Source organism: Paenibacillus amylolyticus (genome assembly GCF_003719335.1).
GTDB lineage: Bacteria > Bacillota > Bacilli > Paenibacillales > Paenibacillaceae > Paenibacillus > Paenibacillus amylolyticus_D.
Genome location: NZ_RIAS01000015.1, coordinates 114,506 through 171,362 on the forward strand (window position 1 = coordinate 114,506; position 56,857 = coordinate 171,362).

The 56,857-nt window shown below is 46.0% G+C and carries 44 protein-coding genes (1 of these 44 only partly in view); 34 read left to right on the forward strand and 10 right to left on the reverse strand.

The genetic code is table 11. From position 1 onward, the window contains the following. Positions 1-1,200: the 5' portion of an endonuclease MutS2 gene (locus EC604_RS22960; protein ID WP_123066396.1), read on the reverse strand. It extends 822 nt beyond the left edge of the window; only the first 1,200 of its 2,022 coding nucleotides appear in the window; the start codon lies at positions 1,198-1,200; its stop codon lies beyond the left edge, outside the window. 547 nt (positions 1,201-1,747) lie between these two features. On the opposite strand from EC604_RS22960, the gene EC604_RS22965 reads away from it, so the two are divergent. The 14 genes from EC604_RS22965 to EC604_RS23030 all read left to right on the forward strand — a co-directional run bounded on the left by EC604_RS22965 (position 1,748) and on the right by EC604_RS23030 (position 25,157). Continuing rightward, entirely contained in the window at positions 1,748-4,084 is a 2,337-nt protein-coding gene (locus EC604_RS22965) for a helix-turn-helix domain-containing protein (RefSeq protein WP_161557017.1), read from the forward strand. Between the two features lie 295 nt (positions 4,085-4,379). Beyond that, on the forward strand, positions 4,380-5,333 hold the full coding sequence (locus EC604_RS22970) for an ABC transporter permease (RefSeq protein WP_123066359.1): 954 nt from the start codon (positions 4,380-4,382) through the stop codon (positions 5,331-5,333). A 45-nt stretch (positions 5,334-5,378) separates the two neighbouring features. Then, entirely contained in the window at positions 5,379-6,251 is an 873-nt protein-coding gene (locus EC604_RS22975; RefSeq protein WP_123066360.1) for a carbohydrate ABC transporter permease, read from the forward strand. Between the two features lie 144 nt (positions 6,252-6,395). After that, positions 6,396-7,895, forward strand: a complete 1,500-nt coding sequence (locus tag EC604_RS22980; protein WP_123066361.1) for an extracellular solute-binding protein — start codon at positions 6,396-6,398, stop codon at positions 7,893-7,895. A gap of 23 nt (positions 7,896-7,918) precedes the next feature. Then, positions 7,919-9,022 carry a glycoside hydrolase family 88/105 protein gene (locus tag EC604_RS22985; RefSeq protein WP_123066362.1) on the forward strand — a complete coding sequence of 368 codons (1,104 nt, stop codon included), beginning with the start codon at positions 7,919-7,921 and terminating at the stop codon, positions 9,020-9,022. 351 nt (positions 9,023-9,373) lie between these two features. Then, positions 9,374-10,903 carry an extracellular solute-binding protein gene (locus EC604_RS22990; protein WP_240037116.1) on the forward strand — a complete coding sequence of 510 codons (1,530 nt, stop codon included), beginning with the start codon at positions 9,374-9,376 and terminating at the stop codon, positions 10,901-10,903. A 350-nt stretch (positions 10,904-11,253) separates the two neighbouring features. Further along, on the forward strand, positions 11,254-12,522 hold the full coding sequence (locus EC604_RS22995; RefSeq protein ID WP_240037117.1) for an S-layer homology domain-containing protein: 1,269 nt from the start codon (positions 11,254-11,256) through the stop codon (positions 12,520-12,522). A 26-nt stretch (positions 12,523-12,548) separates the two neighbouring features. Next, positions 12,549-16,217 carry a DUF5704 domain-containing protein gene (locus EC604_RS23000; protein WP_123066364.1) on the forward strand — a complete coding sequence of 1,223 codons (3,669 nt, stop codon included), beginning with the start codon at positions 12,549-12,551 and terminating at the stop codon, positions 16,215-16,217. Positions 16,218-16,437: 220 nt separating this feature from the next. Next, the gene (gene pulA / locus EC604_RS23005) at positions 16,438-18,627 is read left to right on the forward strand and encodes a type I pullulanase (RefSeq protein ID WP_123066365.1); all 2,190 of its coding nucleotides are present in this window, start codon (positions 16,438-16,440) and stop codon (positions 18,625-18,627) included. A 324-nt stretch (positions 18,628-18,951) separates the two neighbouring features. Then, positions 18,952-21,828, forward strand: coding sequence for a type I pullulanase (gene pulA, locus EC604_RS23010; RefSeq protein WP_123066366.1), 2,877 nt, complete (start codon positions 18,952-18,954; stop codon positions 21,826-21,828). A 291-nt stretch (positions 21,829-22,119) separates the two neighbouring features. Next, a complete protein-coding gene (locus tag EC604_RS23015) occupies positions 22,120-22,752 on the forward strand; it encodes a 50S ribosomal protein L25 (protein ID WP_123066367.1) in 633 nt (210 codons plus the stop codon). Positions 22,753-22,979: 227 nt separating this feature from the next. Further along, positions 22,980-23,495: a hypothetical protein gene (locus EC604_RS23020; protein WP_123066368.1), complete on the forward strand. Its 516-nt coding sequence runs from the start codon at positions 22,980-22,982 to the stop codon at positions 23,493-23,495. Positions 23,496-23,784: 289 nt separating this feature from the next. Beyond that, positions 23,785-24,756 carry a helix-turn-helix transcriptional regulator gene (locus EC604_RS23025; RefSeq protein ID WP_123066369.1) on the forward strand — a complete coding sequence of 324 codons (972 nt, stop codon included), beginning with the start codon at positions 23,785-23,787 and terminating at the stop codon, positions 24,754-24,756. A 38-nt stretch (positions 24,757-24,794) separates the two neighbouring features. Next, positions 24,795-25,157, forward strand: coding sequence for an HIRAN domain-containing protein (locus tag EC604_RS23030; RefSeq protein WP_123066370.1), 363 nt, complete (start codon positions 24,795-24,797; stop codon positions 25,155-25,157). Between the two features lie 13 nt (positions 25,158-25,170). On the opposite strand, the gene EC604_RS23035 is transcribed toward EC604_RS23030, so the two are convergent. Further along, a complete protein-coding gene (locus EC604_RS23035; protein ID WP_123066371.1) occupies positions 25,171-26,274 on the reverse strand; it encodes a glycosyltransferase family 4 protein in 1,104 nt (367 codons plus the stop codon). A 210-nt stretch (positions 26,275-26,484) separates the two neighbouring features. On the opposite strand from EC604_RS23035, the gene EC604_RS23040 reads away from it, so the two are divergent. The 6 genes from EC604_RS23040 (at position 26,485) to msrA (ending at position 32,575) form a co-directional block, all read left to right on the forward strand. Next, positions 26,485-26,799: a DUF3817 domain-containing protein gene (locus tag EC604_RS23040; RefSeq protein WP_123066372.1), complete on the forward strand. Its 315-nt coding sequence runs from the start codon at positions 26,485-26,487 to the stop codon at positions 26,797-26,799. Positions 26,800-27,072: 273 nt separating this feature from the next. Next, positions 27,073-27,894 carry a TerC family protein gene (locus tag EC604_RS23045; protein ID WP_420848890.1) on the forward strand — a complete coding sequence of 274 codons (822 nt, stop codon included), beginning with the start codon at positions 27,073-27,075 and terminating at the stop codon, positions 27,892-27,894. 541 nt (positions 27,895-28,435) lie between these two features. Beyond that, positions 28,436-29,899 (forward strand): RtcB family protein, encoded by a 1,464-nt coding sequence (locus tag EC604_RS23050; RefSeq protein ID WP_430538844.1) that lies wholly within the window; start codon positions 28,436-28,438, stop codon positions 29,897-29,899. Next, the gene (locus tag EC604_RS23055; protein ID WP_429349672.1) at positions 29,899-31,212 is read left to right on the forward strand and encodes an AAA family ATPase; all 1,314 of its coding nucleotides are present in this window, start codon (positions 29,899-29,901) and stop codon (positions 31,210-31,212) included. The genes EC604_RS23050 and EC604_RS23055 overlap by 1 nt, the downstream gene beginning before the upstream one ends. 364 nt (positions 31,213-31,576) lie before the next feature. Beyond that, complete coding sequence (locus EC604_RS23060; protein ID WP_090915436.1) at positions 31,577-31,834, forward strand: GlsB/YeaQ/YmgE family stress response membrane protein; 258 nt, start codon at positions 31,577-31,579, stop codon at positions 31,832-31,834. A gap of 225 nt (positions 31,835-32,059) precedes the next feature. After that, on the forward strand, positions 32,060-32,575 hold the full coding sequence (msrA, locus tag EC604_RS23065; protein ID WP_123066373.1) for a peptide-methionine (S)-S-oxide reductase MsrA: 516 nt from the start codon (positions 32,060-32,062) through the stop codon (positions 32,573-32,575). Between the two features lie 76 nt (positions 32,576-32,651). Here the strand turns inward: msrA and EC604_RS23070 are convergent, their stop codons facing one another. Further along, positions 32,652-33,935, reverse strand: coding sequence for a PQQ-binding-like beta-propeller repeat protein (locus EC604_RS23070; RefSeq protein ID WP_161557018.1), 1,284 nt, complete (start codon positions 33,933-33,935; stop codon positions 32,652-32,654). 240 nt (positions 33,936-34,175) lie between these two features. On the opposite strand from EC604_RS23070, the gene EC604_RS23075 reads away from it, so the two are divergent. The 4 genes from EC604_RS23075 (at position 34,176) to EC604_RS23095 (ending at position 39,065) form a co-directional block, all read left to right on the forward strand. Beyond that, positions 34,176-34,766 carry a restriction endonuclease gene (locus EC604_RS23075; RefSeq protein ID WP_123066375.1) on the forward strand — a complete coding sequence of 197 codons (591 nt, stop codon included), beginning with the start codon at positions 34,176-34,178 and terminating at the stop codon, positions 34,764-34,766. Positions 34,767-35,154: 388 nt separating this feature from the next. Continuing rightward, complete coding sequence (locus EC604_RS23080) at positions 35,155-35,802, forward strand: restriction endonuclease (protein ID WP_123066376.1); 648 nt, start codon at positions 35,155-35,157, stop codon at positions 35,800-35,802. 272 nt (positions 35,803-36,074) lie between these two features. Then, positions 36,075-38,168, forward strand: a complete 2,094-nt coding sequence (locus tag EC604_RS23085) for a CAP domain-containing protein (protein WP_123066377.1) — start codon at positions 36,075-36,077, stop codon at positions 38,166-38,168. A gap of 651 nt (positions 38,169-38,819) precedes the next feature. Next, entirely contained in the window at positions 38,820-39,065 is a 246-nt protein-coding gene (locus tag EC604_RS23095; protein WP_429349676.1) for a hypothetical protein, read from the forward strand. 96 nt (positions 39,066-39,161) lie between these two features. On the opposite strand, the gene fabV is transcribed toward EC604_RS23095, so the two are convergent. After that, positions 39,162-40,358 carry an enoyl-ACP reductase FabV gene (gene fabV / locus EC604_RS23100; protein ID WP_123066378.1) on the reverse strand — a complete coding sequence of 399 codons (1,197 nt, stop codon included), beginning with the start codon at positions 40,356-40,358 and terminating at the stop codon, positions 39,162-39,164. Positions 40,359-40,512: 154 nt separating this feature from the next. Between fabV and EC604_RS30855 the strand changes: the two genes are divergently transcribed. The 4 genes from EC604_RS30855 to EC604_RS23115 all read left to right on the forward strand — a co-directional run bounded on the left by EC604_RS30855 (position 40,513) and on the right by EC604_RS23115 (position 44,062). Then, a complete protein-coding gene (locus tag EC604_RS30855; protein WP_275670049.1) occupies positions 40,513-40,641 on the forward strand; it encodes a hypothetical protein in 129 nt (42 codons plus the stop codon). 58 nt (positions 40,642-40,699) lie between these two features. Further along, positions 40,700-41,983, forward strand: coding sequence for an XRE family transcriptional regulator (locus EC604_RS23105; RefSeq protein ID WP_123066379.1), 1,284 nt, complete (start codon positions 40,700-40,702; stop codon positions 41,981-41,983). 691 nt (positions 41,984-42,674) lie between these two features. Further along, complete coding sequence (locus tag EC604_RS23110; RefSeq protein WP_192895147.1) at positions 42,675-43,094, forward strand: hypothetical protein; 420 nt, start codon at positions 42,675-42,677, stop codon at positions 43,092-43,094. Positions 43,095-43,267: 173 nt separating this feature from the next. Next, positions 43,268-44,062 (forward strand): hypothetical protein, encoded by a 795-nt coding sequence (locus tag EC604_RS23115; protein ID WP_123066380.1) that lies wholly within the window; start codon positions 43,268-43,270, stop codon positions 44,060-44,062. 149 nt (positions 44,063-44,211) lie between these two features. Here EC604_RS23115 and EC604_RS23120 read toward each other — a convergent pair whose 3' ends face one another. From EC604_RS23120 to EC604_RS23130, 3 genes are all read right to left on the reverse strand, one after another. Beyond that, complete coding sequence (locus EC604_RS23120; protein WP_123066381.1) at positions 44,212-44,877, reverse strand: hypothetical protein; 666 nt, start codon at positions 44,875-44,877, stop codon at positions 44,212-44,214. A gap of 70 nt (positions 44,878-44,947) precedes the next feature. Beyond that, positions 44,948-45,766, reverse strand: coding sequence for a class I SAM-dependent methyltransferase (locus tag EC604_RS23125; RefSeq protein ID WP_123066382.1), 819 nt, complete (start codon positions 45,764-45,766; stop codon positions 44,948-44,950). 67 nt (positions 45,767-45,833) lie between these two features. After that, positions 45,834-46,823: a helix-turn-helix transcriptional regulator gene (locus EC604_RS23130; protein ID WP_240037121.1), complete on the reverse strand. Its 990-nt coding sequence runs from the start codon at positions 46,821-46,823 to the stop codon at positions 45,834-45,836. 141 nt (positions 46,824-46,964) lie between these two features. On the opposite strand from EC604_RS23130, the gene EC604_RS23135 reads away from it, so the two are divergent. After that, complete coding sequence (locus tag EC604_RS23135) at positions 46,965-48,398, forward strand: glycoside hydrolase family 1 protein (protein ID WP_123066383.1); 1,434 nt, start codon at positions 46,965-46,967, stop codon at positions 48,396-48,398. Positions 48,399-48,470: 72 nt separating this feature from the next. Here the strand turns inward: EC604_RS23135 and EC604_RS23140 are convergent, their stop codons facing one another. Next, positions 48,471-49,136, reverse strand: a complete 666-nt coding sequence (locus EC604_RS23140) for a phosphatase PAP2 family protein (protein ID WP_123066384.1) — start codon at positions 49,134-49,136, stop codon at positions 48,471-48,473. A gap of 146 nt (positions 49,137-49,282) precedes the next feature. Here EC604_RS23140 and EC604_RS23145 point away from each other — a divergent pair, with 146 nt between their 5' ends. Continuing rightward, positions 49,283-49,852, forward strand: a complete 570-nt coding sequence (locus EC604_RS23145) for a hypothetical protein (RefSeq protein ID WP_151458110.1) — start codon at positions 49,283-49,285, stop codon at positions 49,850-49,852. A gap of 245 nt (positions 49,853-50,097) precedes the next feature. Here the strand turns inward: EC604_RS23145 and EC604_RS23150 are convergent, their stop codons facing one another. Both EC604_RS23150 and EC604_RS23155 read right to left on the reverse strand, forming a co-directional pair. After that, complete coding sequence (locus EC604_RS23150) at positions 50,098-50,877, reverse strand: AraC family transcriptional regulator (RefSeq protein WP_123066386.1); 780 nt, start codon at positions 50,875-50,877, stop codon at positions 50,098-50,100. A 30-nt stretch (positions 50,878-50,907) separates the two neighbouring features. Continuing rightward, positions 50,908-51,492 carry a LysE family translocator gene (locus EC604_RS23155; protein WP_123066387.1) on the reverse strand — a complete coding sequence of 195 codons (585 nt, stop codon included), beginning with the start codon at positions 51,490-51,492 and terminating at the stop codon, positions 50,908-50,910. Between the two features lie 483 nt (positions 51,493-51,975). Here EC604_RS23155 and EC604_RS23160 point away from each other — a divergent pair, with 483 nt between their 5' ends. The 4 genes from EC604_RS23160 to EC604_RS23175 all read left to right on the forward strand — a co-directional run. After that, the gene (locus EC604_RS23160) at positions 51,976-52,989 is read left to right on the forward strand and encodes a substrate-binding domain-containing protein (protein WP_123066388.1); all 1,014 of its coding nucleotides are present in this window, start codon (positions 51,976-51,978) and stop codon (positions 52,987-52,989) included. Continuing rightward, on the forward strand, positions 52,970-54,931 hold the full coding sequence (locus EC604_RS23165) for a cache domain-containing sensor histidine kinase (RefSeq protein WP_123066389.1): 1,962 nt from the start codon (positions 52,970-52,972) through the stop codon (positions 54,929-54,931). Before EC604_RS23160 ends, EC604_RS23165 begins: the two co-directional genes overlap by 20 nt. 8 nt (positions 54,932-54,939) lie before the next feature. Beyond that, on the forward strand, positions 54,940-56,205 hold the full coding sequence (locus EC604_RS23170) for a response regulator (protein WP_240037123.1): 1,266 nt from the start codon (positions 54,940-54,942) through the stop codon (positions 56,203-56,205). A gap of 274 nt (positions 56,206-56,479) precedes the next feature. Beyond that, positions 56,480-56,857, forward strand: a 378-nt coding sequence (locus tag EC604_RS23175) for a substrate-binding domain-containing protein (protein WP_151458111.1), incomplete at its 3' end; no start/stop codon positions are given.

Genomic DNA, 56,857 nt, shown 5'->3' on the forward strand with positions numbered 1-56,857 from the left:
AATCATATTCCGAATATGTGCTGAGAACGTGCTGAGTGCCTGTTCAAGACTCTGACCATCGCCGATATCCACTGCGATCTGTTCGTATACAGCCATTTCACCTCTCTCATCCACAGGAACAAGCAGTCCAGATTGCATCATGAGAGTGAGCAGCCCCAATGTTTTGAGTGCAACGGTTTTGCCGCCTGTATTCGGGCCAGTAATGATAAGGGACGAGTATGTGTATCCGATGGAAAAATCAAGCGGGACCATGGACGGCCCCATCAAGGGATGCCTCGCTCGTTGCAGTTTAACTTTACCGTTGCTATTAACGCGTACGGATCGCCCATCTATAGCCGCTGCATATTTTGCTTTGGCGAACAGGAAGTCCAAAACACCAACGGTTTCTGTATTTAAGGCAATTTCTCGGCTGTACGATTCTGCCAGAGAAGTCAAGTCTCCGAGGATTTTCATCTCTTCCCGGGATTCCTCGGCTTGCAGTGAAGAGAGTTCCATCTGCAGTCCTGACAGCTCGGCTGGTTCGATATACACGGTTTGGCCGCTACCCGATTCGTCGAGCACGCTGCCTTTAACCTGTTTGCGGAACTCTTTTTTGATTGGCAGTACGGTTTTTCCATTACGCTGGCTCACGACCTGCTCCTGCATGATCGAACGGTGTTTGCTAACCATTGAATCCAGCTTGCGCTTCATGCGTTCCTCATTTACGTTGATTTTCTTGCGAATTCTTACGAGTTCCTTGCTCGCTTGATCCTGAATTCGACCGCTGTGGATACAGCGTTCGATCTCACTTCGTAAGGATTCCATGAGCATCATAGAGGAGGCATAACGACTTACGATGGGAGCGATGCCGGATTTACTCTCCATATACTTCATTAGTTGTGTGCAGCTGTGCAGAAATTGCGCGAGATGACTGAAGTCGCGTTCACTGAACAGATATCCCGTGCCAAGCAGATTGATAATGGTCTCCATTCCCTCCAGCGAAGGGATGGGTACGCTCGCTCCAAAACGGACAAGAGCTGTGGCCTCCGCAGTTTCGTCCAAGCGCATCTGAATCAGATGGACATCAGTCATCGGTTTGAGTTCCTTGGCATAACGTTTGCCTAGATAGGAAAGGGCACAGTCTGCAATATTTTTTTGAATATGATGGAAGCCAAGAGTGGTTAGGGTTTGCTCGTTTGAACTCTTGATATTTGCTGTCATGCTAGCGTCATTATTGTTGATATTAATATTCACGTCTAAATCTCTCCTTCATGTAAAATGTTTTTGTGTGCCTATATTCAAAAAATATTCCTCTTGGAAAACACAAAAAGGGCGGAGAATGAACAAACGTCATTCTCCGCCCTGAACGTATGGGAAAGCAAAGTCCGTATAAGGTCTAACCAAAAAATCCGCGCTGAACACAGCGCGGAAATAGACCCGGACATAGGCAATCCCGGAGGCGATGTTTGATTTCCGCTGTTCTTAACTAAGTACAGGGTTCTGACGCATCATGAAACACACGTATGCCTTGACGGCAAAAGTGTCATGAAAAGCCAAACTCCTGAATATGAAACTTGATTAGTTAAGAACGCTCACCGACATCAAAATCTCTCCTTCGACCTGAGGAATATACAAGTAATATAAACTGGAAAACACTTCAAGTCAACAATTCTGAATAAAAGATGTGGACTTGATTATGAATGGGTTTTAAAATAACAATAGTAATTTAAACCAATGTAAGCGATTTTATAAAAGGGAGATGCTCTTCTTGCCTAAATATCTACTGCGTCTGCTCTGCTTTACGATGATTCTTGGGGCTTTGCCGGTCATAGTGATTGGTTCCGTCTCGTATACGATTGCTTCGCGTGATATCGAACAGAAAGTGCGCGAGAGCAATCTTCAGATACTACATCAGACTCAGATGCGAGTGGAACAAGTATTACGCAGTTTACAACTGTCCTCAATCCAGTACGTCAATTCACCATTGGTGCTGCGTGCAATGAAGCAACCGCTGAATAGCAGCGAATTTCAAGAAATTCGTGATTTGACATCCGGTTTTAACAATCTGCAGGTGGTTACAAGTATTGATCAGGCTTACCTCGTAAATCTGGAACAGGACTGGGTCGTATCGATGCGTTCTTTTGGTAAACTGGGTGATTTCAGCATTAAAGATCGAATCGGAACCTATCTTACATACACCAATAGTTTATTCTGGGTGACTCAAAACAAAAGTTCATCGAAAGAGAGTGTCCCTGTATCAGCAGGCATGGGTGAGGCCTTAACGGAACAGGCACCTACCTTGATCTCTTCGGATAATGTAGTCAGCATGGTTTTTAAAATTCCGATGGTGCCCACAAACGTGAAACCAAAAGGATTTCTTGTCATTGATATTGCGGATGCGGAGCTGAGCAGCTTTTTGAGCCGGAATCCGAATTCAGGTGATCTGTATGTTCTGGACAAGGATCAGAGGTATTTTTTGAATGATACGAATTATGCAAATAAATACGATGTGCTGAACAAAGATATTCAGGAAAAGGTTCAGACGACGGGGGAACCCCAAGGATTTTTCAGTGCCGAAGTAGAAGGTAAACCTGTAGCCGTCAGCTACAGGCAGTCACCTCTAAATGGCTGGTTATACGTGTCGGTCGTATCGCTCGGACAGATTACAGCTCAGTCGCAAAAGATTGCAGTGGTGACCGGGGTGGCGACGTTAATTATGTTATTGGTGACCGGGCTTGTGGCCATCTATGGTAGCCGGCGCATGTACTCGCCAATCTCTAGACTGCTGCAATTTACAAAAGGGCTGGATTCTCCGCTTCCTCCTGCAGGACGTCGTCAGGATGAATTTATTTATATTGAGGAACGCTTGTCTACACTGTTTAGTTCTGAGAAAACGATGCGTGAGCAGATGAAGGGGCAGCATGTGCATCTTCAGGAGTTTTTTATGACCAAACTGCTGACAGGCAAAATATCGGAAGAAGATTTCAGATATCAGGGCGAATTGTATGATTTCCCCACCGGATGGTCACATCTGGGCGTGCTGATGCTTCAGATTGATACCCTCGAAGGCACAAGGTATGAGGAGCAGGATCGGGATCTATTGCTGTTTGCAGTCAATAATATGGTAGGTGAGTTACTGCCTTCCGAGATTCGGTTCACACCGGTCATGCTGGATGATGCGCAAGTTACTGTACTTGCTTCTGAACTGAATGATGAAGTGCAGCTTAAGGAATGGATGCATACACAAGCGGATTGGATTCGTGAACGAATCGTAACTTATCTGAACCTGCCGGTAAGCATAGGCATTAGCCGGACATACTCCCGCATTGGAGATACGCCTAGAGCCTATCAAGAGAGCAAAGAAGCGTTGCAAGGCAGAGTCAGCTTGGGTAGCCGAATTATTTTACATTATGAGGACATCCAACCAAGAGGTCAGATGGAAGCTGCGCTGTATACGCAGTTACGAATGATCGAAGATCAGTTGGCTTCAGCGATCAAACAGGGAGACGAAGAAAAAACGGATATCTATTTTACACAATATTTAGGATTGCTGGCGGATAAAAAGCTGCATTTCAGCGAATATCCAGTCATCATGGTGCAGTTATTGTCACGAGTATATCAACTTGTGCAAGAGCAGGGCGGAGATGTGGCAGAAGTACTTGGTGAGAAAGCTTCCATGGCATATTTGCTTAAACTATCAACACTGGACGAGATGACCGGTTGGTTCCGTAAGCGATTATTTTTGCCTGTGATTCGTTTCTGGAAGGAACAAGAGGAGTCACAATATATGAATATTGCCCGCCGGATGATTCGACTGATCGAGGAACGGTATGATCGGGACTTATCGCTCGAGGCTTGCGCCGAGGAATTGAACTTCCATCCGGTCTATTTAAGCCGGGTCTTCAAGAAGGAAGCGGGGGTTAATTTTACCGAGTATCTTGCAGAGTACCGCATGGAAAAAGCCAAAACGTGGCTTCAGACGACAGATTTGAAAATATCGGAAATCGCCGAAAAATTAAATTATACGAACCCCACGGCATTTATCCGTACATTCCGCAAAATAACAGGAACAACTCCCGGCAAGTACAGGGAGCAGCAACGCTAGAGAACAAGGCCTGCTCTGCCCTCACGGCAGGCAGGCTTTTGGCGTTCAATTTAACGTTCTTTTTTAAGTCCATTCGTAGCTTATAAACCATAGTTAAACCAGGAACATACAGGTTGAAAGCAGTTCATTTCGAGTATAGCCAGCCATGCTTAAGAGGTTAAAACCCTTGATACATAAGGGAAAACAAAAGGCTAAAACGAGATGATAGCCAGTGATTCGATTATCCGCCACAATGGAGACATGAATTCAGGAAGTGATCTTTTGTAATCGTTTCCAACGTGGGGAGGAAGACACTATGAAAGCCGAAACGGCTGCTCGAACACGGCCCGCTACCCGCAGTGACAAAAACCTGCTCTGGAGGGACGTCATCAAAAACCGGTGGCTGTACATTATGCTGATTCCGGGAGTACTTTACTTTGTTATCTTCAAATACATACCGATGTATGGGATTACGATGGCTTTTCAGGATTACACGCCGTACAAAGGCATTTTGGGGAGTGACTGGGTAGGATTCAAACACTTCCAGCGTTTTTTTGGAGAACCGCAGTTCTGGACCTTATTTAGAAACACGTTTTTACTTGCGATTTATAATCTGGTTTTCTTTTTTCCATTACCAATTTTACTTGCGCTTATGATGAATGAGGTTCGGCGGGAGCGTTTTAAACGCTTCGTACAGACATTGGTTTACGTTCCACACTTTGTTTCCTGGGTTGTTGTGGTTGGTGTGTTCTACATGCTGTTCACGACTGAAGGCGGTGCAATCAATGAACTGCTCTACAACCTGACGGGACAAAAAATTGCCTTTCTGCTTGAACCGGGATGGTTCCGTACGATGATTGTAGGACAATCCATTTGGAAAGAAGTAGGCTGGGGCACAATTATCTTCCTGGCAGCACTCTCTGGTGTAGATACACAGCTGTATGAGGCTGCTCGGATTGATGGTGCTAACCGCTGGCGTCAGACCTGGCACATAACGTTGCCGGCGATTCGGAGTACCATCATTATTTTGCTCATTTTGCGTCTGGGTCACTTCCTAGATACAGGCTTTGAACAAATCTTCCTGATGCTGACACCTACTAACCGTGACGTGGGCGAGGTATTTGACACCTACGTATACACGAAGGGGCTTACCCAAGCACAGTACAGTTATAGTGCTGCTGTCGGATTGTTTAAGTCGGTTGTTGGACTGGCGCTAGTGCTTGGTGCCAACACGTTAGCCAAAAAATTCGGGGAGGAAGGCGTCTATTAGTGCAATATTGGCAGACGCTCTTCATCAGACAGGAGTGAACATTAGATGCAACAGGACAAAACATGGGGCAACCGGATCTTTGATTTTGTGAATCATGGCTTGCTGCTTTTGATTGGTATCGTAACCGTAATCCCGTTCATTTATATTTTGGCTGTGTCGTTTACCAGCCCGCATGAAGTGGCTAAAGGCGGATTTATTCTTTTTCCCAAAGAGTTCTCCTTGGCAGCCTACCGTTACATTTTTTCTACAGATACATTGATTCGAAGTCTCGGTGTATCGATCTATATTACCGTTGTGGGTACGCTAATCAACTTGCTGTTTACATCGCTTATGGCTTACCCGCTATCCAGAAAGTATTTGCGTGGACGCCAGCCGATCCTGCTGGGTGTACTGTTCACGATGCTGTTCAGTGGCGGTATGATTCCAACGTATTTCGTCGTTAAATCCCTGCATCTTACCGATACACTCTGGTCTTTGATGTTGCCAACGGCGATCAGTGCGTTCAACCTGATCGTACTCAAAAACTTCTTCCAAGCCATCCCAGATGAGCTGGAAGATGCGGCCAAAATCGATGGCTGTAACGATGTCAGCGTTTTATTCCGCATTGTGCTGCCACTCTCGATGCCAGCCATGGCTACCTTTTCACTCTTTTATGCCGTGGCACACTGGAACAGCTTCTTCAGTGCCGTCATCTATATCAACGACAGTGAGAAGTGGCCTGTACAAGTCTGGTTACGTGAGATTGTCATTTTGGCACAGAGTCGAATTGGCGATACGAGCATTGAAGAAACCGAAATTCAGCCGCTTACGATTCGCATGGCTGTTATCGTATTCTCTACCATTCCGATTATGTTGGTCTACCCATTCCTGCAAAAGCATTTTGCCAAGGGAGTGATGCTCGGTTCGGTAAAAGGCTGATTAGTGCAGCGTGTGGTGTGAAGCGTATTACTGAATTGTGAACATTAGTCCATGATTGGGAGTGGAGAACTGGAACGTTATAAGGTTGTTAGATTTTAAGATTTTAAGGCTGTGACTGTATATCAAAAAGGGAGGTTTTCATGAATGAAGGCAACAAAAAAGAAAGCCGTAGCTGTTCTGAGTACACTGGCTCTGGTGACCGGTTTACTGGCGGGATGCGGATCAGAGGAAGGTCAGGCTGCCGAAGGCGGCGTGCAGAATGTATCTATCGCTATTGCACAGGTGGGTGATGTCCCTAGCAAGGGCAACGAGGTACAGAAAAAAATTGAAGAGTACACCAACACCAAACTGGACATCCAGTGGATTCCGGCATCTGCGTACAATGACAAAATTAATGTTATGATCGCCTCCAGCGACATGCCGAAAATCGTAAAGGTGCAATATAACCCAACGGTGACCAATGCGATGCGGAATGACGTGTTCTGGGAAGTCGGACCTTTACTCAATGAGTACAAAAACCTTTCTGCCCAAAATGGACGTTTCTTTGACAACATTAAGGTTAACGGCAAAATTTACGGCGTGCCCGTATTCTCTGATATTGCAAGGGCAACAGTCATTTACCGCAAGGATTGGTTCGACAAGTTGAATCTGAAAGTACCAACAACACCGGAAGAGTGGTATGAAACGATCAAGACGTTGTCCACTTCCGATCCGGATGGCGATGGACAGTCGAATACGTTTGGATTGATGTTGTTCAAAAAGTATAACGAAGATCAGTATTCTTTTACGACTCGCCTTGGTGTAAGCTTTGGCGCACCGAACAAATGGAAGGTTGAGAGCGATGGCAGCTTTACACCAGAATTCATGACACCAGAATATATGCAAGTGATGGATTTGCTGAAACGTTTGTATGAAGAGAAATTGTTAAACCAGGACTTCGCTGTATTTGATTCAACGGAAGCGGAGAAAAAGTATGATTCCGGCGTTGTCGGCATGCGTGTAGGTGTGGCGCAGAATGGTAAAAGCCAGCAGGAACGTCTGTCGAAAAACAATCCGGACGGCGTTGTAGATATTGCCGGTTTGCTGGGGCCAAATGGTGACCGTGTAGCTGGACAGACAGGAAACTCGGGCATTCTGGCTTTCCCGAAAGCTACGGTAAAATCGGAAGAGGAACTGAAAAGTTTGCTGTCATTCCTGGATAAATTGATGGATCCGGAGATGGCAACGCTGCTTATGCGTGGTTTGGAAGGCAAACATCACACCAAAGTCGGAGACAACGAAGTGGAAATGAGTGACTTTGATGCCTTCCAGCGTGAAGTGAAACCTTATCGTGATAATTTCCCTTATGTTGAAGGTTATAATGTACCTAAACTGAAGGACAACGAGCTTGGCGAAAAAGGAACGGCTTTGGTAAAGGAACTGGCAGAACATGCGGTACCAAACCCTGCATTGACGTTGTATTCGCCGACATACGGTGACCGCGGAGCGGATCTGGATCAGATGATCGCCGATGCGCAAACCAAATATATTATGGGCAAGATCGATCAGAGCGGCTGGGAAAAAGAAATTGAGAATTGGGCTAATGCAGGCGGCACCAAAATCCGCGAGGAATATGCCGAAGATTACAAAAAACAGGCTCAATAAGGAGCGAAACCGGAGGTTTGATCATGAAGGAAACGTTACAACATACACCGATGCGCATGGCTGACCAGTTTATGGAGAGTTATCGTAACCATGAGCTGTATTCGATCTGGCATTATGAGAATGGGTGTCTGCTCAAAGCACTGGAAGAACTGTATGCCCGTACAGGCGAACAGAGATATTTCGATTATATTCAGGAACTTATGGATCATTTCATTCAGGAAGACGGATCGATTCGGTCCTATACGATTGAGGAATATAATCTGGATCAGATCAACCAGGGGAAATCACTATTTTTCCTGCTCGAGAAAACGGGTCAGGAAAAGTATCGCAAAGCTTCGGAGCTGCTGATGACGCAGTTGAAAGGGCAACCGCGTACAAGTGGGGGCGGTTTCTGGCACAAGAAAATCTATCCGTTCCAAATGTGGCTGGATGGATTGTACATGGCGACACCTTATCTGACTCAATATGGAGCCGTGACTGGTGAAGAGAAGTGGTTCGACAAGGCTGCTCTGCAATTGCTGTTGGTGGAGGCACAAACTCGTGATCCACGCAGTGGCTTGCTCTACCACGCTTGGGACGAGAGCAAAGAGCAGCGCTGGAGCTCCGGAGATACGGGATGTTCACCACATGTCTGGAGCCGTGCAGTGGGCTGGTATGTGATGGCGGTTGTAGATACGCTGGATTATCTACCAATTGATCATGAGCAACGTGGACAGATTATCGGTATTTTCGAGCGACTCGCGAATGCACTTGTCCATGTACAGGATCAGGAAACAGGGTTGTGGCCGCATCTGCTCGATCAGCCAGGGCGTGAGCGGAATTATCTGGAGGCTTCGGGTACCTCGATGTTTGTATATGCCCTTGCTAAGGGTGTGCGCAAAGGGTACTTGAGCGGGAAGTTTAAAGCGATTGCGGAAAAAGGATATCAAGGCCTGTTGCAGCATCTGTTGCAAACAGACCAGGAGGGTGTGCTTTCCCTGACACAATGCAACGGGGGAGCGGGACTTGGAGGAACTCCTTATCGTGACGGGTCCTACGAGTACTATGTGACTGAATCGATTCGTATCAATGATCCGAAATCAGTTGCTCCATTTATTTTGGCAGGGGTCGAGATGGAACTGGCATAATGCCGGTTCTTTTCTCCAAAACATTATGATAGCGCATACATTCTGAGGTTGAAGGCATCTATATAAGTTGAACTATTCATTTACACTCTAACGGAGAGGACAGAAAAAACCTGGAAAGCGAAGCGTTCGCCTAAAAGCTTTCTGCAAGAAAGCTACATCGGAAGCATATGCTTATCACCGGATTTTTCCCTTGGGAAAAGGGAATCAAAAAAATCTGGGGATAACCGCTACTCTCCAGGTTATTCTGTCATCGGAGTGTTCTGTGTAAAATCTTTAGTCCAACTTATATATGATTGAGGAATGAGGGCAAGTCCGCTGAACAATAGGTTTATCCAAAAGGAGAGATGGTTCATGAGTCCAAAAAGTCCAAAGCGTTCAAAGAGTCCAATGTTTCGCGTAGGAAGCTTCGTTATTGTTGGTGCGATGTCTGCCGGTTTGCTGGCTGGATGTGGGGGAGAAAAAGCTCCAGCCGCTGGGGAAGGCAAAATGCCCATTTCCATTTCATTGATGCAGGTGGGTGATGTGCCCGCTAAGGAAAATGCAATCGAGAAGAAGATTGAGGAATACACGAATACCGATGTAAACGTGCAGTGGATTCCGCAGTCGGCGTTCGACGACAAAGTCAATGTCATGGTGGCATCAGGGGAGATGCCAACGATTATGCGTGTCAATTATGTACCTACAACTTTTAATGCCGCAAAGACAGGATTGTTTTGGGAACTCGGGCCTTATCTGAAGGATTACAAAAACTTGTCCGCCCAATCGGAGGCTCATTTTAATAACATCAAGATTGAAGGCAAAATCTACGGTGTTCCGAATTTCCGGGATATCGGACGAACGGCAATCGTTTATCGGAAAGACTGGTTTGATAAGCTGAAACTGGATATCCCGAAAAATCTGGATGATTGGTATAAGGTCATGCGTTCCATCCGTAAGGACGACCCGGACGGTAATGGCAAGGAAGATACGTATGGTGCGCTGTTATTTAAAAAGTATAACGAGGGTGTATCTTCACCGCTGACCCGGATTGCTGTAAGTATTGGTGGAGTTAACAAATGGGGTGTGGACGATGCTGGTAAATTAACACCAGAGTTCCTGACTCCTGAATATGTGGATACGATGAAGCTGTTTAAGCGATTGTTTAATGAAGGTCTGATCAATAGTGATTTCCCTGCACTGGACCCTTCCGATGCGGACAAAAAAATGGATTCAGGTCTCGTTGCTATGAAACTGAACGGTGTCGCTCAGAACGGGAAATCATCCCAGCAACGGCTCACACCTAACGCACCGGATGGTGTCATTGATGTAGCGCCGTTTCAAGGGCCGGATGGCATTCGCATTGCGGGTGAGCCTGGAAACTACGGTATGCTTGTCATCCCGAAAGCATCTGTAACGGATGAAGCGCAGCTCAAGAAGGTACTCACCTTCCTGGATCAACTAATGGACGAGGAACTCAGCACGCTGCAACTTCGTGGATTGCTTGATGTGCACTACAGCAAGACGGCTGACGGTAAAACGGAACTGAAAGACTTTGATGCTTATCAACGTGAGGTCAAACCGTATCGTGATAACCTGTTGAGTGTTGAAGGATACAATGTGCCTGAGCTGGTCGATGTTCCTATTGGTATGAAAGGCGCGAAGATGGCTCGTGAAAATGAACAGTATGCAATTGCTAATCCTGCACTTACGCTTTCCTCCGTGATCTATACAGAGCGTGGTCAGGAGCTGGATCAGATGATTTGGGATGCGCAGACCAAGTACATTATGGGCAAGATCGATGATGCTGGCTGGGAACAGGAGGTTGCCAACTGGAGAAAAGCAGGCGGTGACCAGCTGATCACAGAACTGGAAGCTTCGTATAAAGAGCTTAACGGGAAATAAATGAGACTGCCATAAAAAAAAGGTTGATTTCATGCAAGGAATGGGTTTATTCTATAAAAGAGTAAAAATTCCATAATTAATAAGTGAGACCACACCTTAAAGCATAAGGCTATGAATCTGCGGATTCATGGCCTTTTTTGTTTTTGTTGGATAAAAAGTGGGTCTTAGGGAGGAGGGATAATCACCTTAGAATCATGGGGAAATATGAAAATGATACCAAAATACTAGTTATACATGGTAGAATATTGATTATATTTCCAAATTTAGTTTTTGGTTTTGTTTGATAAGCAAGTTAGCCGTTTGACCAAATGAAGCATCCCCATACTAAGGTACATAGGAGCGTGAACAGATTGAAAAAGAAGCAAGTGGTTCAAGGGAAGAAGAAAAAAGGATTTGTTTATATGATGGGGCTGTTGACAGCAGCCATGATGGCAGGAACATGTCTTTCTTTTGGAATGGGATATGGGCAGTGGACGACAGTGGTTAGTGCTGCGGGAGTGAACGACAGCGTAGGGAGTCGGTTCAGCGATATCAAGGGACACTGGGCTCAGGCAACGATTGCAAAAGCATATGAGAAAAATTTGATTTCCGGCTATCAGGATGGCACATTCCGTCCGAACGGTAAGATCACTCGCGGGGAATATGCTGCAATACTAGCTCGCGCGACCAGAATCGAGAATGCTCGGGGGCAGGAACAGGCTTCCTTCTCTGATCTTCAAGGACACTGGTCTGAGATGGCTGTCCGCCAGTTGGTGGGACAGGGCTTTATTGACGCTGGTGATTATGCCAGCGGTTTTAAACCCAATACGGAACTGACGCGATATGAAATGATGAAGTGGATTGCGAACGGACTACGTAAGTCGGACAGCAGTTTTCAGAATGCTTTTAATGATACGAAAAACACTCTACTGCCCACACCCGAAGTAAATCGCGGAACGATCCGTGATGAGCAGATTCCGTACCTCGCCCTAGTGCGCGGAACAGGCATTGTCGGTGGATTTCAAGACGGTACGTTAAAACCGGCAGATACGACAACTCGGGCAGAGGTTTCCGCTATTCTGCTTCGCTACATGGACGTGGAGGGAACAGATGCTTCCAAGTACAGCGACCTGAACGAGATGCGGGAAGTAGGCACGACAGGTACGAATTTAACGACGATTAGTAATTATAAGTATGGATCTGGCTCTGTCATGATTTCAGATCTATCAGAAGCTGATATTAGCCTTAGTAACAAGTCTGGAGTATTACAAATTCATCGTTTTATCGTTGTGGATGCGACTCAAAGTAAACCAGAAGGAATTTATGCTAAGCTTTTTATGCCTGAAAAGTATGCAAGTGGTTCGTATAGGACTTTTGTAGATATTTCCTTCAAATCTAATTTAGAAAGTTCTAATTTGATCACATTCAATAGGGGGTTATCTGATTCACTAATACAGTTTAATCGTCTCAATTTGGATGTGGCTAAGAAACAAGGTATTAATACAATACCTATGGACTCGGGACAATTATTAAAGAAGGGTATTAAAAAAAGAATTTGGGTTACTTCAACTCTGAGAAACACATCGTGGTCTTATTCTCTGAAAACAGATCAGATAGGTGAATTTAGAATTCAAAGGTAGTTCAGTAGGATGGTGAGTAGGTTGTAATGAGAAAAGTAATATGTTCTTGTGTAGCTATATTATTTGGAGTGTTGACCTTACAACTCACAGCGTTAATATTGACGTCAAACATAGTAAACGCTGTTGTAAGTGAGTATGGCCCTAAAAAAATGAAGAGCCCTCAGTATGTAACCATACTAGCTACCCCTACGGTGGGAAATCCGGGAGTGTATTGGTACCAAGAGAATAGTGGGAAATTTAGAGCTGATCATTCAGGAGGACCAACCTATGCAAATAATGCAGGAAGTTGCTCAAATCCATTTCCTGCAGCTACAGAGGTTCCCGATAGTGTAGATTTTAGTAATTGGCCACCAACAGACTGGCCTGATTACAATTCTATAAGAATTGATACTAATAAAGTTAAAAACATACGTATTCATGATGTTAAATATCAAGGAAGAGCAGATCAAAATTCATATACTGGTATAGGTGATATTAGACCTCCGTTCACATCAACTATTGTTGCTATCAGGACAATCACTGGAGGATATCATGTACCAACGGAGCAAAAACCTTTTGATAATGGTGGTAGAACAACTGCTGGATGTCCGAAGTATAATGTTGCCTACTTCACCCCTATGGACATCATTTGGGAAGGTGATTTAGAAGAAGAAAAAGAAATTGACGTTACACCTGATACTAACCTCACCATTGGTCAAACCAAACAGATGGTAGCCAAAGTAAAGACCAAAGGCTATGGCTCCACAACGTGGAGTGAGGGGGTCGATGTATCTGGCAGAGAGACGGAGATTAAATGGTTTTCTTCGGACGAAGCGGTGGCGAGCATTGAACTAAAGACAGGTATGTTAAAAGCAGAAAGCCCTGGGACGGTTACGGTACGTGCAATCTGGAACAATGGTACATATCTTATTTCGGATACAGCTACCGTTACCGTAACGTCCGAACCGGGATTGGTCGTGAACCTGCCGAATGCCTGTAAATCTACGATAACACCACTGCAGGCGGAAGCGGTTCTTACCAAATCAGATCGAAGTATTCATAAATTGACGGTACATCCCAAATTGACGTGGAGCAGCTCGAACGCTGCTGTGGCGACAATCGGTGCCGATGGTAAAATTACAACAAAGGGCATTGTAGGTACTACGATCATAAAAGCTCATTTCCTGGATACCACCCAGCGTATAGATGAGCAGGCTGAACAAGAGCTTGAGGTCAAGGATTGCTCCAATGGCGAAGATGGAGGAGGCACGGGCGGTGAAGATCCAGGTAACGATCCTGCGAATGCCTGTCCGGTGAGCATCAGTCCACCAAGTCGAGGCGCAGTACTTGAAGCTAAAGTGATGGACCCTTCGGTTCAAGGGATGCTAAGAGCAGACATTCGTGGTGCCGAGAAGTTTGATGTCACGCGTGGAATCCCAACGTCGGAAGATCTTTATGCAAATGTTCTCGCCAAGGGGTATTTGTTCCAGCACCGATGGGTGAACATGACGGGCACAGTGACCTATGATGTTAAAGTCAAGAAGACGTACCACAAAACGTGGACAATACCAGGACGTCCTTCTCGCGGTGAGGGGGATCCAGGCACACAACCAGAGCTCAAAGAACGTGATGTGCCAGGTGATCGATCGATGCGAGTAACAAGGGGATATAGTTACTGGCAGATTGATAACCTGGAGGTCTACAAATTAAATGAAGCCAAAGTGGCTAACTATGCGCTTGGTGGTTACGGAGGTATGGTTACACTGACACCGAATTCGTACATACCTCCAACCTTACAATCCATCACGGATAATGCTGTGCAGAGCCATGTCAAACCCTCACCATGTCGTGAGATTGATCTGGGTACCCAAACTGTCGAGGGGGGGGCCACTGAACCGCCTATGCCGATGGAAACTTCACTTTTTCAAGCAGAAGCAGAAGCGGTGGTTCAGGAGAATACGGTTAACAATGACAAAGTGGTTTTTAATGGTGCGACTATTATGAATAATAGCCCAGCCCAGAAGGAAGCCCCCAGACCTGGCATGGTTCCGCAGCCTCATATGATTGGGGATGATGTGTTATATCAGAATAGATTAACCATCCAGAACACACTGATGAACAGAGCAGATCAGCCGAGTACGGGTGAAATATTCTACGGATTATTGCCTGAGAACGTAAACGGTGGACAAAATCAGCGGTTTTCAATTCCCGGAATCAATCCGGTCACGGTACATACACCAGTGGTCAACTATGCTTGGGTTTCGGATGATCAGCCCCATAATCAGAAAACGAAACCAGATCCTGTGCGGGCGGCGTTAATTCTGGAACGTCCGTTTATGGTTCGTATCCCTACGTCAGGACAACATCTAGATGAAGTACGTTATCCTGGTTACGGAAATCGCGATTACGGGAAGTATTTTCGCAGTAAACAGGTGCGTTTCCCGTTCGATGTTTACACGGATCGCAAAAGCAGCTTTATTCCAGCCAAAACCTGGGTAGATATTCCCGTTAATCAAATGGATACTGCCTTTGTGCTTCCTGTCTGGATTGATGAAGGCACGTATCAGATTGAGTTCCGCAACATTGCAGAGAATGCACCCATGCATTTCACAGAACAACCCGATGCGAATACGGACTTGGCACATCATGTCGCTGCGGATACGGTAGCTGTGGAGGTCATTGGGCGATTGTATGATTTTCGAATCACAGATGTCGCGGACTATCATTGGGAGAAGGTGTTTCGTCAACGACCAGGAAGTCCCGAGCCCACGGGAGTTAACTACTGGACAGGAACAAACGAAATTGATGGAGATCCAAGGGGCAACTTGGCTCCGTTTGTTTTGCCAATCCGCCCAGGCAGCCACCCTATGCAGGGATTTCGCAATGTTGCTGTGAAGACAGGCTATCACTTTAAGTTTGATGTGAAGACTAAAGGGAATATGTTTGGCAAACAGGATGGTATCCGAATCACACCAACCTTCTTTTATATCCCTAAAGACGGAAGCGAAAGGCAGGAAGTGGAGTTGTACTACCATCGGGGGCAGCAACAGCTTATCCGTATTGGATCTGTACAGGATGTTGAAAAGCGTTATGTTGTGCTGAATGCAAGGCTACGAAACGTGCCTGGAATGGAACTCGGTGATACAGCACGTTATGAGTACACCCATGAATGGACACCAGAAGATAGACAGTTGTATACGCTGGAACAGGCGATGGTTCGGTTCGTGACCCAGACGTCACATCGTCAAACTTGGACAGGCAGGTATGATTGGATGATTCTCCCTTCACAGATTCGTACACTCATAGGTCCCAAAACAGACCTTCCTTCCGGGGTAGATATAGATCGGGCGAATGCCGCCATACAGCGCTGGTACGGAGAATATAGTCTGCCAGCGGACGTATATGCTGTTCCCAAAGGCACGAATTTGGAGCGTCTGGCCCGAGAAAATTTGCTAGATGACAAGACTCCTGTATCCCTGCAAGATGGATACATCGTAGTGAACTTTAATCTGGAAACGTTACAAAATGGCAATACACTCGCGCCTCATCTGCAATATATGCATGCCCCATTAATGAATCAATGGAAACTGGAAGGTTTTAACGGGAGTCCAGTGGATGAACAGGGGATAAGATGGCCGATGAGAGATGGAGATGTGGTGTGGTATCATGCAGATCAATCCAGCCGTGATGATTTTCAAGCTCAGGTACCTCATTAAAGAAAAGACGGGTTTGAGATAAAAGTGGAAGCTTTATATACGAAGTAGCCGTGATGTGAGTCTGCGTCACGGCTGCTTCTTTTTTGCATAAGCAGATTATGCTTGATCCCATGAACGGGTATAAAGGTTAAGGAGCACTTTCCTGTTATTCATTCCACACTTCGCTCTACATTCCGTATTACATGCCTAACATACTACGCTCACCGAGAGGGGAATTGATATGATTGACGATGTTCAGCAACAGCAAATCGCTCCGAAAACAAATATAGCTTTGATTACGAGTGCATATGAAGGGGGAGATCTGGGTGTTACCATTCAACCGAATCTGTGTTCTTTCAAGGTTTGGTCTCCAACTGCGGTTCAAATGGAACTTCTTCTGTACCCACCCCTCACAGGTGGAAACCCCGATGACATCCCGAGCGCGTTGAAGCAAAGCATTATGCCAATGCATTCCGGTGAACAGGATGTGTGGATTTTGAAAGTGGAAGGCAATTTACGAGGTTATCGCTATATGTTCAAGCCAACGTTTGACGATGGAACTTCAACGATCGCGGTTGATCCTTACGCGCGAGCCGTAACCATGAACGGAGAAATGGGCGTTATTGTGGACATGCGGGAGACTCACCCTGAGGGCTGGGAGCAGGATGAACGTCCCGAATTGAATCACCCCACGGATGCTGTTCTGTATGAGCTACATGTTCGGGATTTCTCCATTCATGCTTCTTCCGGGATTACGAACAAAGGAAAGTATCTGGCTTTCACGGAGACCGGGCTTCGAGATGAAGCAGGCAATACGCTTGGGATCGATCATTTGGTTGAGCTAGGGATTACGCATGTACACCTATTGCCTGTATTTGATTTTGCTACGGTAGACGAGTCGAATGTAGATGATGATCTTAAGGATGCTTCTAACTATAATTGGGGTTACGATCCGCTGCATTACAATGTTCCGGAGGGCTCGTATGCATCACGCGCAGATGAACCTGAAACGCGAATTCGTGAATTCAAGTCCATGGTTCTTGCACTTCATCGTAAAGGGATAGGTGTCATTATGGATGTAGTGTACAACCACACGTTTGATACAGCGGAGAGTTCATTTGAAAAGCTGGTTCCCGGGTATTATTATCGTCAGCATGCCGATGGAACGTACAGTAACGGTTCAGGCACAGGCAATGAAGTGGCAACGGAACGAGCTATGGTTCGCAAATTTATCATCGATTCGGTGAGGTTCTGGGCAGAGGAATATCATGTGGACGGTTTTCGTTTTGATCTGATGGGGCTGATTGATGTTACGACGATGAAACAGCTCGCATCCGAGCTTCATACTGAGGTATCCCCTTCCATCTTGTTATACGGCGAACCTTGGGGAGCAATGGAATCCCCTTTAGGTGATGAGATGACCTTGAAGGGAACACAGCGCGAAGCAGGCTTTGCAGTGTTTAACGATAATTTTCGTGGTGTTATTAAAGGAGACAGTGATGGGGATGGCAAAGGTTTTGCAACAGGTGAAGAGGGAAAAGAAGCGGAGTTATGGACTGGTGTGCAAGGGTCTATTCATGATTTTACGCAAGGTCCCGCTGAGACCATTAATTATGTAACCGTGCATGACAATCTTAATCTGTGGGATAAGGTGGCGCGTACGCAAGGGTTACAAGATAAACTAGGCTTTCTGACGTATGATGAGGATGGGAGTACCCGGGGATTCAACAATGTAGAAGAGGCTGTGCGACAAGCAAATCCTTATCTTCAGATCGATCCAGCGCATGTGCTCGGAAACGAAACGGTTAGACGCTGCCTTCTTGCAAACGGTATTGTACTGACGTCACAAGGTGTTCCGCTGATTGCGGCAGGAGATGAATTGCTGCGAAGCAAATACGGAGATGCTAACAGCCATGAGACTGGAGACGTGGTCAACGCCATTCATTGGGATCAGAAGCAACGATTTAAGCCGGTATTTGACTATTACCGCGGTTTGATTCGCTTGCGGCGGGAGCATCCTGCTTTTCGCCTGCGTACAAGCGAAGCGATTGAGCAGCATGTTCGACTTTTACAAAAAGGAAAAGGGTTGTTGTCATTCGAGCTGCAGGGTGCGGCTGTGGGCGATTCATGGCATCGGATTATCGTGATCTATAATGCGACCAAAGAATCTCATAGGATCTCTATCCCTTCAGGAACATGGGGAGTGGTTGTTGAAGATGGACAGGCTGGTGTGAATACGCTTCGCACTATCGAGTTCACGGAGAAAATGGAGGGCAGCAATAACATCCACGATCAGAGCACTCAACATAGCAAGAAGAGCATCAAGAATGGCTCAGACTATCAAGAGAGTAGCAACAATCAAGAGAGTAACATAAATCAAGTACAGGTCAACATGTTATCCATGACCGTATTGTTTTCGCAGTCTTCTTGAAAAGAGTCAAGCTTGTACAACGATAATAAAATGCCTGCTTTTTTGTAACAACAGTGCGGGAGCCATAACGATATATTTCAGTTAAAAAGTAACATAGTAGAACACTCTCTTGATATCAAAAAGAGGGTGTTTTTTTTGATTTCACAGGTACATAAGCTGTCAACCATACCGCTTGTTTACATATGATAGATGAAAGCGATTGCTCATCAATTGTTTCGAACGAACCGATATGTTGAGTACAGACAACCCCGGGTTGACAAAAGGCGTCCCACTTCGTAACATCGGGACAATACGAAATTAAAGGATATAAAGGCGGTGAGAACGATGCCGGAATGGACTTCTTTTTGTTATGAAGGCAACGATCTTGGCTTAACTTATACCAGTGTTGCGAGTACGTTCAAAGTATGGGCGCCTACAGCACAGCTGGTCCATATATTAATTTTTGAAAATGAGGGAGAGTATAACGATCTTGGCGAGGTAACCTATCATGAGGATGGCCAGGCATTTGAGATGACACGTGACCCTGACGGGATCTGGGAGCTGAATCTTTCGGGCGACTGGGCAGGACACTTTTATATGTATCGCATCGTTCATCATGATCAACGGGTAGAAATAGCAGCGGACCCTTATGCCAGAGCTGTTACAGCCAATGGGCAGCGGACGGCGATCATTGATCTGAATTTGACTCATCCAGACGGATGGGATCAAGATGTAAAGCCCGCCTTTGTGCACCCGGTTGATGCGATTATCTATGAACTGCACGTACGAGATTTCTCTTCCGATCCTCAGGTCGAACTTCCTTACAAAGGAAAGTATATGGCTTTTACGGCTACTGGGCTTACCGATGAGGCAGGCAACCGAATTGGCATCGATCATTTGGTCGAACTGGGGATTACCCATGTACATCTGTTGCCCGTGGCCGATTACCAGACGGTAAATGAACTCGCCGCAGCGAACACCGATCCAATGGCCAAAGTACCCTATAACTGGGGCTATGATCCTCAACACTATAATGTACCAGAGGGTTCCTATTCGACGGATCCACGAGATCCTGCTGTTCGCATTCGGGAGTTTAAATCGATGATTCAGTCGCTACACCAGCAAGGTATCCGTGTTGTGCTTGATGTCGTCTACAATCATACGTACAGTGTGGAAAAAGGCCCTTTTGAGCGAATCGTGCCAGGTTACTTCTATCGTTATTATGAAGATGGTACACTCAGCAACGGTTCAGGTGTAGGGAATGAACTGGCAACAGAACGTCCTATGGTACGAAAATATATCCTGGATTCCTTACGCTATTGGGCAGAGGAATATCATATTGACGGATTCCGGTTTGATCTGATGGCACTGATTGATCTGGACACGATGAGCGAGCTTACCCGTCAGTTAAAAGAAGAGATAGATCCCACCTTTCTGATTTATGGAGAGCCGTGGATGGGAGGCGACTCGCCGCTGGGTCGTCAAACCCTTAAGGGAACACAGAGAGGCATAGGGTTTGCTGTATTCAATGATCATTTTCGCAGTGCGATTAAAGGGGACAGTGACGGTAGAAGTAGAGGATTCATCACGGATGCGGGAGGCATGGAATATGAAATAGGCAAAGGTGTGGCCGGAGCACTGGATGACTTCACCTCTTCCCCTGCCGAAACCGTTAATTATGTGACCGCTCATGATAATCTGAATCTTTGGGATAAAATAGCTACCTCGCTCCAGCTTCGACATGATCTGGGCTTTCCTGTATGGAAAGACGGTCAGCCTGTCGAGGGGGGCAGTGCCGAGTCGGCGGTTAAGGCTTCAGATCCGTATCGATACGTCGATGAAGCAGATGTACTGCATAATGAAATGGTTCGCCGTTCCCTTCTTGCATCTGGCATCCTGCTTACTTCACAAGGGATACCATTTCTTCATGCCGGTGATGAGATGTTAAGATCCAAGGCTGGAGATCATAACAGTTATCGAAGCGGTGATGCGGTAAATACGATCACATGGGCCAATAAAGCCCGATTCAGACCTGTATTTGACTATTATCGTGGGCTGATTCACTTGCGGCGCACCCATCCGGCGTTCCGTATGAGTGAGGCTGAACAGGTTCGGAGACATCTTCGCTTCATTCGAAGGGATGGTAACGTTGTTGCGTATATGCTCGAACATGGAGCGAACGAAGATTCATGGCATCGGATTATGATTATTTATAACGGCTCGGATGAACCTCAGACCATACATTTAGATGAGGGTGAATGGAAGGTTGTTGTGAATCATCATACCGCTGGAACTGACGTGGTCGAGACTGTCACGAGCGAGGTTCAGGTGGAACGTTGGTCGCTTATGGTTCTGTACGACAAGGAGCTCACTACCCAGTCAGAACCGGCTGCACTGGAAATCGCTCTTCCGCGCAGGGTATTTGCTCCACAGGAAACTTCTCTGCTACGAGCAACGGTGAGGGATCATATCGGCAATGTATTGGAAAATGTACCTGTAGAATGGAACTCTTCTGATCCAGACACTGTTCGTATAGAAAAAGATGGCACTATTCGTACGTTGAGTCGAGGGGTAGTGTCAATTACAGCAAGCGTCGGTTCGATCGCAACGTCTTGTACCGTTCAGGTCGATATCCGCTACGCTGAACGAATCGAAATCATAGGTGAACCTGTGCTATATACAACTCGAATCAATCGCTTTCGTGCGCTGGTTCTGGATCAGTATGGGCAGCCCCTTACAGATGCTCATATCCGCTGGAGTTCCTCTCATTCGGATGTGGCTGCTGTAAGCCAAGCGGGAATTGTGAGGGCGCTGACTTCAGGGAAATCAATGATCATCGCAGAAGTAGGAACCATACGGGCGGCATATGCGGTTACGGTTCACAGATATCTGTCACGAACCGTGACCATCTGTTACGAGCGAGCTGATGGCTGTTATGATGGCTGGGATGTTTGGGTATGGGGAACGGGTATGGAGGACGGAGCCATCCGCTTGGAGCGGGCAGGCCATGTTGCAGAAGCTCGGTTCCGCGTAGCTCCTGGTCTGCATCATGTGGGTTTTGTCATCAGGCTGAATGAGTGGGAGGCCAAGGACACTTGCGGAGATCGCTATGTGGATATCATACCTGAGGATGGTGATGTGCAGATTATGGTGCAAAGTGGATCAGACGAAATGCAGATTGTGCGAGAAAATCCTGAAAAGGATGGTCTGAATAGCGCATGATGTTTGCTGTTCTGTACGTTTTGAACAGGAAATTCATTTCATCACTCCAAGTATCACTAATCTTACAGTCGGAAGCAATTCCGGCTGTTTTCTTATGCCCCAAAGTATATATAATTACAAAAAAAGGATAAAAATCTCCAGCTTTATGTTTTAGATACTGGATCATTGGGGTAAATATAGATATGGCCCAACATATGGCCTCAGAAAAAAGACCGTTTCGGTCTATGAGAGAAGCTGCAGAGCTTGCCAACAAAACCAAAGTAGGGATCCCTTGAAGGAGGATGTTCAACCATGAAATCCAACGGAAAAATGGCTCAACTTACAGCAACGCCAAGAACTGAAAAGAAAGGTGCAGCACTGCGCCTGTTAAGACAAGGTGGACGAGTTCCTGCCGTAGTATACGGACCGGGACAAGAAGGTGCCGCCATACATGTGGATGAAAAAGAAATGCTGAAAGTGGCTCGTACAGGCCGCTCAGAGATGTTTAACCTTAATGTGGAGGGCGGAAAAACCGTTCCAGTACTGATCAAGGATCAACAGGAACGTAATGGACGTCTGTTGCATGTTGACTTTTTGCAAATTTCGAAAAACAAACCGATTAGCGTTAGCGTATCGATTGACTTCCAAGGTACTGCCGCTGGTTCCAAAGCAGGCGGTGTATTCCAGACACAAGAAACGCAACTGGAGGTCGAAGGTTTGCCAGCAGATCTGCCGACTTCGATCGAAGTTGACGTCAGTGGTCTGGAAATTGGCGACCGCTTGACAGCAGGCGATATTAAACTGGATAAAGGTTTGACGCTCGTGACCTCACCAGATTCTATCGTTGCTTCGGTTATGCCACCGCAAGCTGTTGAGGAAGAACCAACCGCTTCTGCTGATGAAGCGGCACCAGAAGCAGAAGAAGGTCAATCTGCAGAAGAATAAGCAAACGCTGGAATTTAAAAAATTCCTCTTAAATGATTGATGTCCAAGCTCAGTTCACTTCTTGTGGACTGGGCTTTTTCGTATGAAGATTTTATTCAAAGAAAAACATTCGGCTAGCTCATCATGGCAAGTCGATGATTGGAAATAACTGAACTATTGGATTTAAGGGTCGCGTTTGTGGTACAACGTGAAGATAGATGAAATCGAAAAGAAAGCAGGTTTGCCCTATGTTTGACCCCACTATATATGATAATTTAAAAGTAGCTTTCGAGAATTACCTCTATGACCTGGACAATCTGGATGAGAGCATTCACATTACCTATCGCAGGGATCAATTAGAAATGGCAAGCATGTCCCGGGAATTCACCTTGCAGTTCTGCCTGAGAGATCATACTGCTGTGACTGCTGAAGTGGTATTGAAAAGTTCGCTGCAGGCCATAGCCGCAGAGATTCTGGAGACCCCAGGCAGCCATCCCGGCTGTGAACTAGAGCTTCGCTTTGCGTGGGTAACCAAAGAACTGGAGCCACGTTGTCACGACGTCCAGTCGATCATGCAGGAAAATTGGCCCGATCAGCGGATAGTTCAGCATATCCACTATCTTTTTGGAGAAGCTCCGGTATCATTTAACGTTTCTGCCAATATATATTTCGGAAGGCATTTGGATGAGGAACAAATGCATGATATTCCAGTGTTATGTGATTGCATGGTTCACGTGCTGAACAAGTTAAAAGAAATAAACTAATAAAAATATGACAAATAGAACTTTTTGAAGCCTTGTCTCGTTTGGAGATCAGGGCTTTTTTTGTATTTTTTTTAGATATTTGTATAGGCTTTCAGGCTTAGGAAAATTAGATTTTGGGTTATTAATTTACGCAAGCAAGTAAGAGAATGTATATTTAGAGAGGGGAAAAGTGCAATTGGACTATAAATAAAAGGTGAAATTGCGAAAAATCAATTGGGACTAAAGATTTAGATATGAACTAAAGGAACTAGTTTTCCTTGCCGATAAAATATCGAAGGGGAGAAACTACATGACAGAGAAATTAATTCGTCTGCTGCGTATACTTCAGGCTATACAAGCTAATCCCGGAATCTCTGCAAAGGAATTGGCGCTGAAATGTGGTACAACGGTGCGCACAATCTACCGCGATCTCCGGATTTTGGACAGGGTTGCTCCCATAATGAACGAAGGATATGGAAAGGGTTATCGATTTATCGGTGAGTTTGCCATGTATCCTTTGGATTTTACCAAACAGGAAGCTATGCTTTTCTGTATGCTTCCGGCCTTAGTCGATACTACAAAATTACCTGCTGAATTTGACTCAGCATATGATAAGGTAATATCGGCACATACTAAACTAAAAACAAGGAACAGTGAAATTGTGGAAAATATTGCAGGAATTATTCGGATGGGGATACCTGCTTACCGTGAAGAGGGAAAGGATCCAAACTTGTTAATCCCCATTATCGAAGCGATTTTGGATGGACGGACGATTCAAGCGCAATATCATACGCTCACCAATAACGAGATTACGGTTAGGCAAATAGACCCTTATTATCTCGTACCGCGTGATCAGCGTTTTTATCTGATTGGGTACTGTCATCTACAGCAAAAAGTTCGATTGTTTCGCATTAGCCGCTTCCTGGATGTGATACGAACCAATGCTCCATTTGATATGGGCGACTTCAATATAACTCAGTATATGAAGAATACTTGGTCTGTTGACCGAGGGGACGAGCATATTCATTTTAAGGTAAGATTCTCCGAAAAGGTGGCCCCTTACATAAAAGAAGAAGAGATGTTTGTTCGTCCGCGAATGACAGATCTTATGGATGGTGGTTTGTTATTTGAAGTAACACTGAATAGCAGTCGTGAATTTTTGCAATGGTTATATCAGTTCGGTGCTGAGGCTGAAGTACTTGAACCTCGCGAGTACCGGAGAGAGATTCGCAAACAACTTTTGGAATGGTTGGAGCACTATAAAGATGAAGAGGCTTTATAGCCGTACGCCAAGGAATATCTGTAAAAAGGAGCAATCGTATGAGTAACAAAATTTTTGCCGCTTTGATGGGCATGGAAAACTATCATGGAGCAGAGGCTCTGCATCTGGGGGATACACTGTATCTTGTAAAGGACCCGGATAATCGCTTGGATCATCAAGCCATTAAAGTGGTTATCCCCCCAATAGGGGAAGTGGGTTATATCGTAAACCATGCTGCCACAGTACCTCATGGATGCTGGACTGGGGCGGGATTCTACGATGCCTTCTACCAACAAACTTGTGCAAAAGTGAGATTTATGATGAAGGATATGGTCATTATTGAACTGATCGAAATCATGTATGTACCTGTATCTCAGATGGACACTTTTATTAAGGAATGGCAGTTCCGTGAGAAAGCTTGATCAAGAAAAAGGCTCATGAACGGATGAGCCTTGTGTAAGCTGCCTCCAAATAGAGAGCGGTTCTTGACCAATTAAAATGAGAAATTGCTGTTTCGCGGCCGCTTTTTCCCATGGATTGTACAAGATCAGGTCGGGTAGCCAGATGATGTAAGGATGAAGCAAACTGCTTAGGTTGCTTATACTCTGATATCAAGTATCCGTTCATTCCCGAATGGATAATCTCCCGGATACCCCCATTATCCGAAGCGATGACAGGAATGCCGGAGGCCATAGCTTCTACATTCACCAGGCCAAAGGCCTCGTGTTTCTGTGAAGGACAGACCAGGCAGTCCACACTTCGATAGAGCTGGTCAATCTGTTCATGATTTATCTGCCCCAAAAAGGCAGCCTGTACGTTATATTTTTGTGTCAGTTTACGTAATGAACGCACATATTTTGGAGGACCCTTGCCTGCAACGACCAGCTGGATAGGTACTTGCTTTTGTGTTAGAGCAATAGCACGAATAAGAATATCGACCCCTTTTCCAGGGATGGCTCTGCCTGCATACAGGACTGTGAAACGTTCAGTGATTCCAAACTTTTCACGCAAGTGAAGCCGCTCTTCATTGCTCGCAACGGGGCGGAAGCGATCAAGATCTGTACCTAGTGGAACGACATTCAATCGTTTCGTTACGGCAGGGAAACGGCGGCTGATTCTACGCTTCAATGATTGGCTATTCACGGCAATACAATCCGCTTTTTTCAGCATAGACAGTTTCCTAGGTCCGGGCTCAGCGAAGGTAAGTGAGTGGAGATAGAGGACAACAGGTGTTTGCGGAAAGGCTTGTTTAATGGCAGCCATGCTGTAAGGTCTGTTATCCACTTGAATAACATCAACATCGAGTGTATGGAGTAAACGAATAACTGACCGGGTATAATCTACAACACTGGGTGCAGCGATTCGCTGAATCGTTATCTGCCCGATCTGCTGAAGCGACGGCAAACCTTTTATTTGACGGCTTATAACAATTACCTGATGACGGCGGGCAAGTTCATGTGCGATCCCTAATATACAGATTTCCACGGAACCATTCCCTGGCAGAGGTAACTTCTCTGGTGCAACCAGAACGATTTTCATGAATCCAATCCTCCTTGTCCGACATTGTTGATGACACATTTCATGCATTGTATGTGAGAGATGGATATTTGGCTCCTGTGAGACGTATATTGGATGATCACAAAGACAGGGAATATAATACAGCCTGGCTGGATGCAAATTGATACAGCTTTTGTGATATACTGTACAGGGTTCAACTAGCGTGTATTGCATAGAAGCAGGAGGAAGATGATGTTACGTTCAATGCTGGGTCGTTTCCGGCTAATGTTATGGTTACAGGGGATTTCATATGTTTTGCTATTGTTCGTTGCGTTTCCCCTTCGGGATGCAGGAGTTATGCCTCAAGCGGTGACTTGGTTCGGGAACTTGTATGGTTTTCTGTTTCTGATGCATCTCTTGTTCATGGTATCTTTATATACGACTCAGAAATGGCGTTTGCGCCGTCCCATTGCGCTATTCTTCATTTCGTTCATACCACTGGGCAATATGATTTATGATTTTTTTGTTTTTCGAAAATTGTCCCTTAACATTGAAAATAAAGCTTGACTTTATTTTATGTTATGAAATATGATGTAAACAGGTTATTCACCGGTTTCAACTAAAACTACATATTCCTGTTAAAGGGGAGTAGCTTTTACAGTAAAGTCGTCAATTCGGGATTACATCCCCGGCTTTATTGGCAGCAATTTGTTGTTAGCGAGACCTTTACCAAGTTTTTATGCTCGGTAAATGTCTCTTTTTGTGGTTATAAAAGGATCTTTACCAGCAATGGTAAAGATCCTTTTTTTTGTACATCATAAGCATATTAAGGAGGAGTCAATGTTGGATGCAGCACTGTTATTAGAATACGGGTGGGTACTTTTAGTCCTTGTTGTCCTTGAAGGGTTACTGGCAGCAGACAATGCCCTGGTACTCGCAATTATGGTAAAACATTTACCTGAGGAAAAGCGTAAAAAAGCATTGTTTTATGGTTTGATGGGGGCTTTTGTTTTCCGTCTCGGGTCGTTATTCCTCATCTCATTCCTCGTGGATGTGTGGCAGGTTCAAGCGATCGGGGCATTGTACCTCCTGTACATTTCGATAAATCATATCGTTAAAAAGATATTGAGTGGTCGAAATAAAACAGACGAAGCAGCCGACGATGCACCAAAAAAACCAAAGAAACAATCCGGATTCTGGATGACCGTATTTAAGGTTGAAGTCGCAGATATTGCTTTTGCAGTAGATTCTATCCTAGCGGCTGTTGCTTTGGCGGTTGCATTGCCACCAAGCGGCTTGCCGCCAATTGGCGGCTTGGATGGTGGACAGTTCATTGTCATCTTCCTCGGCGGTTTTATCGGGCTTGTTATCATGCGTTTTGCAGCATCGTTTTTCGTGAAATTGCTTCATTCCCGTCCGGGTCTTGAAGTTGCTGCTTTTGTAATTGTAGGTTGGGTAGGGGTTAAACTGTCCGTAATTACACTGGCTCACCCTTCCTTGGGTGTACTGGATGAGCATTTCCCGGAAAATAAAATATGGAAAATCGGTTTTTATGTTGTGTTGATCACGATTGCGGTATGTGGATGGTTCCTTTCATCCAAAGTGCCTGAGAAGGAAGATGAGAATCCTGTGGAAGAATTGCAAGAGCAGGCTAAACTCTAAGGTCATGAGAGTGTCGTTTGTCTGACGATATGACAGAAGCAGCGGTGAATAACCTAATAAAATGATAAAAAACAGGAGGCTGTCCCCGGACAACCCCCTGTTTTTTATCATTTGCTAGAACATAAGAGTGAATTTATTCCCAAGAAAAGGGTTGACATTTGAAAAGATGTGCCATTAATATATACATATCAATAATGAAGGGAGGCCGAAAGACATGACGTTAGGTTATGAATTGAATCAAGGACGCAGAAGCATGAACACAATTGTATATCCAGCTCATCGTCTTTTTGGCCTCATACGGTCGACATAAAAGAACGGGCATATTGTTTATAGAGTACAGTGTGTAGTGCTATAGGCAATGTGTGTTCTTCGCGGTATCCAGCGATGGATGACAGGCGCAAATCCATTTGTGCTGTTATCCGTTATTGTCATGTAGTAGAAGCCATGGACGATCAGTCCATGGCTTTTTTATGTATTTTTTATAAAACAACACGCAGCAAACTACATTTGCTGAACGGAACAGGAAGGATTACACTTATTTATGAATAACGAAATGAACAATTTTGGAAATTTTAGTAACATGACCGAGAGTTATCGCCATCAAGTGAAATTACCAGCGGGAGAGCTCACCGTATATGCGGCACAGCGATTATTCTCTTCTCTCGACTACAAAGTATTTGAGATGGCTAACAATAATTTGCAAATTCCAGACATTTCTTATATGGGTTATACCCCGGACGTGCATGTCGGTGTAGGAACATGTATTGGAACGACGGCAGTCTGGGAGGCACAGAGTGGATATGTATCACCTTCCATCGTGGGCAGTGATATCGGCTGTGGCATGCGAGTGCATCTGACCAATCTGCATAAAGATGATCTGAAAGAGGTAAAGCTGCGCCGAAAATTGGTTAAAGCGATCGAAAAGGTCTTGCCAATGGAAGCCAGCCAGCGAGGCCATTTCTCCGATATAAGGTTAGAGCACATTGTGAAAAAGGGACTACACGGACTGCCGAAAAAATATATTCCAGACAGCTATACACCGAAAAAATCGACCTCACTGACGCATGTGGAGAGCAGTAAATTTACGTATGACGAGAATGTGCTGAATCTTGTTCCAGATATGACTTGGCATCGTTCGCATCGTCAACTTGGTACGCTGGGTGGAGGGAATCATTTTGCCGAGATTCAGGCGATTGAGATTGCTGAGGAAAATCGCGAAGTGGCTGAGGCTTGGGGGCTTTATGATGGACAGATTGCTGTTATGATTCACTCTGGTTCCCGCGCTTGGGGCGGATATGTCAGTCAGACAAGTTCAGCAGCGATTGCCAAAGTCATGCAGCGGCTCGGCCTTGGAACTTCCGATCCCAGATTGGTATTTGCCCCGCTGGAGCATGCGGAAGGTCGGCATTACGTCAACATGATGTATTCCGCTTTGAATTATGCCGTAGTGAATCGCCACCTCATCGCTTATGCAATCCGGGAAGCATTCCGGGATGTATTTGGGTCAAAATGTGAATTTCGTACGCTGTATGACCTGATGCATAACTATGCTTGGGAGGAATCCCATGCAGAGCGTGGTTCGGTATTTGTACACCGGAAAGGGGCAACGCGGGCATTGCCTGCAGGCCACCAGGATAATCCAAAACCTTACATGGCTACAGGCCATCCGGCTCTGATTCCTGGCTCGATGGGGACGGCCTCATATATCATGGTCGGTCAGCCAGAAGGAGCAGACAACTATTATTCGATATGTCATGGTGCGGGCCGTGTACGGTCACGTACTGCAACGAAACGTTTGGTGACGGTTGAAGATTTTGCAACAGCTCTTGGTGTAGGAACGGCGGACGAAATCGTTGTAAACCAGCGATCCTTGGAATCCATTATTGATGAATCACCTCAGGCGTATAAAAACGTTGATGAAATTATAGATAGTGTTACCGGCGCCGGACTGGCTCAAGTGGTAGCCAAATGTAAACCGCTTGCCGCGGTAAAGGGAGCGAAATGATGAACGATAACGAGAAACAGACGAATCCAATGAACGAAACAAAAGCCATCTACTCCTACGACGAACAGCATGATACACGTATCCGCGTTGAAGGGTACGCGGTCTATTCGAGACTGATTCGCGGAATTGGTGAGGCGCTTCTGAAGCGTTACGGCGTTGAATACAAGTTGTATTCAAGTTCTGATCCGAACAACGAATATTGGGAACTGCTAAGGGAAGACTTGCAGAATGGAAGTGACGAGGTCGAACTTGTTGCTCGTATCTTTGAGGATCTGGAGCTCCAAACGCTACATTACGATGATGATGGAGATGTGCCAACATACGGTGTACACTATTCCATCCGCAACAATGTATTTGCCTATCCCAAATGGGGCGTAGCTTTGGTACGGGTGCCTTTTTTCCGGGAGAACGGGATCTACAGTGAAGATTTTGTGTTCGCTGTAGGGGATGAAGAGATGAAGCATTTCCTGGGAAGTGTAAGGGAACGCGAACGTCAGCAAAATATGAAAAAAGTAACGGTTTACACGGATGCCCGCAATGGCAGTGACCGTCATGTAGAGTCCATAACTCGTTCGGTGAGCCGAGAAGATGTGGTTCTCTCCGCACAGATCAAACAGGATATTTTCCGCTCGCTCGATCAGTTCTTTGAAGCGGATCGTTCCTTTTACCGGGACTATGATATCCCCTACAAACGCGGTATTCTGCTCTATGGGCATCCAGGGAACGGAAAAACAACGCTGGTAAAATCGATAGCGGGCAGTATTCCTGGCCCAGCTGCGTACTGGCAAATTACCGAATATACGAATAGCGAGTCTGTGCGTGAAGTGTTTGATGCAGCCAAACGACTGGCACCGATGGTGCTGATCATTGAAGATATCGACTCAATGCCGGATGAAGTTCGTTCCTTTTTCCTGAATACGCTGGATGGTGCGACGTCCAAAGAAGGGATCTTTTTGATCGGCACGACAAATTATCCGGAAAAAATCGATCCAGGTCTCATGAACCGAGCCGGACGATTCGACCGGGCCTATGAGATTCCGCTGCCTGATGAAGCTTTGCGCCTGCAATATTTGCGGCAACGCGGATTTAGCGTGTTTGCAGGTGAAGAAGGAACGATCGAAGCGGCCCGTTTGACCGATACGTTCTCGCTTGCACAACTCGGCGAATTGTATGTCAGTGCTGCGCTGGAATGGCATCAAAACGGGCAAACCGATATTGTTCAGGTCATTCAGTCCATGCGGGGAGAACTGGACAAAAGTCACAAACATAACTGGCTTGCACAACCGGGCAAAGGTCGGGCTGGATTTTTTTGATCTGGTTGATGTATTCTGATTTTTTGATCTAATACGCTGACAGGATAACATTCTGATGAACTGTAAAGTTCAAAGCATTAATGGTTCTGAGCCATAAATATAAATTCACCTTCACTGGGTATACTAACCTTGTCTCTGGTAACATACAATGACTTTCGGGAGGTACATATCGCAGCCATGTGCTGATGAGATGCCGGAAACGGAACACGGCCTGTTGTCACCCTTAGGGAGCGCCTGTTAGCAGAGAAGGAAGCATTCTGGACAATGGTAATATGCAACAATTTTTATGCCAGTTGTTTAAATGTCTTCGGAGCGGTTAATAGTAGTCAGACGCAACAAAAACTTTAAAATAGAGGTGAATGATATGGGTTGGTTATGGTCATTAATTATCGGTGGTATCATTGGTTGGCTGGCAGGTCTGATTGTTGGTCGTGACATCCCAGGTGGTATTATCGGTAATATCGTTGCTGGTTTTATCGGTGGATGGTTAGGCGGAGTCATTCTTGGAGACATGGGTCCTGAGATGGGCGGATTCCACATTGTACCGGCATTGATTGGTGCGATTGTGCTTGTAGCGATTGTCAGCTTGATCTTCCGTTCGATGGGACGCAGCCGCGGGTAAACTAGAGCGAGCGATGTTCCTGGTTAAGAAGTTATGGTGTAGCTGAAAGCTGTATGATGAACCATATGGATATGAATGCTTCCAAGCGAAGCTGAATGAAGAGGTTGATGAAGAGCCATTGCGGTGGCTTTCCATCAACCTCTTGTTGTTTTACAATGTAGGAATGAATGCATGTCTGAGTTAATGCGTTCAAGTTATTGTTTTGAATCTGAGGAGTTGAATGGAATGGAAAAAGCAACGTTTGCTGGCGGATGTTTCTGGTGTATGGTTACCCCGTTTGAGGAACAACCAGGCATCCACGGTATCGTATCAGGTTATACAGGTGGTCATGTCGAAAATCCGACCTATGAGCAGGTGAAGACAGGGGAGACAGGGCACGTGGAAGTCGTGGAGATTACATTTGATCCCGATGTATTCCCTTACGAGCGCTTATTAGAATTATACTGGCCTCAGATTGATCCCACGGATGACGGAGGACAGTTCCAGGATCGAGGATCGCAGTATCGTACCGCCATCTTTGTACACAATGAACGCCAGCGGCAGCTTGCCGAGCAATCCAAACAGGAACTTGCGGCCAGCGGACGATTCAATCAGCCCATCGTGACCGAGATTCGGGATGCTGTAATCTTTTACCCTGCAGAGGACTATCATCAGGACTATCACAAGAAAAACGAAAAACATTACAAGGAAGACCGCGCGCTGTCCGGAAGGGACGAATTCATTAACGAGAACTGGAAATAAAAGAAGCCGGAAAGCACCGCGAGGAGCTGTTCCGGCTTTTTTTGACTAAAGCCATGTCAGGTAAGGGTTACAGTAATTATTTAGCTGACGACGACTTAAGCGTATATTTGGAGAGGACTTCGCCCTTCATTGAATAGATCACATCATTCATATAAGTGGAGATACTTTCTAATGAAGGAACAGCAGTACTAACGGTGTACACATGCACATCTTCCAATGTCTGTGGATCCAGAATATATCCTGTTTTAGCAAAATCAAGCTGGTATTGCCCGTCTTGTGTTCGGTCAACATGCATGAGCACAGGCTGAGCATCCTTGAACATACGCTCCGTCACTTTGCCTTTCATCGTGTATAGCTCAAGCTTTGAGCCAGTGAGCAAGGTGTACCCATTACCCGCTGTTTGAATATATGCATCTCCAGCGATTGCACGCCCCCATGCAAGCTTGCCATCCGAACCAAATCCCATCAAGCGATTGCCGGTGGTTTCGAAGTTGGCACGCATCAGAACAGAACCATCATCCAGAATGGCCAGCGCTTCACCGCCGCCATCCCCTTGTGTATTGGCATCAGCCGGGAATTGATAGAAGGACAGCCGGTTTAACGAGGTGTCGTAGATTTCAATTTTGGGATTGGCAGCCGGTTGCCAGAAGTTACCCGACTTGACCTGTTTGCTCGCATCGACGACAATTCTTCCCTGAGCTGCTTTGAGCACAGTGCCTGCAATTGTTTTTTCGTTCAACAGCTTCCCTTTTTTGTCATAAAGAGAGAGGGTAGAACGCACAGAGCCATTGGCTTGTACCCCTTGGCTTGCAGCGACCAGTAGATTATCGTTATCCATGAGTGAGATCGTTGCTGACGAATTTACGTTTTTAACCCAGTTGGTCTTGCCGGATGTATTAAACGAATATAATTTCTTGCTTTTATCCGAATACTCCATATACACGTAAGCTGTACCGTTGCTTGCATATACCGAGTTGGAGTAAGTTGTATAAGGGCCGCTTTTCTCATGGAAAATAGTGCTCCACTTGAGCTGTCCTGTTTTGGCATCCAGTGCTTGAAGTGAATCGAGCTGCCAGTCCAGCGTTGTTTTGCTGCTTGTTTTGGTTACGGGCTGAGAAGTGTGTACATATACCAAATTTTTGGAAGGTACAGCGTAAATGTTCTTGATCATGACGTCTTTCTCCGTATTAGCCTCATTTAACATGAGAGAGGAGGAAGTCCATGACGGTTTAGGCAAGGATTCCGTGGACGCTGCCGCGTATCCTGCAGTTGTATTCATGTTCAAGAGAAGCATTCCACTGAGCAAAAGAACAGCCCAGGTTGTAGACTTGCGTTTACGATTCGTATAAGTAGTATGCAAGGGATAAACCACCTTTCGTATGCGGTCAAAATAACACCGATTGTAGAATTCTACCATTGATTTCTAGTGGAATTCAACCGAACACGCTGTAACCTTTTTTCACCATGAATGTGATAACGCGATGTTAAAAGAGGTCAAACAGTTACAGGGAATTCATCTTCTTTAGATGATCATTGAAGTTTGATATATTTAGGGCTGTGACAAGAGAAATACGAAGTAACGACGACGAGGAGTAATGAAATGAATTGGAGTGAAAACATCACCTTATGGGTTATCACGGGCATTGTCCTGTTGTTGTTGCTAACCTGGATGACTCGGCGGATCATTTATCGTGGGCAACGAATACGAAGTGAGGCGAATCCCCAGAAAATCACGATCAAGGATATCGATAAAATGGAGGATGGATCAGAGTTTGAGTTATATCTCTACAATTTGTTCGAGCGCCTCGGTTATGAGGAGGTTCACAAAACGACGAGCAGCCGGGATTTCGGTGCAGACCTCGTGTTTGTGGACAGGCTGGGCAGACGCACGGTGGTACAGGCCAAACGTTACGGTGCCAATCATCCTGTTGGTCTTAGCGCGGTGCAAGAGATTTATACCTCCATTCGTTATTACGAGGCGGATCGATCCATTGTACTGACTTCTGCCCGATACACGGAGGCTTGCCGCACGCTGGCTGCGGTGAATGAGGTGAAATTGCTGGATCGAGAGGATTTGATCGAGCTGATTGCCCTGTTTAAGTCGCGAAGGCTGGACGAAGCGATGGAACTGATCGAAGAGCATGACCACGAACCCATTGAGACATGGCAGTCTCGGCGCAAGCGTAGTTGATGTCAGACGAGCCGGAGGAACTTGAGGGCAAGGATGGAGACAGCATATATAGCAGTAGACAATCCCCGGATTGGAAGAAGGTGATAAACTGGTCTTCTACAAATGTCTACATTGTTGGATATAGGAAATGTACGTAATAACAACGAAGATCTGATAAGGCGTGTAAATTAATTTTGGAAAATGGAAAGGCGATACCTTAAAAGGTGTCGCTTATTTGGATTTGTAACTAAATTTACATTCTCTCTTATGTATAGGTAAAAAATGTGAATATCTAACAACCATAAAATTAAATTTGTTTAATGTCAGAAGGTGTTTACCATAAAAATCTATCTATAATATTGAAAAATATGGTATTGTTGTACTAGAAATTAGAAGGGGAGTAGACCTAATGAACTATATCGTTTTTTTGTTGATTATAGTTGCAATTATTGTGTTGTCTTTAGCGATACTCATCTTGTGGAGAAAACTGAATCCTCCGATTAAATTGGACACAGAGCATTACGATCTACGAGATATTACAATAGATGATATTGATAGGATGGAAGACGGGTCCGGTTTCGAAATGTACTTATATAGATTATTAATTGAGCTAGGTTATTCTGGAGTCTACAAGACTATGGGGAGTCGTTACTTTGGAGCTGACGTCGTATTTACTGATTCGGATGGAGTTAGAAATGTTATTCAAGCTAAAAGATACGCGATAGAAAATCCGGTAGGGATCAGTGCTGTTCAAGAAGTCTTCTCTTGTATGAGATACTACAAGGCTAAAAAAGCGGTGGTCATTGCAACTACCAGATTTACAGATTCATGTGAGACGCTCGCTGGTATCAATTATGTGAAATTGATTGATCGAACAGACTTAGTTGGCATTATCGATGCTTTCAGAGCAGGTGATATACTTGCAGCTCGTAAAATAATCGAAGCGGAACCCAGAAGGATACTTGAATCTTGGTCAGAGGCAAATTCAACTGACCTGCATGAGGTTCGTAAGGATTACAGGGCAGAGAAGTATGTAAAGAAAGCAATGAGTAAATGAGATTTTATTTTCAAAGAGAATAGGAGGAAGGAGGTTTGGAAGATTTATTGCGTTTAAAGTGAAAATGGTGACTCATCTATTTAGAAACAAGAGTACATAACAAAAATGCTATACATAATCACGATAAGTGAGGAATCAGTGGAATTAAATAATAGGATGGGAAGAATCGGACTCCAACCTGTCCTAAGCTTTTTAGCTAAGGCTGAGAATCCGGGTAAGAACGCATCGTTAAGTGCAATGGGAAAAAAGATGAAGATGAGGGGAATAACATAATGAAATCAAGCAAACACAGCAAGAATAACAGTTCTAATCAAGTAATAAACCAGAGATTGGGCCGTAGGTTGGCAACCTGTCTGCTCTCCGCGGTCATGGCCCTGACGTTCGTACCGGCTTATCCAGCAGAACGCGCATCGGCGGCCACAACTACGATGGTCTCACAAGGAGGCTTTACGCAGGATCAACTCGACGGATTGGCGTATCTGAACGAGATTCGGGCGAAGGTAGGCGTAGGCCCTTTGGAGCTTGACGCAAGATTGTCTCAGGCGTCTCAAGCACACGCAGCGTATTACAATACCACTCAGTTCAAAGGAAGGACGGCTCATGAGGAGGGGCCTGGCACACCAGGATTTACCGGAGTGAGAGCAGGAGACCGGGGGAAGGCAGCTGGATGGCCAAATACAATGGTTGCTGAAGTCATGGCTTTTAATATGGCAACAACACGTCAAGCGATTGATGGCTGGCTAAGCACCGCGTATCATCGCCAGATTATATTGGATGAGGAGTACACATCGGTCGGCATTGGATTACAGAATGGTACTGCTGTCATGAATCCAGCCTCTATGAAGTTACAGAGGGATAGTACGGAAGCCAGAGTATATCCGTACAACGGAATGAAAGGAGCGGACGTTGGTTTCTACGGATTTGAGAATCCGAATCCTCTTGTTGCCTTCGGTGTTGAACACTCGGGGGGCATCATCTCTGCTTCAGCTGGCTTTGCCATCGATTCGTTCGAGGCCAGCATCTTGGATGCGCAAGGAAAGGATGTTCCATATTACAGCGAACTGCATGGTAATACGGTGTTCTTGTATCCCAAGGATGTGCTGGACGGGTACAGCGTCTATACAGTGAAGTTTGATTATACGCTGTATAAGGAGTCGCAGCGACGAAGCAAAACCTGGTCGTTTACGACGGGAAAAGGGAACACGATGAAGGGTTTATCTGCGCAGTACGACGAATTGGTGTTGAATTCAGGAAGTAAGTTGCCGATGCAGATCACGGCCTCTTACGACGATGGGACATTCGCAACGCCAAAAACGGCGATTACATACTCTAGCAGTTCCCCTACGGGTCTGAAAGTCTCGCCGGATGGTATTCTTGAAGGAATTAAGCCTGGCAGTTATAAAATAACGCTCAGCTCCGGTGAGGTGCAGGGAACGGTACCGGTACGGGTATTCGAACGCCTCAAGAGCAAGAGTTATCCATCAACTGATCCGGCGAAGATTAAAGATATCGCAGGACGTGCCGACCAATCAGCAATTGAGTGGGCCCTTCGTTCAGGTATCGTTGGAGCGGACGCAAACGGTAAATTCCGGCCAGAAGATTCTGTGAGTGAAGCGCAGTTCCTCATCATGTTGCTACGCACCTATAAAATTGATGACGAATCGTACGCTTCCAAGAAAAAGAAACACTGGGCGGAAGGTGCCTACAACGTGGCTAAGGCTCGCAACCTGTTGCTGTTTAGTTCAGGTCCGGGCAAAAGTGAATTTCGGGATAAGCCAATTAACCGTTATCGTGCAGCTGGTCTGATCGCATCAATGGACGGTGTGAATTTCGATTTTCCTTATGCAGTGAACTATGTACTGGCTCATAATTACATGCGCGGAACCCAAGGAAATCAGAGTAGTATGTTCGGTTCCAACGATATCGTGACTCGGGCCCAGGCAGCGGTGATCTTGATGCATTTGCAGTCCAATATGAAGCAATTGGTTGGCGCACCGAAGTTGGTGACTTCCGAGGAAAAGCAAGCTGAACATCTATTTCCGGAAGTGTATATTAAACCGGCACTTGGTAGCAAAACGTTGATTGTTGAATTCGGCACGGACGGCAGGCTCTTGGTGGAAGGGAAATTCACGGATCAGGCGAGCAAGCAATTGGAGATTCAGATCGATCAACATCTGGATAACGTGCAAACTGGGAAGTTGCTGGAGAAAATTCCAGTGCAGATGGATTCATCGGGTCACTTTTCTATTGCGTCCACGGGAATATATAGCGATGGTATCCTAAATGTATTTCTAAGGACACCAGAAGCAATTTATGCCATTAATGTAAAAAGAGGCTCAATGAACGCATCGGATTATTCAAGATAAGACCTAATGACGTCATGTTGTTGCTATTGATATCAGGCTGGAAAATTTTTCCTAATGGTTTGCTCACTGCCCCCTCCCTGCTGGATATACGGTCGAAATGTTATCTAAAAATGGTGAGGGCCGCAAGACAATTATTGATGACTGCTAATGGGACAGCTATGTTACAAGCGAGAGAAGATATTAAGGCTCATATTTTACATGTTTGAAGATGCGCGTAAACAGGGAGCTCGTCTATAGCGGGCTCTTTTATTTGCCTAACTAAATTAACCCAATCAAACGTGAGATGATCTCATGGCTATGTTGCAACGGGTAAAGGGCTATCCTATAAATCATGTGCCACACAAGTTCCGGCGTTAGAACTTTTTTTGACTGGCTCAAAAATGTAGATAGCATTGCTCTGCAGTCTAATGTCCGAAATGTGGCAGACAGATTTGATCGCTTCTTCAAGAAAAAGAATAGGTTTCATCTTTCAAAATTCGTAAGAATCCAATTCAAAGCTAAACAACAAGGCATATCAACGAATCTTGTCATTGAAAGAAACGAAATCAAACTTCCTAGTACGGATGTATAAATGAGTTCAGACTGGCTGCACCTTCACTTGCATCGCTGCACATGATATATTGAACGTAGTTCAACTGAAGGAGTGTGTTCATGAATATGGCACGTACACAGACACAAAAAGCATTACGCAAAGCAGAACGGTCCGGACAATGGACTCCCGAGCAAAGCCGCAGAATGAATGGAGATTATGGGGCATTATCGCAGCATGTTCGCCTGACACCAACCAAGCAGGAAAAATTACAAAAGGTCAAACACAAGAAGCAGATCATCCAGGATGGTGGTGCTTCTTTTTATTTTGTCTTGAAGCAGAGTAGGTCAGGAAAACGTGATGAGTGAATGGATGAATGAATGCGTGCGTGGATGGATGACGTATGAAAAATAAAAAAGGAGAAGCAATGAAGCTCCTCCCTGAATGCAAAACAAGATTAAACTTTATGACTGAACGAGGTGGGGTACTTCCACGTTTGGATCCACATCGGCCTCATAATCCACGCCATCAGTTTCGAAACCAAACAGTTGGAAGAACTCGCGGCGGTAACCTTCAAGATCGGACAGGTCATAGATATTCTCGCTCGTAAGATCGTTCCAGATCTTCGCCACTTCCTCCTGCACGTCTGCTCTCATCTCCCAATCATCGATGCGAATGCGCCCTTGCTCATCTGTCGGCACTTCACCGCCAGCGTACAGACGATCCGCAAACAGCCGTTGCAACTGTTCGATACATCCTTCATGCAGCCCTTTTTCCTTCATCACTTTGTACAATGCGGAAATATACAGTGGCACGACTGGAATGGCCGAGCTGGATTGGGTAACCAGTGCTTTGGCTACAGTAACGTAAGCACGTCCACCTGTTGCGCTCAGACGCTCATGCATTTTGCGCGCTGTTGCTTCCAGATGATCTTTCGCTTGACCAATGGAGCCTTCACGATAAATGGCATGTGTTAGCTCAGGGCCGATGTAAGAGAAGGCAATCGTTGTTGCATTGTCTGCAAGTACGCCGCCTTGCTTTAGTGCATCCATCCACAGCTCCCAGTCTTCGCCGCCCATGACGTTAACCGTCTGACGAATCTCTTCTTCTGTCGCTGTTTCGAGAGTCACTGAAGTGATCTCTCCTGTGTGGAAATTGACGGTTTTGTTTGTGTAGGGCTGTCCGATCGGCTTCAGCACGGAGTTGAACACTTCGCCCGTATTTGGATCGGTACGGCGAGCCGAAGCAACGCTGTAAACGACCAAATCCACTTGACCCAATTCGCTGCGAATCAGCTCAACAGCTTTATCACGGGTTTCATTGGCAAAAGCGTCACCAGTGATGCTGTAGGATTTCAGGCCTGCGGCATCCGCAGCCTTCTCAAATGCCGCGGAGTTATACCATCCAGCAGAAGCGGTTCGTTTATCTGTTGCGCTGGAGGGGCGGTAAATACCAATTGTATTCGCGCCTGCTCCAAAAGCGGAAACGATGCGCGAAGCCAGTCCGTAACCTGTAGACGCGCCGATGACGAGCACGTTGCGGGGCCCCTGAATCTCTGGCTTAGATTTTACATAATTAATCTGCTCCTGCACTTGTGCCGCACAGCCGACAGGATGGGAAGTTGTACAAATAAAACCACGTGTTCTTGGTTTAATAATCATTATTGTGGCACCCTTTCGTGTTCAATTCAGTGTAATATTGGATCGATTCATCATGCTTTTTTCGTATATTGTACGTATACATCTCCCCTATTGTAAAACAATTACGTTCGAAACGGAAACCGTTTCGTCAATTTTACTCGAAGGAGAGAACGGGGTGGCCATTCGGCTTTCATTTTGGGATGATAAGTTTAATAAGCATGAGAATGATGTAGTGGATGAGGAAGGCCAGATTCTTTATAATCAGAAGTTAGGCTTGATCGCAAATGACGAATCGTACCAATGATATGATAGACTCGCTATAGAGAAAGAGTAGACCTTCATAATGAAAGGATAGACCTGTTATGCTGAAAGAACGGATCGAGTTTTTAAGCAAACGAAAACAAATCTCACGTAAAGACCTCGTAGAAGGTCTGGTTACGCAGGCACATTTCGCAAACATCCTTGCAGAGCGTTATCCACTGCCCGAAGATTTGGCCGAGAGTATTGCAGAGCGCTTGGGTGTAAGCTCCTCCTATCTATTGCGGACAGCAGTCCAGGATGAACAGACATTGGCACGAGCAGAAGCGATCTTTGTACAGATGTCGGTTCCAGCCTCGACGATCCCGGAGGAAACGGTACATGCTTTGGAGGATCGGGATGATTCGCTTACGGTGGAACTGACGACTGCTTTAATGAAGGCCGTCTACTATCAGCAGTTAAATGACGCCGCTGCGCATGAATACATACATACATCGTATCTGAATTTTTATTTGGAGAAGTATGGCCGCCCGGATGACGTGCAGCTACCTGGGCCGCTTACCAAAGCTTTGCTATTTTACAAAATCCAATATTATCGATCCAAGCAGGCGTTTGTGGACGTGCTCACTCATGTGACAAGACTGAGCGCCCTGACGGAGCCGGGAAGCGAGCTATGGCTGTCGATCCAGAATATTCAGATGGAGGCTTATATCCATACCCGGCATTACGAGGAGGCGAAGCGCACATTTGAGCAGACGATGAAACATGTGTATGATCAGCGGTTGTTTCATCGTTTGTCCAGTCTGTATGTAGCATACAGCGGGTATTGCTTTACGATGGGACTGTTGCAGGAAGCTTTGTCCGCATTGTCGATGGCTGAGGCGAATCTGGTCTACGCCGGGAATCATGGAGATTTGGTTACAGCCATTGCGAACAATCGAATTGTCATGTTGACGATGTCAGGGGAGTTAGATCAGGCACAGACTGAGATTGAGCGATTCGAAAACCTGCTCGAGGCAGAAACGAAGGAGACACGGCAGGCGATGAAGCCGTTGCTTTTGGTGTATCGCTGTGAGGTTGCCTCCGCCCGGAAAAGTTGGGGCATGCTGGCGCAAAGTGTGGATCAACTGTTAAGTTGTGCTGTCACAGAGGATCAGCGAATGAACGCGGTTTTTTATCAAAGTCAGCTGGCGCTGGCACACGGAGAACAGGACACATTTTTAACTCAAGCTCAGGCTTGTCTGCCATATTTTGAGTCTGTGCAACAGTCGCTACGTTTGGAATCCCTATATGAAGGCTTGGCTGTGGTGAGTGAGGATCAGCGGCGGTACAAAGAGGCGGCAGGTTATTATCGCAAGCTGGTGTATTTGCTACGGAGAACGAAGTAAAGGTTAGGTTTGGAAGGCTGCTGGGGCAAGGCAGGTTCATTTCTAACGATCACCAGCGACGTTATTTCGGCGAATTTCAACGTTTTTATTTTCTAGCGATCACAGTGGAGCTTATTTGGTGGAATCACTGTCAAAATGGACGTTTATCTTGGTTTTTCAGTGAGATAAGCTCTCTGGTGATCGTTACAATTTCAGAAAGGACTATTTTGCTTAAATAAGCTTATCTGAGATCGTTAGAGCAAACATCTGTGTTGAAACACTTCAACTTATCAGGAAAAGTCTTAGGTGTGGAAGATATGTTGTAAGTGCGTCTTTTGCAGGGATGTGTGCTGTGAGTGCATCATGAATGTGCGATGTTTGCTACATAAGTATCTTTAATAAAGCTAAGCTACAAAGTGTGCATTTGTAAAAAAAGTAGGCATTTGACCAAATTTGACCACTCTGAGTAACTGTAATCAGAGCCAAGTAGCGGACAAATTCAACAAAAATAAATGGTTTAATCCTCATTGAGTTGGTTAGAACAACGTTTTTATTGGGAAAAAGCAAGCATAGCTACAAATAAATCGATGGAATCTCGTCTCTAGCAGGACATTTCCCCGATTCTTTTGTATGTGTCCAGATCCGTATTCATACGGGCTATGTTGTGTTTATAATTAATCATACCCAATAAAAAACAAATGAGGTGTTCGATATGATGGGATGGTTTACACGTAAAAACAAACAGGAAGATGCTGTTGCCAAAGCAGATCGAGTAATGAACAAAGGGCTTACGGGCATGATGATGAAAGGATTCGTACCAAAGGAACATCGGGATGCCATCAACCAAAGTTTGGACTCGGCTAAGCAGGCACAATTGGCTGCAAGCGGATCGTTGCCTCTGACAGCAACTGGAACCGTGATCAGTATAACGGATACGGGAAAATTAATTAATTTTGATCCCATTGTGGTGCTCGTACTTGAAGTCAGTGAAACGGGTGGTCGCACGTACCAACGTACGATGGAAACACTTGTATCCAAGCTGCAGATTCCGCGTGTAGGTGATCGTGTCGGTTTGGGACAGCATCCGGCGAACCCTTCTGAACTGATTTATATGGGACTTCTTTCGGTTTAGGTGGATTCATAGCGATGTTAATGAAACTATTTTAAATTAGGGAATAATTCAATTATTAGTTTGTTTGTTACAGATAACAACGAAAAGGTAACATACAAACCAAAGATATAACAAAAGATATAACATAGTAAAAAGATTTATACAGCATAAATTAGATAGATAGGGTGATAGAGATGAGTCGTTTTTTTAGAGTAATTGGCTTACTGATGGTACTTGGGACAGGGTTTTCTCCAATCATAGCTCAGTGGCTGTGGGATGATCCGTTTATAGCGATGCAGTCGTGGTGGTTTAAACCGATACTTTTTGGTGGCATTGGTCTAATGGTTATTTCGTCGATCTTCGGTACGAGTCTGGGGCAACGTAAGATTAAAACAGGATTACCAGCAGTTGGTGTGATCCAAAGCATTCAGCAGACGGGCACCTATATTAATGAACAGCCGGAAGTGAAAATGATGCTGAAGGTGTCTCGTCAAGGCCGGGAAACGTATGATACAGAATTAAGAACCATTGTTCCTTTGACTTCGCTGTCCCAGTTTCAGCCGGGAGCAATCATTCCGCTTGTCGTATCCGAGAAAGATGAGCGCAAAGTCGGGCTGGATCACCATGGGATGGTGTCGCAAGAGCATATGCAGCAACTGTTGAATGAAAAGATGATGCAACAAGGTATAGCACCGGAGATGGTTGATATTGCGCGAACAGGAGAGAAGGGGCTGGCTAAAATTCTGGACGTTACCCCTATGGGAAGCGGACAGAATGGCAACATCAAGCTACAGCTTAAACTGAGTATTACGAAACCAAATGGTGAAACCTTTGAGGTGATTACGCAAAAAGAAATACTGCCCTCTGCGATGTCGCAGGTTCAGCAGGGACATATCATTAACGTATTTTATTCGCCGCAGGACCCTTCCAAGGTGGTTCTTGCTCTTCAGGTGCAGGAGCAGCAACTGAATCAACTCTTCTCGTCCTAAGCTTCACGCTAAGAAGCTATCAATAGGAAACGATAGCGGTTATCCGGTTCATAAAGAAGGGAATAGAGTTATATATTCAAGCGCCCTCCCCAAGTCAAAGTAGACGAAGAACGGGGAGGGTGTTTTTTATTTATATCCCTACAATTAAGTTAGGAACGAGTGCTTGAAGGAGAGCGCATCAGCATTTCTCGGAAAGATTGAAAAAGAGGCTGTGCGTGGTGTTCAATCTGCTCCCGGCTGGCCGGTCTATCTTCTGTTAATATATCATGATCGAACCATACGACAGCATAATCATTGTCATCATTTGGGTTACACGTCGTCGTATCCCAGCAGACAGGCCCTGCATGATCTTCATAGGAGGCAAATGGAATATATCCCGCCTTAATGAGTGATTCCCATGATGACCAGAGGTTACGTAATTCCCTTAGAGGATAGTCAGAAGGTAGATTCGGTAATTCGATCATAACCCCTTCATAACGAAGATAGACATTCAGAACGTATCGGCTACTTAGATAGGCCATATAGAGCGGAGGCAGAGAGAACGATGAGCTATACGTATCCGAACCAGGCCTAATATAACTAGCAATTAATTCATCAATCTGATCTACCGTAACCCCCGAGTCCAGCATTCTCCAGCGAACCCATCCTTCTTCATCAACCTCACCAACCTGCATATCCGAAGGCACGCCATAGTCTTCTTCTTCCATTTTGGCCGGATGAGACATTAGAATATCCCGGTGAGGAGAATCGAAATATGTGTCAAGCCAGCTTTTGATGAAATGTCGATCTCGTTCCAGCACTTCTTTGTTAATCAAAGTGGTCACAACCCTTCAAGATCAGTAATCCTTATATTTTTATATTCTTATATCCTGATATGTTTTTAATTTAAATAATGCCGATTCGCATGCGATAGGAGAACAGCACTTCTTTTGATTTTCCGTCAAAAACCAGTTCGGCCTGGCGTCTGAAGTCGTCTGCCATGTCATTCAATTCTGTGGCGCCCAGTTTCAGAGCTGTCTGGAGTCCGCCTTGGCTAAGAGCCAGGTTGGCATAACGCTCAGCTGTGAAGGGCTCCTGGTGGTGGAACACAATTTCCCGGTTGTAACGGAATAGCCCAGATTGCTGGATCTGTTGCAAATGGCCTTCTTTGTTCCATTTATGTGCTTGCTGCTCTGCACTCGATAGACGTGAAGCAAGTTCATCCGCTGTGCTAACCAGTTGCTGGTATGCTGCTTCAAGCTGCCAGTTCAATACTGGGGGCCAGTCACAGTCGTAGGCAGCAAAAATACCGCCTGGACGCAGTACCCGTGCGAACTCGCGTAAAGTGGATTCCGGCTCCATCCAGTGAAACGACTGGGAACAGGTCAAAATATCTACACTGTCATCAGGCAGGCCGAGGTCATGGGACATTCCCGCCGCGAAACGCAGCTGATCCGGTTTGCCTGCAGCTTCCCATTTCGCAATGCCTACGGAGCGCATATCCTCGCTAGGTTCTACGCCGATTACTCGCTCGGCATGATCCAGCCAGATCCAGGTGGATAACCCTGTTCCGCAGCCAACATCAGCCACGAAGCGCGGCTTCTTGCCCAGATAATGAGTCAAAATATCGACGACTTCGAGGGGAGCAGCGGGTCTGTTTTGATCATACAGTGTGCCAAATCCTTTAAAGCGTTCCACGTTATTATGTCTGATCTGCTGATTCATGTGTGTCCTCCCAACATTGCTGAATTCCTGTCGAACCTAATTTACAATGAAATGGTATAAACGCATACTATATTGTACCATCATCCTCGGTTTTGTGCCCATCATCTTCCAATAAAAGTGTAACGGCTTCTTGATGTCTGCGAAGCAACTCTTTGCGCACCGCCATAGGTGCGATCACCTTTACTTTCGAGCCAAAGGACATTAGAAAAGAGTACAGCCGTTCACCCTGATCAAGCTGAAGAGAGACTTGTAACTTGCCATCTGGCTCCTGCTGAATGATAGCGGGATCAAGCAGGTCATAGACACGGTAGGCAACTGAATGTTCAAAGAGTAGTTGGAGTTCGGGCTGCTCCTTAGATTTTCCTTCCATATCGTTGTATTGTCCTCTATTTTTGCCCTCTATTAACTCCTCCTTTTTCAACGTGTATGCCTCGGTACGCTCGTAAGCGCCGGGCACAAAACGAAGTTCTGTGATCCGCTTGATTTTGTACGTGACAAGAGAGCTGGACTGATGCTCAGCTTGCTTTAAACCTTGGAAGTACCATGTATTGTTTTTAAAAATAAGCTTCACCGGCAGCGCCGTTTCCTCACTCGCTTCTCCATTGGAATCAATATAGTGAAATGCGAGCAGTTGACTGGCGAATATCGCCTGTTTCACCTGATTAAACAGTTGCATTTCTTGCTCGGGAATACTACTCCACGGGGAGTACTCGAATTCAATCCAGTCCAGTTTATGATCAAAAAGGGTTGTTAACCTGCCCAGCATCCGGGCACTATTCAGATGTGGAATGGCGCTGACGCTGTACAAGCCCAGCAAAATTTCATTCTGTTCATCCTCGCTCAGCAGTGACTTGTCCATGACATAGTGATCCATCAGATGAATGCCGCCGTGTTTGCCCGTTGTTGTATAGACGGGGATACCTGCCGCACTCAGGCGGTCAATGTCCCGGTATACGGTGCGAACCGAGATTTCGAACAGGCGCGCAAGCTCCGGGGCGGTCGTTTTCTTTTTTTCCAGCAACAGCAACAACATTCGGAATAATCGGTTATGTTCCATGACCAAATTATATCATGACAACCCTTGTCAGGGTATAAGTGCTACACTTGGACTATAACGTTATAGTTCTCAGCGTATTTCAGTGGATTAAAGATCTCAGACGTGCTCTAGCAGCAGTCTACATTAGAGGAGGAACACATCATGAAAATGAAGGATGGATTCTTTTGGGGCGGCGCAACGGCTGCCAATCAGTTTGAAGGCGGATGGAACAAGGACGGCAAAGGGCCAAGCACATCGGATATGATGATAGGCGGAACGCATACCACGCCGCGCCGAATTACACCTGTACTTGAAGAAGGCACGTATTATCCGAGCCATGAAGCGGTTGATTTTTATGGACATTATAAAGAAGACATTGCGATGATGGCCGAGATGGGTTTCAAAATGTTCCGCATGTCGATCAACTGGTCTCGCATCTATCCGAACGGTGACGATCTGGAGCCAAACGAAGAAGGTTTGAAGTTCTACGATAACGTCTTTGCCGAGTTAAAAAAACATAACATTGAGCCTTTGGTGACGATCTCTCACTACGAGACACCGTTTGGCCTGACACAAAAATATAACGGCTGGGCTTCTCGCGAAGTGATCGAGTTTTACATCCGCTATTGTACAACCCTGTTCAACCGTTATAAGGATCAGGTAAAATACTGGCTGACCTTTAATGAAATTAACTGTCTGACGATGCCGCTTGGTGCCTATATGGCAGGCGGATTGTTGTTTGAAGGCAAAGAAACATTGACGGACGGAGTAGATCAGCCACAGACCCGTTTCCAGGCGCTTCACCATCAATTTGTGGCCAGTGCCAAAGCGGTGAAGCTGGGGCACGAGATCAATCCGGATTTCAAAATCGGCTGTATGGTTGCTTTCATGACAACATATCCGAATACGTGTAACCCTGACGATATTTTACTTGCGCAGAAGAAAGATCAGCTGTCCAACATGATCTGTGGGGACGTACAGGTTCGGGGAGCATACCCAGGATTTGCAAAACGCTTTTTCGCAGAAGAAGGCATCGAAATTCAAATGCAATCGGAAGATGAGCAGACGCTGCGCGAAGGCTGTGTAGATTTCTACTCCTTCAGTTATTACATGTCTCTCGTGGAAAGTGCAGATACATCACTGGATCGAGCAGAGGGTAATCTGCTTGGCGGGATCAAAAATCCATATCTTGAAGCCTCCGATTGGGGCTGGCAGATCGATCCAAAAGGACTGCGTTACACGCTGAACCATCTCTATGACCGTTATCAAATTCCTTTGATGGTTGTGGAAAACGGTCTCGGTGCTGTCGATGTCGTGGAAGAAGACGGTTCCATTCAGGATGACTACCGGATTGATTATCTGAAAGGTCACATTGAGCAGATGAAAGAAGCGGTTGCGGACGGCGTAGACCTGATTGCGTATACGATGTGGGGCTGTATTGACCTTGTAAGTGCTTCGACTGGTGAGATGAAAAAACGTTACGGTTTCATTCATGTCAACAAAGATAATGATGGCAACGGTGATTTGAGCCGCACACCGAAGAAAAGCTTCTACTGGTACAAAGATGTGATTGCTTCCAATGGAGAGAAATTGTAATCAAAAAGATAACAAACCCCCAACGATCTTTCGGTCGTTGGGGGTTTTTGCGATGAAGCATATAACATGTGGCTAGGCGAGGCTTCTGGCCTGTAATTCAGACATCCGCTGCAAAAAACGTCTATAGAACCAGATACAGGTGAATAACCAGCATCCGCTCAGAAAGTAACCTCCAACGACGTCACTAGGATAATGCACGCCCAGATAGATCCGGCTGATACCGATCATCAGGATAAATGCACCACTGGCTGCTATCATACATACACGCCCGGTAAAGGTCGGGATATGCTTCCAGATCAGAAAAGCAAGTCCGCCATAAAGGCTGAACGCCGCCATGGAATGTCCGCTGGGGAAGCTGTACCCGCTCACTTCGATAATGCGGTTAATGGTTGGGCGAGCGCGTTGAAAGATCAGCTTGATCACGGCATTCAGCAGAGTAGAGCCTGCAAGCACGATGGCAAGAAAGAGCAGTTCGCGTTTGTGGCGTAGGAAAACATAGAGGATCAGCATGACAATGACCGTAATGACAACGACCTGAAGCTCGCTGCCAATCCAAGTGAAAAATTGCATAAATCGGGTCATGCCAGGTGATTCCATGCCTTGGATCAAGTCGATAAGTACAGCATCAAAGCGATGAATCTGGTTATCGCTGATGGACAGTGCAATGCTGATAAAAGCGATCAGGCATAATGCTGCGACCAGCAGCGGAATGGATATTTTTTTCGTCAAATTGTGCATCAAATGTCGAGTTCCTCCGTGAATAAGTATATACATAACCTTTTTAACATAGTGTTAACATTCTACTATAAAACAAACAAAAACGAAAATGGAGACGTTCATAAGATAAGAGTGGCTTCAAGATAACTCAAAGGGGGTCTGTAAGGATGAGGAGAATGGTAGCGACCGTTTTAGTTCTATTGTTATTTGCAGCCAATGTGATCGTTTGGCCGGGGGAGCGGGCATACGCATGCAGCTGTGTGGAATCCAGTGTCAAGGAGAAACTGAAAACAAATGCCGCGGTATTTACGGGAAAAGTAGTCGAGATCGGAGGTGGCTCCATATTCAGCAGTGAGCGATATAAGAAGTACACGCTGGATGTGGACACGGCCTGGAAAGGCGTAGATGCAAAAAAGATGACGATTTTGATCAATGATTTGGGCGAGGAGTCCTGTGGAACAACATTAGTGAAGGAGCGATCCTATCTGATCTTTGCTAATCAGGATGATAAGGATGGCAAATTATACAGCAGTCTGTGCAGCGGCAATCTTCAGATTGAACAGGCTGGAGAGGCAATCAATATGTTGGGTAAGGGCACTCCTGCAAGCTCAGATGATTTCAGGGACGGTAGCGGTTATCGCGATCCGTGGATGATCTTCCTATATGGTGGAGGTGCAGTTGTGATACTTACGCTAGCGGGTGGTTGGCTGTGGAGAAGGAAACAGCGGAGAGCATAATATCTATGGTGGGATCGTCTGTATCGATATCATAGAAGAGTTGTATGTGATATATAGAAGGTGTGTATGAGAGCGGCCAAATGAAGGAACAAGAGCTACAGTGAACGCATCGTGCAGTGGAATTTATCTGACGAAACATCCCCTTATGGACGTGGGCATGCTCCTTAAGGGGATGTTGATTTTTTAGCAGTGTTTTTGATTTCGGTTGGTGATGAGCATCCAATCCGAGGTGCTGTAGCTCCATACTAACGCTGGAGCTGTAACATATAATCATGCGCAGTTACGCCAAAGACCCGTTTGAAATGTCTGTTCAGATGGGTCAGATCGACAAAGCCACAGTCAGCCACGGCGGTATAGATGTCTTTATGTTTTTCAAGCGATTGACGGGCATGCTCGACCTTGCAGTTCAGGAAAAATTGATAGGGTGAAATGCCGGCATGGGCTTTGAATTCACGGATAAATTGAAACTTCGACAAGCCAAATTCAGCCGATAGATCATCCAGTTTCAGTACGTCTGCGGTGCTGCAAAACATCATTTCTTTTGCTTTGCGAACAAGACTGTCCTGAGGTTTCCAGAGTCTTGCAGGCTGTTCCTCCTGAGCGAGCATATGCACCAGATCAAACAGCCGGGTGCTGCACTCGGCTTCGTCCTGTCTATGCTGCACGGCATCGTTCAGCATTAGAATGCTTCGGGCAAGCTTCGGATCATAGACGATGGGGCTGCTGAAGCGCAGTTCTTTTTTGCCCAAAATCTGCTCGACGAACTCGGGTTTCAGGTAAAGCATCACATAATCAATACCCTCTTTATCATAGGAGCTTCCATCATGTAATTGCTCGCGGTTAAACAGCATGACGCCGTTCGGATGTGAAGCCTGATAATGACCATCGAGATGATATTGCTGAATACCGCGCAGCGTTACGCCTACAGCATATTCCTCATGGCAATGCTTTTTATAAGTAAAATCGGTGAAGCTGGCGGATAGGGCCAGTACGTCTTCTGATCTTTTGTAGCTAAACTGTTCCATACCGCGCACCTCCGCAGATTAAGTAAGTCGTTAGATCAGACCTGACACAATAATGGCTGAGTATATCAGAAAAAGAGCCATCAGCATACTACATGTTCGCTGGTAACGATTCAGCAAGGATCGAAAGATCGTGCCGAACACCACCCAGCTGGAGTAAGCCAGAAAACCAATACACGTAATCAGCATAACATAGAAGAACGCAGACCATGATTCTGCAGCGACGTAAGGAAGTACATAAGCTGGAATGACGGTGAAGGTAAACAGCACCACCTTGGGATTCACAAATTGCATCATTACACCGTTCCAAAAGCCTAATATGGCCTGAGGAGCGGCTTCAGTAGAGCCCATTCGATAGACCTGATAAGCAAGGTATAGCATGTAAATGCCGCCGATGATCTGCATGACTTGCAAGATGCCTGGCAAGATGTCAGCGAGAAGCTGATTTAGAAAAGCAGACGCAGTCAGCAACAGACCGAAAGCTAAGGTAGCTCCCCAGACATAGGGCATGGTGCGGCGTGCGCCTACTTTTTGTGTGGAGGAGAGAATGACAATATTGCTGGGGCCAGGTGTAAATGTGACAACGATGCAGTAGATTAAAAAGGTTAGTATATTCATCTTGCGCTCCTTTTCGATGCTATCTAATTTGAACCAAAGATTTTACACAGTCCACTCCGATGACAGAATAACCTGGAGAGTAGCGGTTATCCCCAGATTTTTTTGATACCCTTATACAAAGGGAAAAATCCGGTGATAAAGGCGAGGCATATGCCTCCGATGAAGCTTTCTTTCAGAAAGCTTTAAGCTCCGCTTTTCCAGGTTTTTTCTGTCCTCTCCGTTAATGTGTAAAAAAGTAGCTCAAATAAGATAGAGGATTATTGTCGTAATCATAAGGCGGAGCAGACCATAGCTATAGTACATTATTGCAGCAGAGCTGGAGGTCGTAATGAGGTAAGGTCTCTTGGAAAATGGTTATTCCAATAAGTCGAACTATTTTTTACACTTTAACAGAAAGGTTCCCTTTTTGAATGATTGCGTTTACAATCGATAACGGAGTGAGGGTGTACAAATAGACATAGACCACTTGAGGAAGTGAATACAATGAAGAAAATGCTACTGATCTACATTGTGCTGATAGCGGCGTTTGCCCTGTATGTATTGAGATTTGAATATACCAGTCAGGTGAACAACTCGTGGGAAAACCGCGGCCTGCGCGGTGATCTGGGTGAGACGTACATGATGATTACGTTCCAGTCGGGTCTGGAATATTGGAAGAGTCCGCTGAAAGGTTTTGAGGATGCCGCGGATGCGCTTGGCGTGACTGTCGAGTATCGCGGAGCTACACGGTATGATGCGAAGGAGCAGACGACCGTGATTGAGCAGGCCATTGCACGTAAACCTGCGGGCATTGCCATATCGGCGATTGATCCGAAATCATTAATACCAGCGATCAATAAAGCTGTGGAAGCGGATATTCCTGTAGTTCTGTTCGATGCAGATGCACCAGGGAGTCAGGCGTATTCTTTTTTGGGAACGGATAATTATAAGGCAGGCGTAACGGCAGCGGATAAAATGGCCGAGCTGCTCGGTCGTGAAGGAGAAGTCGCTGTATTAACGTCGCCGGGACAACAGAATCATGAGGAACGAACAAAAGGATTCAGCGAAACGATTCAGCAGCGATACCCCAATATGCAGGTCGTTGAAATCGCGGATGGACATGGAGATACGTTGAAATCCCGGGATGAAACGATCCGGATGATGAAGGCACATCCAAAGCTGGCGGGTATATTTGTCACCGAGGCAACGGGAGGCGCCGGAGCTGGGGAAGCGGTGCAAAATGCAAATCCAGGCAATGGTCAGAAGCTGCACATCATTTCTTTTGACACAAATAAAGCAACACTCGACCTGATTCAAAATGGCACAATATCCGCTACGATTGCACAAGGGACCTGGAACATGGGATATTGGTCGCTCCAATACCTGTTCCATCTGCACCATCACTTGACCGTGCCTGCACCTTCGCCTTCAGGGGAAAACGCACCGCTGCCTGTAACGGTAGATACGGGGATTTCGGTCGTGACACGTTTGAATGTGGATGATTATTATGCCAAATAAACAGAGAACATGGCGCTCTGAGCTTGTAAACGGTGTCCGCCGCCTGCGTCTGCGTAACATGCCGCTACGATACCAGTTGATGCTTCTATTTCTGCTTTTCGCCATCGTGCCGTCCGTCGGTTTGGGTCTGCTCGTGAATTGGACGGTAGAACGAGTAGTGGAGCGACAGGTAGAGGGGCATACGATGCAGCTGATTGGCAAGGTCAATGAAGCGTTGAATACCAAGATGGAGAACTTGCAAAATATGACCTATCTGATTGCGTTTGAACCAGACGTCAATGCTTTCATGGACGAGAAGGTCGGCGGGGACGGGAACACACGTGAACGTGAACGCGTCGAAAGACAAGCCAGCAAAGCGGATACGGAATCTGAGCAGAACCGCTTGTATGGCATCAAACAGACTTTGCAAGGATTCACAACGTTGTACCCGGAAATTGCGGGCATCGTGCTTGTGAACGGTAGCGGTGATTATATAAGCAATGAGATGTACCCTCGAACGGAGCAACGTCTGACCGAGGAGAATTGGTATCGGAAGGCTGCAATGCAACCAGGAATTTTCACGGTACTGGGTCAGCCGCGGGAGCGCAACATGACCACCCATGTCCGGTATAAGGATGATGAGATTGTATCGGTCGCCCGCTCTGTCACGGATGAAACGACCGGGCACGTAAAGGGAGCTGTACTAATTGACCTCAAGCTGAGGTCCGTTTCACAGGCGGCTCGTAATGTAACACTTGGAAAATCCGGGTATGTCATGGTCACCGATGTCGAAGGGCAAAGTGTGTACAAACCGGAGCATCCGCTCATTGAACATATTCCGGCGAGTTGGTTTGCTTCGGGAGAGGGCGGAACGTTTACGAAAGATGTGGATGGCGAAGCGTTATTATTCATGTATCAGTCATCTACCTTTACGGGCTGGAGAACAGTCGGGGTGTTCCCGACCAAAGAGTCGATCTCCGAGGTGAGACAGATTCAGTTTTATGTGGTCAGTTTTGTCTTTGTAGTGTGTTTGTTTGGTCTGAGTGCATCCTTGTGGTTCTCCCGTTCGATTGCCCAGCCGATATTCCGATTAATGTCTTATATGCGCAGAGCCGAAACGGGCAATCTCAATGCAGGCCGCTGGAGTGATCGTGCCGATGAGATCGGTATGCTGGGAAATAGTTTTAATCGAATGCTGAGTCAGATTCGTCAGCTGATTTCGCTGAATGAGCTGAGGGAGCGGCAGAAACGGGATGCGGAGATGCGCAGCTTGCAGGAGCATATCAAGCCTCATTTTTTATATAATACGCTGGATACGATTCACTGGATGGCTCGAAAAGAAGGTGCCGACGGTGTGTCCAATATGGTTGGGGCACTGTCCCGTCTGTTCCGAATCGGACTCAGTAAGGGACAAGATTATATCCCGCTGCACTCCGAGCTGGAGCATATTAGCAGTTACCTGCAGATTCAGCAGACCAGATATCGGGATCGTCTTGGTTACACCATCCATGTCCCGGAAGAATTGCAGAACTTGTATGTGCTGAAGCTGTTACTCCAGCCTTTGGTGGAAAATGCGATATACCATGGCATTAAGGGTAGACGTGGCCCAGGTCATATTGTCATAGAAGCGAATGTGGAGCAGGGGCGGCTGCATCTGACAATTAAGGACGACGGAGCCGGAATGAGCGAAGAACGACTGGCGGAGATGCTGCAGCTGCTGGATATGCCGATGGAGAGTCTGGAATCGACTTCACCGGAGTGGACGGGTAAAAGTTACGGGATGCTGAACGTACAGGCACGATTAAGATTATCATTTGGCAGTGACTATGGGATTTTGCTGGACAGCAGACAGGGAGAGGGAACCCGCGTTACGCTTGTTCATCCACTGATGCGGGAACTGCCTGTAACAATACCTCCCCGGGTTGAGTACCGAGATAACCAAGATCGACAAGAGAAGGAGTGAAGAAGACTGTGGATTATACAGTGACACCGGTCAATGCCAATGCGGCGGATAACCTGTACCGAGTGCTGATTGCCGACGATGAACCGATTATTCGAGAAGGAATCCGGGAGGCCATGGATTGGGCTGCACTTGGCATGGAGGTTGTCGGTGAAGCCGAGGACGGTGAGGAAGCACTTGAACGGGCGGTTGAGTTAAATGTACATGTCGTGCTGGTCGATATGAATATGCCGTTTCTGAATGGCATTGGACTGATCCGTGCTTTACAGGAACAGTGTCCAGGAGTTCGTTATCTGATCATATCCGGGCATGATGAGTTCGCTTATGCCCAGGAAGCCGTTCGTCTCGGGGTCGAGGATTACATCCTGAAGCCTGTACAAGCAGACCAGTTGAGAGCTGCTCTGGAGCGGTTACGTCAACGGCTGGATGAGGAGCATCAGCGGACAGCATATGTCAGACAGGCGGCAGAGCAGATTGAACGAAATATTCCGCTGCTTCGCCAGCGATTTTGTCAGGAGTGGATGGAAGGACAGGCAGGTGGTAAAAGTCTGATGGAACAGCTTGCTTTTCTACATCTGCCGTCTGTATCTCCTGTGCAAGTTGGTGTGGTGCGCTGGCCTGCTGCCGAGGCGCGTCAGACTATACTGAGGGAGAATGATCGTCAACTGTTCCTGTTTGCCATGGAAAATATCATATCAGAACTGCTCGGAGATCATCCGCATGTGCTCTTCCGTGATGCCAGCAGCGTGATCGGGATTTGTCTGTGGCAGGAGACCCCTGAGGAGATTGCACTCCTGCTGGAGCAGCAGATTAGTGCTTGTCTGAACATCGCTGTTCATGCCCATGTCGAACCTCATAGGGGGACGCTGGAAGAGGTGCCGGGTACGTATCGGCATTGCCGTGAACAGGTATATGAAGAAGTGAAGCTCTCTCCGCTCGTTCGCAGGGCGCGACAATTAATTCAGGAGGAGTACGCAGAACGGGAGTTGACGCTGGAATCGCTGGCGTCCCGTTTGCAGGTGTCGGCAGTATATCTCAGTCGTGTGTTAAAAAAAGAGTTGAACGACTCGTTTGTTACTCTTGTCACTCATGCCCGTATTCGTAAAGCTGCACAGTTGCTGGACTCTACGTCGCTCCCGATCCATACAATCGCTGAACGCGTAGGGTATGATACACAGCACTATTTCAGCACAGCGTTCAAAAAAACGATGGGCATCTCACCTGCCCAATATCGCAAGAACGGCGGAACAGACAGTTCCACAGCAGGCTCTTTGTAGATTTCGAAGCATCATCGGATGTATGGATATCAGAGGTTACAAGCAAACCCACCGCGTAAAAGGTTAATCGCCTGTGGTGGGTTTTTCGTTGTGTGCTTCCATCAAAAGTTAAATTTTTATAAAAAAGGTTCAAAACGTGCAAAGACCTTGCTGGCTGTGAAATGCTACCATGAGATGCAGAGAAGGACGATAAGTTAGACGATACTCTAAGAGTTGTAAGCGTTATCTTAAGATTCCAACTGAACGCGATGACGTGAGGAAAGGGGAACTTCATATGAAAAAAGGAGCAATACTCATCTGGCTTCTGGTGATGTCCTTCATGCTCTCGGCCTGTAATCTGGCTGAAAGTGATGTGGGAAGCAAGGAGAAAGGATATGTCGGCATATCCATGCCTACCAAATCGTCGGAACGCTGGGTGGGAGACGGAGAGAACATGGTTCGTCTGTTTCAGGAGCAAGGTTACAAAACAGATCTTCAGTACGCCGAAGACGTGGTTGAGAATCAAATCTCCCAGATCGAGAACATGATTACCAAAGGCGTCGATGTCATGGTCATTGCATCTGTAGACGGAAATACGCTGACCGATGTCATCAAGAAGGCACATGATGAAGGCATTCAGGTCATCTCGTATGACCGGCTTATTCGTAACACG

Excerpts from the sequence above, each read along its gene's own strand:
- EC604_RS22970 (WP_123066359.1), top strand. The coding sequence starts at position 4,380 with ATGAAAGCCGAAACGGCTGCTCGAACACGGCCCGCTACCCGCAGTGAC.
- EC604_RS22975 (WP_123066360.1), top strand. The coding sequence starts at position 5,379 with ATGCAACAGGACAAAACATGGGGCAACCGGATCTTTGATTTTGTGAAT.
- EC604_RS22980 (WP_123066361.1), top strand. The coding sequence starts at position 6,396 with ATGAAGGCAACAAAAAAGAAAGCCGTAGCTGTTCTGAGTACACTGGCT.
- EC604_RS22985 (WP_123066362.1), top strand. The coding sequence starts at position 7,919 with ATGAAGGAAACGTTACAACATACACCGATGCGCATGGCTGACCAGTTT.
- EC604_RS22990 (WP_240037116.1), top strand. The coding sequence starts at position 9,374 with ATGAGTCCAAAAAGTCCAAAGCGTTCAAAGAGTCCAATGTTTCGCGTA.
- EC604_RS23000 (WP_123066364.1), top strand. The coding sequence starts at position 12,549 with ATGAGAAAAGTAATATGTTCTTGTGTAGCTATATTATTTGGAGTGTTG.
- pulA (WP_123066365.1), top strand. The coding sequence starts at position 16,438 with ATGATTGACGATGTTCAGCAACAGCAAATCGCTCCGAAAACAAATATA.
- pulA (WP_123066366.1), top strand. The coding sequence starts at position 18,952 with ATGCCGGAATGGACTTCTTTTTGTTATGAAGGCAACGATCTTGGCTTA.
- EC604_RS23015 (WP_123066367.1), top strand. The coding sequence starts at position 22,120 with ATGAAATCCAACGGAAAAATGGCTCAACTTACAGCAACGCCAAGAACT.
- EC604_RS23020 (WP_123066368.1), top strand. The coding sequence starts at position 22,980 with ATGTTTGACCCCACTATATATGATAATTTAAAAGTAGCTTTCGAGAAT.
- EC604_RS23025 (WP_123066369.1), top strand. The coding sequence starts at position 23,785 with ATGACAGAGAAATTAATTCGTCTGCTGCGTATACTTCAGGCTATACAA.
- EC604_RS23030 (WP_123066370.1), top strand. The coding sequence starts at position 24,795 with ATGAGTAACAAAATTTTTGCCGCTTTGATGGGCATGGAAAACTATCAT.
- EC604_RS23035 (WP_123066371.1), bottom strand. The coding sequence starts at position 26,274 with ATGAAAATCGTTCTGGTTGCACCAGAGAAGTTACCTCTGCCAGGGAAT.
- EC604_RS23040 (WP_123066372.1), top strand. The coding sequence starts at position 26,485 with ATGTTACGTTCAATGCTGGGTCGTTTCCGGCTAATGTTATGGTTACAG.
- EC604_RS23045 (WP_420848890.1), top strand. The coding sequence starts at position 27,073 with ATGTTGGATGCAGCACTGTTATTAGAATACGGGTGGGTACTTTTAGTC.
- EC604_RS23050 (WP_430538844.1), top strand. The coding sequence starts at position 28,436 with ATGAATAACGAAATGAACAATTTTGGAAATTTTAGTAACATGACCGAG.
- EC604_RS23055 (WP_429349672.1), top strand. The coding sequence starts at position 29,899 with ATGAACGATAACGAGAAACAGACGAATCCAATGAACGAAACAAAAGCC.
- EC604_RS23060 (WP_090915436.1), top strand. The coding sequence starts at position 31,577 with ATGGGTTGGTTATGGTCATTAATTATCGGTGGTATCATTGGTTGGCTG.
- msrA (WP_123066373.1), top strand. The coding sequence starts at position 32,060 with ATGGAAAAAGCAACGTTTGCTGGCGGATGTTTCTGGTGTATGGTTACC.
- EC604_RS23075 (WP_123066375.1), top strand. The coding sequence starts at position 34,176 with ATGAATTGGAGTGAAAACATCACCTTATGGGTTATCACGGGCATTGTC.
- EC604_RS23080 (WP_123066376.1), top strand. The coding sequence starts at position 35,155 with ATGAACTATATCGTTTTTTTGTTGATTATAGTTGCAATTATTGTGTTG.
- EC604_RS23085 (WP_123066377.1), top strand. The coding sequence starts at position 36,075 with ATGAAATCAAGCAAACACAGCAAGAATAACAGTTCTAATCAAGTAATA.
- EC604_RS23095 (WP_429349676.1), top strand. The coding sequence starts at position 38,820 with ATGAATATGGCACGTACACAGACACAAAAAGCATTACGCAAAGCAGAA.
- fabV (WP_123066378.1), bottom strand. The coding sequence starts at position 40,358 with ATGATTATTAAACCAAGAACACGTGGTTTTATTTGTACAACTTCCCAT.
- EC604_RS23105 (WP_123066379.1), top strand. The coding sequence starts at position 40,700 with ATGCTGAAAGAACGGATCGAGTTTTTAAGCAAACGAAAACAAATCTCA.
- EC604_RS23110 (WP_192895147.1), top strand. The coding sequence starts at position 42,675 with ATGATGGGATGGTTTACACGTAAAAACAAACAGGAAGATGCTGTTGCC.
- EC604_RS23115 (WP_123066380.1), top strand. The coding sequence starts at position 43,268 with ATGAGTCGTTTTTTTAGAGTAATTGGCTTACTGATGGTACTTGGGACA.
- EC604_RS23125 (WP_123066382.1), bottom strand. The coding sequence starts at position 45,766 with ATGAATCAGCAGATCAGACATAATAACGTGGAACGCTTTAAAGGATTT.
- EC604_RS23130 (WP_240037121.1), bottom strand. The coding sequence starts at position 46,823 with ATGGAACATAACCGATTATTCCGAATGTTGTTGCTGTTGCTGGAAAAA.
- EC604_RS23135 (WP_123066383.1), top strand. The coding sequence starts at position 46,965 with ATGAAAATGAAGGATGGATTCTTTTGGGGCGGCGCAACGGCTGCCAAT.
- EC604_RS23140 (WP_123066384.1), bottom strand. The coding sequence starts at position 49,136 with ATGCACAATTTGACGAAAAAAATATCCATTCCGCTGCTGGTCGCAGCA.
- EC604_RS23145 (WP_151458110.1), top strand. The coding sequence starts at position 49,283 with ATGAGGAGAATGGTAGCGACCGTTTTAGTTCTATTGTTATTTGCAGCC.
- EC604_RS23150 (WP_123066386.1), bottom strand. The coding sequence starts at position 50,877 with ATGGAACAGTTTAGCTACAAAAGATCAGAAGACGTACTGGCCCTATCC.
- EC604_RS23155 (WP_123066387.1), bottom strand. The coding sequence starts at position 51,492 with ATGAATATACTAACCTTTTTAATCTACTGCATCGTTGTCACATTTACA.
- EC604_RS23160 (WP_123066388.1), top strand. The coding sequence starts at position 51,976 with ATGAAGAAAATGCTACTGATCTACATTGTGCTGATAGCGGCGTTTGCC.
- EC604_RS23165 (WP_123066389.1), top strand. The coding sequence starts at position 52,970 with ATGATTATTATGCCAAATAAACAGAGAACATGGCGCTCTGAGCTTGTA.